This is a genomic window from Thalassospira sp. SM2505 (genome assembly GCF_054901115.1).
This window is the reverse complement of the sequence record NZ_CM142731.1, coordinates 980,237-1,037,907: the sequence shown is the minus strand read 5'-3', so window position 1 is coordinate 1,037,907 and position 57,671 is coordinate 980,237. Positions and strand designations below refer to the sequence as shown.

Annotated in this window: 52 protein-coding genes and 2 riboswitches (2 of these 54 running past the window's edge); of the genes, 26 read left to right on the top strand and 26 right to left on the bottom strand. The window is 54.3% G+C overall.

From position 1 onward, the window contains the following. The 7 genes from ACTU44_RS04645 to coxB all read right to left on the bottom strand — a co-directional run. A protein-coding gene (locus ACTU44_RS04645; RefSeq protein ID WP_336080109.1) for a DUF983 domain-containing protein crosses the window boundary here: on the bottom strand, nucleotides 1-359 show its 5' portion. The gene continues 7 nt to the left of window position 1, outside the view; the window shows 359 of its 366 coding nt (coding positions 1-359); its start codon is at nucleotides 357-359; its stop codon lies off the left edge, out of view. A gap of 33 nt (nucleotides 360-392) precedes the next feature. After that, the gene (locus ACTU44_RS04640; RefSeq protein ID WP_336080108.1) at nucleotides 393-1,193 is read right to left on the bottom strand and encodes a cytochrome c oxidase subunit 3; all 801 of its coding nucleotides are present in this window, start codon (nucleotides 1,191-1,193) and stop codon (nucleotides 393-395) included. An 82-nt stretch (nucleotides 1,194-1,275) separates the two neighbouring features. After that, nucleotides 1,276-1,866 carry a cytochrome c oxidase assembly protein gene (locus ACTU44_RS04635; protein ID WP_336080107.1) on the bottom strand — a complete coding sequence of 197 codons (591 nt, stop codon included), beginning with the start codon at nucleotides 1,864-1,866 and terminating at the stop codon, nucleotides 1,276-1,278. Between the two features lie 13 nt (nucleotides 1,867-1,879). After that, nucleotides 1,880-2,020: a hypothetical protein gene (locus tag ACTU44_RS04630; protein WP_336080106.1), complete on the bottom strand. Its 141-nt coding sequence runs from the start codon at nucleotides 2,018-2,020 to the stop codon at nucleotides 1,880-1,882. Beyond that, entirely contained in the window at nucleotides 2,017-2,943 is a 927-nt protein-coding gene (locus tag ACTU44_RS04625; protein ID WP_336080105.1) for a heme o synthase, read from the bottom strand. Before ACTU44_RS04625 ends, ACTU44_RS04630 begins: the two co-directional genes overlap by 4 nt. Before the next feature lie 79 nt (nucleotides 2,944-3,022). Next, entirely contained in the window at nucleotides 3,023-4,606 is a 1,584-nt protein-coding gene (ctaD, locus tag ACTU44_RS04620; protein WP_336080104.1) for a cytochrome c oxidase subunit I, read from the bottom strand. Between the two features lie 11 nt (nucleotides 4,607-4,617). Beyond that, complete coding sequence (gene coxB, locus ACTU44_RS04615; RefSeq protein WP_336080103.1) at nucleotides 4,618-5,469, bottom strand: cytochrome c oxidase subunit II; 852 nt, start codon at nucleotides 5,467-5,469, stop codon at nucleotides 4,618-4,620. Between the two features lie 77 nt (nucleotides 5,470-5,546). On the opposite strand from coxB, the gene ACTU44_RS04610 reads away from it, so the two are divergent. Together ACTU44_RS04610 and ACTU44_RS04605 are read left to right on the top strand one after the other, a co-directional pair. Continuing rightward, complete coding sequence (locus ACTU44_RS04610) at nucleotides 5,547-5,843, top strand: hypothetical protein (protein ID WP_147251958.1); 297 nt, start codon at nucleotides 5,547-5,549, stop codon at nucleotides 5,841-5,843. A 431-nt stretch (nucleotides 5,844-6,274) separates the two neighbouring features. Next, nucleotides 6,275-7,093: a hypothetical protein gene (locus ACTU44_RS04605; RefSeq protein WP_258548673.1), complete on the top strand. Its 819-nt coding sequence runs from the start codon at nucleotides 6,275-6,277 to the stop codon at nucleotides 7,091-7,093. 82 nt (nucleotides 7,094-7,175) lie between these two features. Here ACTU44_RS04605 and ACTU44_RS04600 read toward each other — a convergent pair whose 3' ends face one another. Further along, nucleotides 7,176-7,754: a YqgE/AlgH family protein gene (locus tag ACTU44_RS04600; RefSeq protein ID WP_114097822.1), complete on the bottom strand. Its 579-nt coding sequence runs from the start codon at nucleotides 7,752-7,754 to the stop codon at nucleotides 7,176-7,178. Between the two features lie 348 nt (nucleotides 7,755-8,102). Between ACTU44_RS04600 and ACTU44_RS04595 the strand changes: the two genes are divergently transcribed. Continuing rightward, a complete protein-coding gene (locus ACTU44_RS04595; RefSeq protein ID WP_462096786.1) occupies nucleotides 8,103-10,343 on the top strand; it encodes a protein-disulfide reductase DsbD family protein in 2,241 nt (746 codons plus the stop codon). A gap of 166 nt (nucleotides 10,344-10,509) precedes the next feature. Next, nucleotides 10,510-10,989, top strand: coding sequence for a peroxiredoxin (locus ACTU44_RS04590; RefSeq protein WP_114097820.1), 480 nt, complete (start codon nucleotides 10,510-10,512; stop codon nucleotides 10,987-10,989). A gap of 81 nt (nucleotides 10,990-11,070) precedes the next feature. On the opposite strand, the gene ACTU44_RS04585 is transcribed toward ACTU44_RS04590, so the two are convergent. The 7 genes from ACTU44_RS04585 to ACTU44_RS04555 all read right to left on the bottom strand — a co-directional run bounded on the left by ACTU44_RS04585 (nucleotide 11,071) and on the right by ACTU44_RS04555 (nucleotide 18,087). Then, on the bottom strand, nucleotides 11,071-11,475 hold the full coding sequence (locus ACTU44_RS04585; RefSeq protein WP_258548672.1) for a hypothetical protein: 405 nt from the start codon (nucleotides 11,473-11,475) through the stop codon (nucleotides 11,071-11,073). Between the two features lie 208 nt (nucleotides 11,476-11,683). Then, nucleotides 11,684-12,604 (bottom strand): protein phosphatase CheZ, encoded by a 921-nt coding sequence (locus ACTU44_RS04580; RefSeq protein ID WP_462096785.1) that lies wholly within the window; start codon nucleotides 12,602-12,604, stop codon nucleotides 11,684-11,686. A gap of 202 nt (nucleotides 12,605-12,806) precedes the next feature. Then, complete coding sequence (gene gcvPB, locus ACTU44_RS04575; protein ID WP_336080100.1) at nucleotides 12,807-14,303, bottom strand: aminomethyl-transferring glycine dehydrogenase subunit GcvPB; 1,497 nt, start codon at nucleotides 14,301-14,303, stop codon at nucleotides 12,807-12,809. After that, nucleotides 14,300-15,655 carry an aminomethyl-transferring glycine dehydrogenase subunit GcvPA gene (gene gcvPA / locus ACTU44_RS04570; protein ID WP_336080099.1) on the bottom strand — a complete coding sequence of 452 codons (1,356 nt, stop codon included), beginning with the start codon at nucleotides 15,653-15,655 and terminating at the stop codon, nucleotides 14,300-14,302. The genes gcvPB and gcvPA overlap by 4 nt, the downstream gene beginning before the upstream one ends. 2 nt (nucleotides 15,656-15,657) lie before the next feature. Continuing rightward, nucleotides 15,658-16,029, bottom strand: coding sequence for a glycine cleavage system protein GcvH (gene gcvH / locus ACTU44_RS04565; protein ID WP_114097817.1), 372 nt, complete (start codon nucleotides 16,027-16,029; stop codon nucleotides 15,658-15,660). Nucleotides 16,030-16,099: 70 nt separating this feature from the next. After that, nucleotides 16,100-17,212 (bottom strand): glycine cleavage system aminomethyltransferase GcvT, encoded by a 1,113-nt coding sequence (gene gcvT / locus ACTU44_RS04560; RefSeq protein ID WP_336080098.1) that lies wholly within the window; start codon nucleotides 17,210-17,212, stop codon nucleotides 16,100-16,102. A gap of 59 nt (nucleotides 17,213-17,271) precedes the next feature. Beyond that, nucleotides 17,272-17,380: riboswitch (glycine riboswitch) on the bottom strand. 3 nt (nucleotides 17,381-17,383) lie between these two features. Then, a riboswitch (glycine riboswitch) is annotated at nucleotides 17,384-17,484 on the bottom strand. 90 nt (nucleotides 17,485-17,574) lie between these two features. Further along, nucleotides 17,575-18,087, bottom strand: a complete 513-nt coding sequence (locus ACTU44_RS04555) for a hypothetical protein (protein ID WP_462096784.1) — start codon at nucleotides 18,085-18,087, stop codon at nucleotides 17,575-17,577. 300 nt (nucleotides 18,088-18,387) lie between these two features. On the opposite strand from ACTU44_RS04555, the gene ispH reads away from it, so the two are divergent. The 5 genes from ispH (at nucleotide 18,388) to ACTU44_RS04530 (ending at nucleotide 24,182) form a co-directional block, all read left to right on the top strand. After that, nucleotides 18,388-19,335: a 4-hydroxy-3-methylbut-2-enyl diphosphate reductase gene (gene ispH / locus ACTU44_RS04550; RefSeq protein ID WP_462096783.1), complete on the top strand. Its 948-nt coding sequence runs from the start codon at nucleotides 18,388-18,390 to the stop codon at nucleotides 19,333-19,335. A 46-nt stretch (nucleotides 19,336-19,381) separates the two neighbouring features. Beyond that, nucleotides 19,382-20,350 carry a homoserine kinase gene (locus tag ACTU44_RS04545; RefSeq protein WP_336080095.1) on the top strand — a complete coding sequence of 323 codons (969 nt, stop codon included), beginning with the start codon at nucleotides 19,382-19,384 and terminating at the stop codon, nucleotides 20,348-20,350. Between the two features lie 12 nt (nucleotides 20,351-20,362). After that, nucleotides 20,363-20,812, top strand: coding sequence for a ribonuclease HI (rnhA, locus tag ACTU44_RS04540; RefSeq protein WP_114097812.1), 450 nt, complete (start codon nucleotides 20,363-20,365; stop codon nucleotides 20,810-20,812). Nucleotides 20,813-21,078: 266 nt separating this feature from the next. After that, nucleotides 21,079-23,439 carry a putative bifunctional diguanylate cyclase/phosphodiesterase gene (locus tag ACTU44_RS04535; protein ID WP_462096782.1) on the top strand — a complete coding sequence of 787 codons (2,361 nt, stop codon included), beginning with the start codon at nucleotides 21,079-21,081 and terminating at the stop codon, nucleotides 23,437-23,439. Nucleotides 23,440-23,513: 74 nt separating this feature from the next. Continuing rightward, nucleotides 23,514-24,182, top strand: a complete 669-nt coding sequence (locus tag ACTU44_RS04530) for a DNA-3-methyladenine glycosylase I (protein WP_462096781.1) — start codon at nucleotides 23,514-23,516, stop codon at nucleotides 24,180-24,182. Between the two features lie 11 nt (nucleotides 24,183-24,193). On the opposite strand, the gene ACTU44_RS04525 is transcribed toward ACTU44_RS04530, so the two are convergent. Beyond that, nucleotides 24,194-24,946 carry an SDR family oxidoreductase gene (locus ACTU44_RS04525; protein ID WP_462096780.1) on the bottom strand — a complete coding sequence of 251 codons (753 nt, stop codon included), beginning with the start codon at nucleotides 24,944-24,946 and terminating at the stop codon, nucleotides 24,194-24,196. A 93-nt stretch (nucleotides 24,947-25,039) separates the two neighbouring features. Here ACTU44_RS04525 and ACTU44_RS04520 point away from each other — a divergent pair, with 93 nt between their 5' ends. After that, nucleotides 25,040-25,660 (top strand): TetR/AcrR family transcriptional regulator, encoded by a 621-nt coding sequence (locus ACTU44_RS04520; protein ID WP_462096779.1) that lies wholly within the window; start codon nucleotides 25,040-25,042, stop codon nucleotides 25,658-25,660. 36 nt (nucleotides 25,661-25,696) lie between these two features. Here ACTU44_RS04520 and ACTU44_RS04515 read toward each other — a convergent pair whose 3' ends face one another. After that, nucleotides 25,697-27,754 (bottom strand): protein meaA, encoded by a 2,058-nt coding sequence (locus ACTU44_RS04515; RefSeq protein WP_114097808.1) that lies wholly within the window; start codon nucleotides 27,752-27,754, stop codon nucleotides 25,697-25,699. Between the two features lie 290 nt (nucleotides 27,755-28,044). Between ACTU44_RS04515 and ccrA the strand changes: the two genes are divergently transcribed. From ccrA to ACTU44_RS04500, 3 genes are all read left to right on the top strand, one after another. Then, nucleotides 28,045-29,325 carry a crotonyl-CoA carboxylase/reductase gene (ccrA, locus tag ACTU44_RS04510; RefSeq protein ID WP_114097807.1) on the top strand — a complete coding sequence of 427 codons (1,281 nt, stop codon included), beginning with the start codon at nucleotides 28,045-28,047 and terminating at the stop codon, nucleotides 29,323-29,325. 149 nt (nucleotides 29,326-29,474) lie between these two features. Continuing rightward, the gene (locus ACTU44_RS04505) at nucleotides 29,475-31,142 is read left to right on the top strand and encodes an acyl-CoA dehydrogenase family protein (RefSeq protein WP_114097806.1); all 1,668 of its coding nucleotides are present in this window, start codon (nucleotides 29,475-29,477) and stop codon (nucleotides 31,140-31,142) included. Nucleotides 31,143-31,378: 236 nt separating this feature from the next. Continuing rightward, nucleotides 31,379-33,478 carry a methyl-accepting chemotaxis protein gene (locus tag ACTU44_RS04500; protein WP_336080090.1) on the top strand — a complete coding sequence of 700 codons (2,100 nt, stop codon included), beginning with the start codon at nucleotides 31,379-31,381 and terminating at the stop codon, nucleotides 33,476-33,478. A gap of 91 nt (nucleotides 33,479-33,569) precedes the next feature. On the opposite strand, the gene ACTU44_RS04495 is transcribed toward ACTU44_RS04500, so the two are convergent. From ACTU44_RS04495 to ACTU44_RS04465, 7 genes are all read right to left on the bottom strand, one after another. Then, entirely contained in the window at nucleotides 33,570-34,907 is a 1,338-nt protein-coding gene (locus ACTU44_RS04495; protein WP_462096778.1) for a ferredoxin reductase family protein, read from the bottom strand. A 140-nt stretch (nucleotides 34,908-35,047) separates the two neighbouring features. Next, a complete protein-coding gene (locus tag ACTU44_RS04490) occupies nucleotides 35,048-36,214 on the bottom strand; it encodes an adenosylhomocysteinase (RefSeq protein ID WP_462096777.1) in 1,167 nt (388 codons plus the stop codon). Between the two features lie 124 nt (nucleotides 36,215-36,338). After that, nucleotides 36,339-37,043: a glutathione S-transferase N-terminal domain-containing protein gene (locus tag ACTU44_RS04485; RefSeq protein WP_462096776.1), complete on the bottom strand. Its 705-nt coding sequence runs from the start codon at nucleotides 37,041-37,043 to the stop codon at nucleotides 36,339-36,341. 242 nt (nucleotides 37,044-37,285) lie between these two features. Then, nucleotides 37,286-37,726: a cyanase gene (gene cynS / locus ACTU44_RS04480; protein WP_114096798.1), complete on the bottom strand. Its 441-nt coding sequence runs from the start codon at nucleotides 37,724-37,726 to the stop codon at nucleotides 37,286-37,288. Nucleotides 37,727-37,763: 37 nt separating this feature from the next. Next, complete coding sequence (locus ACTU44_RS04475) at nucleotides 37,764-38,690, bottom strand: ABC transporter ATP-binding protein (protein ID WP_462096775.1); 927 nt, start codon at nucleotides 38,688-38,690, stop codon at nucleotides 37,764-37,766. Nucleotides 38,691-38,701: 11 nt separating this feature from the next. Continuing rightward, nucleotides 38,702-39,532: a nitrate ABC transporter permease gene (gene ntrB / locus ACTU44_RS04470; protein ID WP_114096796.1), complete on the bottom strand. Its 831-nt coding sequence runs from the start codon at nucleotides 39,530-39,532 to the stop codon at nucleotides 38,702-38,704. A 1-nt stretch (nucleotide 39,533) separates the two neighbouring features. Then, on the bottom strand, nucleotides 39,534-40,979 hold the full coding sequence (locus tag ACTU44_RS04465; protein ID WP_114096911.1) for a CmpA/NrtA family ABC transporter substrate-binding protein: 1,446 nt from the start codon (nucleotides 40,977-40,979) through the stop codon (nucleotides 39,534-39,536). 214 nt (nucleotides 40,980-41,193) lie between these two features. Here ACTU44_RS04465 and ACTU44_RS04460 point away from each other — a divergent pair, with 214 nt between their 5' ends. The 8 genes from ACTU44_RS04460 (at nucleotide 41,194) to rbsK (ending at nucleotide 49,792) form a co-directional block, all read left to right on the top strand. Continuing rightward, on the top strand, nucleotides 41,194-43,158 hold the full coding sequence (locus ACTU44_RS04460; RefSeq protein WP_462096774.1) for a sigma 54-interacting transcriptional regulator: 1,965 nt from the start codon (nucleotides 41,194-41,196) through the stop codon (nucleotides 43,156-43,158). 177 nt (nucleotides 43,159-43,335) lie between these two features. Continuing rightward, nucleotides 43,336-43,530, top strand: a complete 195-nt coding sequence (locus ACTU44_RS04455) for a twin transmembrane helix small protein (protein WP_114096794.1) — start codon at nucleotides 43,336-43,338, stop codon at nucleotides 43,528-43,530. A 57-nt stretch (nucleotides 43,531-43,587) separates the two neighbouring features. Beyond that, the gene (locus ACTU44_RS04450; RefSeq protein ID WP_114096793.1) at nucleotides 43,588-44,160 is read left to right on the top strand and encodes a cob(I)yrinic acid a,c-diamide adenosyltransferase; all 573 of its coding nucleotides are present in this window, start codon (nucleotides 43,588-43,590) and stop codon (nucleotides 44,158-44,160) included. A gap of 242 nt (nucleotides 44,161-44,402) precedes the next feature. Beyond that, nucleotides 44,403-45,152 carry an electron transfer flavoprotein subunit beta/FixA family protein gene (locus ACTU44_RS04445; protein ID WP_101245387.1) on the top strand — a complete coding sequence of 250 codons (750 nt, stop codon included), beginning with the start codon at nucleotides 44,403-44,405 and terminating at the stop codon, nucleotides 45,150-45,152. A 15-nt stretch (nucleotides 45,153-45,167) separates the two neighbouring features. After that, the gene (locus ACTU44_RS04440) at nucleotides 45,168-46,103 is read left to right on the top strand and encodes an electron transfer flavoprotein subunit alpha/FixB family protein (protein WP_462096773.1); all 936 of its coding nucleotides are present in this window, start codon (nucleotides 45,168-45,170) and stop codon (nucleotides 46,101-46,103) included. A gap of 68 nt (nucleotides 46,104-46,171) precedes the next feature. After that, the gene (locus ACTU44_RS04435; protein ID WP_114096791.1) at nucleotides 46,172-47,059 is read left to right on the top strand and encodes a 3-hydroxybutyryl-CoA dehydrogenase; all 888 of its coding nucleotides are present in this window, start codon (nucleotides 46,172-46,174) and stop codon (nucleotides 47,057-47,059) included. Between the two features lie 165 nt (nucleotides 47,060-47,224). Then, nucleotides 47,225-48,691 (top strand): xylulokinase, encoded by a 1,467-nt coding sequence (xylB, locus tag ACTU44_RS04430; protein WP_462096772.1) that lies wholly within the window; start codon nucleotides 47,225-47,227, stop codon nucleotides 48,689-48,691. A 162-nt stretch (nucleotides 48,692-48,853) separates the two neighbouring features. Beyond that, on the top strand, nucleotides 48,854-49,792 hold the full coding sequence (gene rbsK, locus ACTU44_RS04425; RefSeq protein WP_462096771.1) for a ribokinase: 939 nt from the start codon (nucleotides 48,854-48,856) through the stop codon (nucleotides 49,790-49,792). Between the two features lie 19 nt (nucleotides 49,793-49,811). Here rbsK and ACTU44_RS04420 read toward each other — a convergent pair whose 3' ends face one another. Further along, nucleotides 49,812-50,372 (bottom strand): TlpA disulfide reductase family protein, encoded by a 561-nt coding sequence (locus ACTU44_RS04420; protein WP_462096770.1) that lies wholly within the window; start codon nucleotides 50,370-50,372, stop codon nucleotides 49,812-49,814. Nucleotides 50,373-50,403: 31 nt separating this feature from the next. On the opposite strand from ACTU44_RS04420, the gene argH reads away from it, so the two are divergent. From argH to ACTU44_RS04400, 4 genes are all read left to right on the top strand, one after another. After that, nucleotides 50,404-51,819, top strand: a complete 1,416-nt coding sequence (gene argH, locus ACTU44_RS04415) for an argininosuccinate lyase (protein ID WP_114096788.1) — start codon at nucleotides 50,404-50,406, stop codon at nucleotides 51,817-51,819. Further along, complete coding sequence (gene lptM / locus ACTU44_RS04410) at nucleotides 51,816-51,962, top strand: LPS translocon maturation chaperone LptM (protein ID WP_336080081.1); 147 nt, start codon at nucleotides 51,816-51,818, stop codon at nucleotides 51,960-51,962. The genes argH and lptM overlap by 4 nt, the downstream gene beginning before the upstream one ends. Then, entirely contained in the window at nucleotides 51,959-53,230 is a 1,272-nt protein-coding gene (gene lysA, locus ACTU44_RS04405; RefSeq protein ID WP_114096787.1) for a diaminopimelate decarboxylase, read from the top strand. The genes lptM and lysA overlap by 4 nt, the downstream gene beginning before the upstream one ends. A gap of 175 nt (nucleotides 53,231-53,405) precedes the next feature. Further along, nucleotides 53,406-55,838: a DUF4175 domain-containing protein gene (locus ACTU44_RS04400; RefSeq protein WP_462096769.1), complete on the top strand. Its 2,433-nt coding sequence runs from the start codon at nucleotides 53,406-53,408 to the stop codon at nucleotides 55,836-55,838. Between the two features lie 92 nt (nucleotides 55,839-55,930). On the opposite strand, the gene ACTU44_RS04395 is transcribed toward ACTU44_RS04400, so the two are convergent. After that, nucleotides 55,931-56,761 (bottom strand): DUF3426 domain-containing protein, encoded by an 831-nt coding sequence (locus tag ACTU44_RS04395; protein WP_114096785.1) that lies wholly within the window; start codon nucleotides 56,759-56,761, stop codon nucleotides 55,931-55,933. 358 nt (nucleotides 56,762-57,119) lie between these two features. Here ACTU44_RS04395 and ftsE point away from each other — a divergent pair, with 358 nt between their 5' ends. Next, nucleotides 57,120-57,671, top strand: partial view of a cell division ATP-binding protein FtsE gene (gene ftsE, locus ACTU44_RS04390; RefSeq protein WP_114096784.1) — the 5' portion only. It continues 126 nt past the right edge of the window; only the first 552 of its 678 coding nucleotides appear in the window; the start codon lies at nucleotides 57,120-57,122; its stop codon lies off the right edge, out of view.

Sequence of the window (57,671 nt, the reverse complement as noted above, 5' to 3'; positions counted from 1 at the left end):
TGTTGAGATGTCGATCTATGGCGATATTGCAGCGCCACCATGAGACCTTTTAACGGTCTAAGCAACACCATTGTCACACCGATAATTACCGGCCCCCACACCACCGCATGCAACCATAATGGCGGCATGTATTTCATCTCAACCCAAAGCGCCAAGGGAACAACCAGAAATCCGAGAATGAAGATGATAAACACAGCCGGGCCGTCACCGGCATCATGCCCGCGCAAATCCAGCCCGCAGACATCGCACTTTTCACGAACGGTCAGATAGCCCTGAAACAGCTTTCCCCCACCGCAGCGGGGGCATTTGCATGCCAGCCCGGTACGTATGGGGGAAATGTTCGGATAATAATCATCCATGATCTTGGACCCGGCCAACCGGGTCAGAGCGGCTTATTCGCCGCCCCAGATGTAAACGGCGAAGAACAGGAACAGCCAGACAACGTCAACGAAGTGCCAGTACCAAGCTGCAGCTTCCAGACCGAAATGATGATCGGGTTTAAAGCCGTCCTTCGTCGCGCGTACAAGGCAGACCGCAAGGAACACCGTTCCGACAAATACGTGGAAGCCGTGGAAACCGGTCGCCATGTAGAAGGTCGAAGAATAGATGTTATCAGCAAAGCCGAATGCCGCGTGGCTATATTCATAAGCCTGCAAGCCCAGGAAGATCACGCCAAGCGCCACGGTCAGCGCCAGCCCCTGAACCAGATCCTTTTTCTTGCCTTCGATGCAACCATGATGCGCCCAGGTCAGGGTGCAGCCCGACAGCAGCAGGATCAGGGTGTTCAGGAACGGCAAATCCCACGGGTCAAGAACCTCGACCCCTGCAGGCGGCCATTCGGTGACGCCGGGGCTGAAGATCACAAATGCGTTGTGGAAGAACGCCCAGAAGAAAGCCACAAAGAACATTACTTCGGATGCGATAAACAGCGACATGCCATAACGCAGGCCGATCTGAACGACCTTGTTGTGGTAAATCTTTGACTCGCTGATTACGTTGCTCCACCAACGGAACATCACAAACAGGATGCCAGCAATCCCGATCGCCGCCAGCCAGAAATCAGCCGGTGCCCGATCCGAATGCATGAACATGACCATGCCACCAGTAAACAGACCTGCCGATGCTGCCGCGACAAGCGGCCACGGGCTTGGGTCTACCAGGTGGAACGGATGTTTCTGAGCATGATCACTCATTCCTTGCCCCCCTCAATCCTTACAAAAGAAATTCAAGTTCGCTTTGTTAAACCGAGGCCACAGTCCGCAAATCTGCATTCTGTCAGCCTCCCTGATTATTTTCCCTGCCTGCTGCCTCGACCGACACATCGGCCTTGAAGAAGGTATAGGACAGGGTAATTGTCTTCACGTCCTGGGTATTGATGTCTTCTGCAATGGCAGGATCAACATAGAAACTGACCGGCATATCGACGCGCTGTCCCGGTTCAAGGGTTTGCTCGTCAAAACAGAAACATGCTATCTTGCTGAAATACTGCCCTGCCTTCAATGGTGTCACGTTGTATGTCGCCTGTCCGGTGATCGGGGTAAGCGCCATGTTTTCTGCCATGTAATAAGCCAGATTGTCCTCGCCCAAGCGAACGGTGATCTCGCGCTGTTCCGGTTTAAACTGCCAGTTCAGACCCGAATTGACGTCCGCATTGAACCGGATCTTGATGGTTTTTTCCGACACTTCGACCGGAGCTTCGGTTGCGACCTGAGTCGTACCGCCAAACCCGGTGACCTGACAAAACAGCTTGTAAAGCGGGACCGACGCATAGGACAGGCCAACCATCGCACCAACAACAAACACACAACTGAACAAGACCCGCTTGTTCTTTGCCTTTGTTTTATCGAGTTGCGTCTGATCAGCCATCTTGCCCGAGTTCCTAGCTCATCTTCAAAATTGTGATCGCAAAGAACAGAACCGCCAGGCCACCAAGAATGGCCAGAAATACGAGGTTCTTCTTTTTGCGTTTGGCAAGAAACGCTTCAAGCTCGGCCTTGTTGTGCTGTGCCTGTTCGCTCATGCCATAAATCCAACCAACCAAACATCCGCAACCATCGCCCCGAACAGGACAAACAGATACAGGATGGAATACCCAAACATCTTATGCGGCGCGCGTTCTTCGGCATTGCGCAGCACGCGGATCGCATGGCGCAGAAACAGAAGCCCGGTCAGCCCCGCCGTCACGCCATAAAAAACACCCAGCAGCCCGGTCGCCACCGGCACAAAGGTAACCGGCACAAGCAGAATTGTATAAATCAGCATCTGCTTTTTGGTTGCCGCTTCGCCAGCCACAACCGGCATCATCGGAACCCCGACCTTTGCGTAGTCACCACAACGGAAAAGGGCCAGGGCCCAGAAATGCGGTGGTGTCCACATAAAGATAATCATAAACAACGCGATCGAATTCAGATCGACCCCGCCGGTCACCGACGCCCAGCCGATCATCGGGGGAAATGCCCCGGCGGCACCGCCAATGACGATATTCTGTGGCGTACTGCGCTTGAGCCACATGGTGTAAACGAAAACGTAGAACGCAATCGACACCGCAAGCAAAACCGCAGCAGCAATATTGATGGCAACCGCCATAACGGTTACCGAAACGACCGAAAGCGCAATGCCAAGAGACAGGGCTTCGTCCGCCGGTACGCGCCCTGCCGGAATCGGCCGGTTCTGGGTGCGTTTCATGTGGATGTCGATATCCCGGTCATACCACATGTTAATCGAAGCAGCCGCGCCACTGGCGACAGCAATACAGGCAATTGCGACGAGTCCCAAAAATGGATGGATCGAACCCGGGGCAATCAACAGACCAACAGCACCGGTAAAAACAACAAGGGTCATCACACCGGGCTTGAGCAACGCGATATAGTCGCGCACCTCGGAAATCGGCAGCGATGCTGCACTTTCAAGAGCAATGGTCTGGTCGGCAACCTGCTTGGTCATGGAACTCTGGTCTTCTCTTCTTGGGGCGGTAGGGTGCCCCCCGCAAGACAAGCTCGCGGGGGGCTTAAACCAGTGTCACTTACTTGATGCGCGGCAGTTCGTCAAAGGTATGGAACGGCGGCGGCGAGCTGACGGTCCATTCCAGTGTATCTGCACCTTCGCCATACGGATTTGCTTCGGCCTTCTTGCCTCGGATGAAGGCATGCGCCACCACACAGAGGAAGAAGATGGTCGATGCAAACGAGATATATGCACCATAAGACGAAACAAGGTTCCAACCGGCAAACGCATCCGGATAGTCGGCATAACGACGCGGCATGCCAGCAAGACCCAGGAAGTGCTGCGGGAAGAAGGTCAGGTTGACGCCGACGAAGAAGGCCCAGAAATGGATCTTCGCACCGAGATCGGAAATCTCGTAACCGGTCATCTTGCTGAACCAGTAATAGAAACCGGCAAAGATCGAGAACACGGCACCAAGCGACAGAACATAGTGGAAGTGAGCCACAACGAAGTAGGTATCGTGAAGCGGCAGATCCATGCCCGAGTTTGCCAGCATAACCCCTGTCACACCGCCCACAGTGAACAGGAAGATAAAGCCGATCGCCCAGAGCATCGGAGCACGCAAGGTGATCGAGCCACCCCACATGGTCGCAATCCACGAGAAGATTTTAACCCCGGTCGGCACCGCAATGACCATCGTCGCTGCCGTGAAATACGCACGGGTGTCAACATCCATACCGACGGTATACATGTGGTGTGCCCACACGATGAAGCCGACAACACCAATCGCAACCATCGCATATGCCATCCCGAGATAGCCAAAGACCGGCTTGCGCGAGAAGGTCGAAATGATGTGGCTGATGATGCCGAAGCCCGGCAGGATCATGATGTACACTTCCGGATGCCCGAAGAACCAGAACAGATGCTGATAAAGGATCGGGTCACCGCCACCGGCCGGATTGAAGAAGTCCGTGCCAAAGTTACGGTCGGTCAGAAGCATGGTAATCGCGCCACCAAGAACCGGCACAGCCAGCAACAGCAGGAAAGCTGTTACCAGCATGGACCATGCAAATAGCGGCATTTTGTGCAGGGTCATGCCCGGGGCACGCATGTTGAAGATGGTGGTGATGAAGTTCACCGCACCAAGGATCGAGCTGGCCCCTGCAAGATGCAGGGCAAAGATCGCAAGGTCTACCGACGCATCAGGATGGCCAAGCACCCCGGAAAGAGGCGGATAAACCGTCCAGCCTGTACCGGCACCACTGCCGACAACGGCAGAAAGCATCAGCAAGATGAAGGCTGGCACGATCAGCCAGAACGAAATGTTGTTCAAACGCGGGAACGCCATATCCGGCGCACCGATCATGATCGGAACGAACCAGTTGCCAAAACCGCCAATCATGGCGGGCATGACAACGAAGAAGACCATGATCATGCCGTGTGCGGTCACAAGCACGTTGAAGAAATGGTGATCTTCAATGATCTGGGTCCCCGGATGAGCCAGTTCCATACGGAACCAGACCGAGAACGCGCCACCGATCAGACCGGCAATCACCGAGAAGACAAGATAAAGAGTCCCGATATCCTTATGGTTGGTCGACAGGAACCAACGGGTAAAGAAGCCGGGGGTATGATCGTGATCATGTGTGTCAGCGTGAGCCATCAGTCTCTCCCTCACTCTGCCGATGCCACTGATACCGAAGACGGCAAGTCAGCAGATGCGAACTGTTCTTGTGCCTTGGCTACCCAGGCTTCGTATTCTTCCATCGTAACAGCCTTGACCGCGATCGGCATATAGGCGTGGTTCACACCACACAGCTCCGAACACTGGCCATAGAATGTTGTACCGGCATACTCGCCTGGAATGCGGGTCCAGGTTTCGTTCAGACGACCAGGTACGGCATCAAGCTTGATGAAGAGCGACGGCATGGCCCAGTTATGGATCACGTCATCGGACGTCATGATCAAACGAATATTGGCATCGACCGGCAGGACAACAGGATTGTCCACATCCAGAAGGCGATTGAGGCCTTCGGCAACAGCGGTTTCTTCGTCGATCATCAGGGAATCAAACGTGAAGTTACCGTTGTCCGGATATTCGTAGGTCCAGTACCACTGCTTGCCGATGATCTTAAGGGTAAGGTCGGCATCCTCGACGCGGTCTGCAAAATACAGCAGACGGAAGGACGGGATCGCGATGACAAGAAGAATAAGGACCGGCACAACCGTCCAGACCACTTCAAGAAGGGTGTGGTGCGTTGTTTTCGACGGTACCGGGTTGCGCTTCGCGCTGAAACGGAAAAGTACGTACAGCAGCAAAGCAAGAACGACCACGGTAATGATCGTCATCAGCCACGTAAGTAGATTAAAGAATTTCTGGCCTTCAACAGCCACAGGCGAAACCGGATCCTGCAGCCCAAGCTGCCAGGGCTCGGGCTGACCAACCGCAGCAAGTGCTGCGCCATCAAACCCGGTGATTACCGCCAATCCCAACAGAAAGATGGGAAATAGCTTCTTGATCGACATGCGAATCTGCCCCCTCGCATTACATCTCAAGGCGATATGCCTCAATCCTCCCCGCCTCCGAAACCACCGATGGCCGAATGAATGATAATCGCCCCCTCTCAAGGACATTATCACGCTTCAACCAAAGATTAACAGCAGATCGGACCGGAGCATTTCCTCTGACATATCTTATTCTTAATAAGCCTGCACCCGAAAGTACATCTGTAAGGCAGGCAAATAGCGTATCTTCGGCACCTGATCCAGAAAAAACCTCGCTGCAATGCACAAAAAATGTATTTGATAACAGTTCAAATTATCGCTTTGGTTTTATTAAAAACGTTCGAAAATACCCACCCTTAGATAGAAAAACAGCCATTCCGGTTAGAGTTTTTTGAAGCCTTCCAGCTTTGCTGCTTTGCAATATAACCGATGAACAACTTTAGAATCTCTTCAACCAATGGATAAAGCCGGACAGGTTTGATGACGGTCTGGTCAGGACATCTTTTCAGGGGCGCATCGCTACGTCACATTGACGTTTCATGTCGGCGTTCTGAAATGCTGCTGATAAAACTGGTAAGCACCTGTTCAAAAACGCGATTCGCAAAAGCTGGCAACAGGCCAGAGATGATCAGCACTTGACGGGAATCTGTGGTCGAGCCCTTGAAATACCAACAGTTTCCTAGCATATCAGTAAGATGAAATTGGTTGGCGATATAAGTTTTGCGGACTATTCTACCCAAACGTATGTATCCAGATCCCTGTACGGGGTATGACACGTCCCAAAGTTTCCCCTGGATGCTGACTGGAAAATAACAGAGGTTCGCAGATGGCACGTCAAGGCAGCAAAAGACTTTTTACCGCCGAGATGCGGCTCCTCAACAAACTTGAAACCATGAGTGACATGGTTTCCTTTCCGGCCGTAGATGCCCCGACCGCTGGTCAGGGAACTGGCGGCGTGGACATTTCGTCTCTTCATACTGCGATCGAAGAGCTCAAGCTTGAGCTTCTTTCTGACATTCGCATCATGATCGAAGAGCAGAAAAAGCAGAATGCCAAGCCGACAGACAGTGAACAGGAAGATGCCCGCAATGAATTGCGTCTTCTGAAAACCGAAATTCGTGCTCTGGCCAACTCAATTCAGGAAACGAAACGCGAAATCGCGGCTCTTTATACCGCCCCTGAAGACAGCAGCGGCACGCGCATCAACATCGTCAAGGGTGAACTTGATTCCGTTGTGGCAGCCACCGAGGATGCAACAGCCAACATCCTTGAAACCGTCGAAAAGATTGACGCGGTTGCGCACAATATCCGCTCGGCTGCACCGGACGAATATACACAAGGACTGGCTGATGACATTGTCGAACTGGTGGTCAAGGTGTTTGAGTCCTGCAACTTCCAGGACCTGACAGGGCAGCGCATCACCAAAGTCGTCAACACGATGAAATATATCGAGGAACGCGTGAATCGCGTGATCGAGATCTGGGGCGATGATGATTTTGGCGATTTCGATCTGCCAGCTGATCCCAAAGGCCTCGACAACCTTGACAAAACGGTCACCAAGGCACCGCAAAACGCCCAGCGCGTCAGTCAGGACGAGGTTGATCAGATCTTCTCGCAGGCAGAAATTGACGCCCTGTTTGATTGATCACGACATCTGTCGCTGAAAATGCAAAAGCCTGCCAGACGGCAGGCTTTTCTTTTGAGAAAACAGTGAGTTCAAAACCGGATCAGGCGTGACCAGCTTCGCCTGACAGCAGTTCCGGTGCGAAACCAAGCTTGGAAAACGCCTGTTCCCATTTGTCTTCGCAATCTACGTCAAACAACAGGTCGGCATCGGCATCAACATGCAGCCAGCCATTGGCAAGAATTTCACTTTCAAGCTGACCACTGCGCCATCCGGCATAGCCCAGCGCCAGAATGCGGCTTTTGGGACCTTCGCCCAAGGCGATCTGTTCGAGGATATCAACCGTTGCAGTTACCGAGACACCCGGATCAACATGCAGGGTCGCCTCGTTTGAAAAATCGGTGGAATGCAGAACAAATCCGCGGCTGCTTTCGACCGGACCGCCAAAATGGACCTGAATATCTTCGATGGTTGGTGCCGGACGGGCAATGCCGAGTTGTTCGAGAAGTTCCGGAAAGGTGATGCTGTCAATCACACGGTTGATGACCAGCCCCATCGCCCCATCCTTATTGTGGGCACAGATATAAACAACACTTTGCGAAAAACGCGGATCACGCATGCCGGGCATCGCCACCAGCAGCTTTCCGCCAAGATATTCGCCTGTGTTGATACGCTCAGCCATCTCGTAACTCTTCCTGTCCTGTTTCATCAAGCCTAGCGCGATTAACGGTCCATTACCATCAAGAACCCCGACAAACATGACATAATTACAGTGTTCCGGGCATTTCCCTTATATTCAAGATGTAGGAACCCGCCCCTGCAATCGCCAACATTTCCGCAAAACTTTTCGTCAGATTGAGGTCGATAGACATATGTCATCGCCGCACACAGATAAATCGGTCACATAGACGTGGCTTGATTTGATCGTCTCAGGGGATTACGCCTTCAAGGCATGGATCTTTGCCTGCTTTGCGCCATATATTCGATCCAGAGTAAGGCATCCTGATATCGGCTATGTAAGGACCACGACGTGCTTCGCCACCTGATCATTCGCTTATCGCTGCTGCTTGCCGTAACGATCTTGTCGTTTGGCGGGGTGCGCCCTGCAATCGCCGCCCAGGATATGACGTCAGGCTGGACGGATGAGGACTTTGCGTCCGTGCGGCTGATCAGTGCTCAAACCGGGCTTAACGGTTCGGACATGCTGCGCCTTGGCCTTGAATTCGAGTTACAGCCCGACTGGAAGATCTACTGGCGCAGTGCCGGTGACGCTGGCTTCCCGCCGCAGCTTGACTGGACCGGGTCCGAAAATCTGGGTGACGCCCAAATCCTGTGGCCTGCCCCGCATCGTTTCTCAATCTTTGGTCTCGAAACATTCGGCTACAAGAACCACATCATTTTGCCGATTGATGTCGTCATTCCCGATCCGCGCAAGGACGTCTCGATCAGTCTTGATGTCGATTATTTGGTGTGCAGCGACATTTGCATTCCGGCAAATGCAAACTTCAAACTTGATGTCCCGGCGTCCGTCGCAACAGGTCCGGACACAGGTGCTTCGACGGCAAGCAATCAGGCCCATCAGATTGAAAAATTTGTGTCCCGCGTTCCATTGCGCGGGGACGACCTTCCGGTTTCCGTCACAAGCATCACGGTCGACAAGGCATCAGACCAACCCGTTCTGCGCCTTGGCATCAAAGGCCTGGATAAGGCGGGCGTAAGCGTCGATGACATCCTGATTGAAAGTGATGGTCGCGCCGGATTTGGCACGCCGAGCCCCGTAAAAAGCGGGTCAGCGTCAGCAAACGACATCCGGTATTTTGATCTGGCTGTCTTTGGACTGAATGATGATCAGTCTCTTGATAGCACAGATCTGACAGTCACCGTTATTGCCGGGCCATTATCGGTTGAGCAATCCGTTACGGTTGGCACGGTAAATACAACAGACTCGACCAGCCCGACGGCGACAGTGGCAGTGGCAGTGGCAGAGGCAACGACCAGCACCAGCATATGGCTGATTGCTGTGTTTGCGTTGCTGGGGGGACTTATCCTCAATGTGATGCCCTGCGTATTGCCGGTCCTGTCGATCAAGGTGATGTCGGTCATCAATGTTCGCGAACAGGACATCAAACAGGTCAGATACGGTTTCCTTGCCAGTGCGGCCGGGATTGTGACGTCCTTCTGGCTGATCGCAGCCATACTGGTTGGCATCAAACTGGCTGGTGGGTCTATCGGTTGGGGTATTCAGTTCCAGCAACCGCTGTTCCTGACCGTCATGACGATCATTCTGGCCCTGTTTGCACTCAATATGTGGGGACTTTTTGAAATTAATGGTCCCAGCGAACTGGGCAATGTCGCCAATGATGCAATCAGCAATCAGGAAAATCGCGGTCGTCATCTCAGCGGTCATTTTCTGACCGGCATGTTTGCGACATTGCTGGCGACGCCGTGTTCGGCGCCGTTTCTTGGTACGGCAATCGGCTTTGCCCTTGCCGGAAGCATCGTCGATATCTTTTTGATCTTTACGCTTTTGGGGATCGGACTTGCCCTGCCTTATCTGGCAATTGCCATCCAGCCGCGTGTTGCACATCTGCTGCCAAAACCGGGCCGCTGGATGAATGTGGTCAAGGGGGTTCTCGGACTGGCACTGGTTGGGACCGCAGTATGGTTGCTTGGCATCCTGTCGGTTCAGGTCGGTCTTGGGGGGGCCATTGCCGTTGGTCTTGGTCTTGTGATCGGTGGCTTGTTTGTTTGGGCGCGCTCGCGCACCCAAAACCTGCGTCCGCGTTTTGCCTTTACCGGTCTTGCTCTTGCCGGTTTCCTGATTGCGCTATTTGCTCCGGGCTTTGCCAAACCGCCAAGCCAGACCACCAGCACCCAGAATGCCGGAATACTGGAATGGCAGGCATTTGCGCCTGAAACAATCGGTACACTTGTTGCCGAGGGTAAAACAGTGCTGGTCGATGTCACCGCCGAATGGTGTGTCACCTGTCAGGTCAACAAGAAGCTGGTTCTTGAAACCACCGAGGTCGCAAACGCCCTTCGCAATGACAATATTGTTCTGATGCAGGCCGACTGGACCCGCCCTGACCAGAAAATTGCCGACTATCTGGCGTCTTACGGGCGTTTTGGCATTCCGTTCAATGCCGTCTTTGGACCGGGCGCACCTGATGGCATCCTGTTGTCCGAGCTGCTTCGGGTTGACGCGGTTTTGGGCGCTTTGCAAACGGCAGGCGGCAACACCACATCCGATATTGTCAGGAACACGCAGTAATCAGTACTTCACACGACCACAGCTCACAGACCATCTTGTCCCCGAGATGACAGTTCCTAAAAACTATGGTCGACAGCATTGAATATACAGCCGAATTGTAGTTTGATTCAGGTTCAAGATACCCATCGCGCAATCAACGGGATTGCGCATTCTTACGGAGATACCCATGACCATCACAGTCGGCAATGATATCCCGGACGTTACCCTGTTCCGCGCGACCAGCGACGGCCCCGAAGCCGTCAATTCAAAGGAATTCTTCGCAGGCCGCAAGGTCGTCCTGTTTGCAGTTCCGGGCGCTTACACCCCGACCTGCTCTGCCAAACATCTGCCGGGCTTTGTTGCCAAGGCCGACGAAATCAAGGCAAAGGGTGTCGACGAGATTGCCTGCCTTGCATCCAATGATGCTTTCGTCCTTCAGGCCTGGTCGAAATCCGAAAATGCCGAAAACATCACCATGCTTTCGGACGGCGACCTGTCATTCGTCGATGCAACGGGTCTTGAACTCGATCTGACGGGCCGTGGACTTGGCAAACGCGCCAACCGCTTCGCGATGATCGTCGATAACGGCAAAGTCACCCATCTCGCGGTTGAAGAACCGGGCGTCTTTGAAGTTTCCAGCGCCGAAGCTGTTCTTGAAAAGCTCTGATCAACAGGGCCTGATCGAAACACAGAAAGCTCCACAGATATCTGCGGAGCTTTTCTTGTCTGAAAGACCGGATTGAATGGTTTAGCGCGGCAAAAGAACCGGAATCGGGTCTTCGCTGCTGTCAAAATCGCATTCAAATGTCGGGTTGGTGTGCTTTGCAATGAAATGCACAACCCCTTCGCGGAAGGAACCCTTGATCGGCGACCAGCTCATGAACACGCCACCGCGGCCGTCATATTCACGAATGTCCGGGTCCCGCGCCAGTTCCTGAAAACTGTGGCCAAGATCCTCGGTCGCGCCAGCAACCAGCCACGACGGCTTCAAGCCGCCATGCCACAACAGATACACACCACCCACACCGTTCAGACCGAGTTCTCTGATGTCATCAATCATGAACAGGCGGTAATAATCCCCACGCGGGCTTTTGCGCCATTTAATGTCCTGAGCCTTAGGCTGGCGAATAGCACCAAGAGACCAAAATCCCATAGCAACCTCCAAGCACGCCAAAACACGTGCAACCGAATGTCACACGCATCCCAACAACGCTTCTTATTCTTATAGGTATAAACATACCCCAACATATGTAAACGATTGGTTGACATCACATGTCAGCAAATCGCCTGAATCCTTCTTCTGCGGAAGGATTGGGTATGTCTGTTACCCAGATATAGGACAGAAAACAAGGTTTTCATCCTCAATCGAACAATTTGTCGATATCGTCCTGACTGATCCCCTCTCCTTCAAGTTGCGGACCATTCAAAAGATCCGCATCTTCAATCAGGTTTTCTTTACTCGCACCCTCGGGCACAGGAAGATCAGCAAAGGCATCCTCGCCCCAGATCAGGATCATGTTGTGGACACGTTCTTCAACAAATTCGAGCGTGCGCACGACCTTATTGATGCGCTGTCCGGTAATGTCCTGGAAGTTACAGGACTCAAAGATTTTTGTGACGATAAAGGCGATCTGTTCGACGTGATCAGCAACAAAGTCACTGGGCGCAGAATTCTTGAGCGTCATCGCCAGATCATCAATCTGTTCGGCAGATTCCAGAATGGTATGCGTTGCCATTTCCGTATCCTTGACGATGGCATCAAGCTCGGAGGCCGCACTGACCAGACGGTCATCAGACGCCTTTGGATGGCGTAACGATGCGATCTGGATCTTTGCCTTATGGATATGCTCGTTCATTTCTTCGATCTGGGTACGAATCAGTTCCAGATCATCACGGTCAGGCTCGGACGCCCCCGGGCGGTTGCTATGCGTAAAGTTGCTTGAAACCGGTTCGGGCAGCTCGTCGATCGGCGCATCATTTGATGCAACCGGTGCAGCGACCGGCGCGTCGGCACTGATTGTTGCCCCGGATGCAACCGCTTCGCGCAGTTGGGATACTTCGCCGCGAAGGGCCCGGATTTCGTCAAGAACAGCTTGTGTCAAACCAGAAGGCTCTGCTGTTGCAGCCGGAGACGGCAAGGATGACGGCATGGCTTCACCTGCGCCCATCCCGCTTTCCAGCGTCGGATCAAAGAACGAGTCCGACCAATCTTCAACGACCCCACCTGTCCGCTCTTTTAACCGACGTTCGGCAGTAAACACCTTCTGAACACGACGAGACATGATTGACTTCAAACCTCCAGAACGGGCGCAGCCCATTCACAAAATCCCCAAACGCACCGTTTGACGGCGTCGTTCATTACCTTTCGAACAAGTATAAAGGTGCAGATTGCAACAAGTCCAATGGGTTTCAAGTACAAGTCCTTGAAAAAGAACACCCCGGCCATGGACCGGGGTGCTCGCAATCTTAAAGCAGCCTTGCGTATCAAGCCGTTTCCGGTTGCCAGCGCAACACAGGCTTGCGCGCCGCTGCCGTTTCATCAAGACGACGACGCGGCGTCAGGTAAGGTGCGTTCTTGAAGAACTCTGCATCACCCGACTCGGCCTTTGCGACCAGTGCCAGTACTGCATCACAGAACTGGTCGATCGATTCCTTGGTTTCGGTTTCGGTCGGCTCGATCAGCAATGCACCATGAACGACCAGCGGGAAATACATCGTCATCGGGTGGAACCCTTCGTCGATGATTGCCTTGGCAAGATCCAGCGTCGAAACACCGGTATCTTTCAGGAAGCTGTCGTCAAACAGGGCTTCATGCATGCAATAGCCCGGGAACGCCACGCTGAGCTTTTCCTTGAGACGGGCAAGCAGATAGTTGGCATTAAGAACAGCATCACCCGACGCCTGACGCAGACCATCCGCACCGTGGCTTTTCATATAGGTCAGGGCACGAATGAACATGCCCATCTGGCCATGGAAGCCTTTCAGACGGCCAAACGGCTTCATGCCGTCATTTTCGTCTGCGGTTTCAACCAGATGGAAGCCGTTTTCATTGCGCACGACATAAGGGATCGGTGCGAACGGCGCCAGGGCATCGGAGAACACAACCGGCCCGGAACCCGGTCCGCCACCACCATGCGGAGTGGAGAAGGTCTTGTGCAGGTTGATATGCATCGCATCAATGCCAAGATCGGCCGGGCGAACACGACCAACAATGGCGTTGAAGTTCGCACCATCGCAATAGAAGTAACCACCAGCCGCGTGCACCAGATCGGCGATCTTGCGCACATCACGTTCGAACAGGCCGCAGGTATTCGGGTTGGTCAGCATGATACCGGCGACATCGTCACCAAGCTTGGCCTCAAACGCCGCCAGATCAACACGGCCATCCTCGGTTGCCGGGATTGAATCAACCGTAAAGCCACATGCAGCCGCGGTTGCCGGGTTGGTCCCATGGGCCGATTCCGGCACCAGAACACGACGGCGGTTTTCGCCACGGGCATCAAGGGCCGCACGAATGGCCATCATGCCGCAAAGTTCACCCTGTGCACCGGCAGCCGGTGACATGGAAACTGCCGGCATCCCGGTCAGAACCAGCAACCAGTGTGCACACTGGTCGATCAGTTCAAGCGCACCCTGAACCGTGCTTTCGGGCTGCATCGGATGCAGATCGGAAAGACCGGGCAAACGCGCAACCTTTTCATTCAGGCGCGGGTTGTGCTTCATGGTGCAGGATCCCAGCGGGAAGAAACCGGAATCAATCCCGAAATTCTTCTGCGACAGGCGGGTAAAGTGGCGAACCACCTGCGGTTCGGACAAGCCCGGAAGACCGACATTGCTGTCACGATCAAGGCCTGCAAGGCGCGACTTCGTACCTTTCGGCTCTGGCAGATCAACGCCGGTGCGGCCTGGCTGACCCTGTTCAAAGATCAGCTTTTCTTCCAGAACAAGTCCACGGTTGCCGGTATGGGTTGTAAACGTCATGCCAGCGCCTCCTTCAATGCGGACGCAAGGGCCGCGATATCTTCATCGGTATTGGTTTCAGTAACCGCCACCAGCAGGTAATTATCCAGATCAGAACGGTTCGGATAAAGACGCGACAGTGGAACACCACCAAGAACACCCTTGGCGACCAGTGCCTCGACAACCTCGGCTGCCGGTTTGGCAAGCTTGACAGTGAACTCGTTAAAGAAGCTGTCATTCACAACCGATGCACCAGCGACGGAATCAATTGCATCCGCAGCCTTGCAGGCATTTTCGTGGTTCAGGATTGCCAGGCGACGATAACCGTCTTCACCAAGCAGGCTCATGTGAACCGTGAATGCCAACGAGCACAGACCGGAGTTGGTGCAGATGTTCGATGTCGCCTTTTCGCGGCGGATATGCTGTTCACGGGTCGAAAGTGTCAGAACAAAACCACGCTTGCCATCCTGATCCACCGTCTCGCCACAGAGACGACCGGGCATCTGGCGTACCAGTTTCTGGGTGGTGGCAAACAGACCGACATATGGCCCGCCATAGTTCAGCGCATTGCCGATTGACTGGCCTTCACCGCAAACGATGTCGGCACCGAAGCTTCCCGGTGACTTGATCGCGCCGAATGCAACAGCCTCGGTAAAGACGACAACCAGAAGCGCGCCCTTGGCATGGCAAAGATCTGCAAGCTGGGTGTGGTCCTGAATACGACCAAAGACATCCGGGTACTGCACAACAACGCAGGCCGTCTGATCATCAATCAGTTCGCCCAGTTCCTCGACAGTTGCCTGCTGTTCCGGGTTGCCGTCACGTCCGGCAACTTCGGTATCGCTGTACTGGCAATAGGTCTCGGTGACTTCGCGGTAATGCGGATGCAGACCGCCCGAAAGAACGGCCTTTTTGCGACGGGTCGCACGGCAAGCCATCAGGACAGCCTCGGCACAGGATGTTGCACCATCCCACATCGATGCGTTGGCCACATCCATACCTGTGATCGATGCTACCTGGGTCTGGAATTCGAACAGATACTGCAACGTGCCCTGGGCGATTTCCGGCTGATAGGGTGTATAGGCCGTCAGGAATTCACCGCGCTGGATGATGTAATCAACCGTTGCAGGAACATGGTGACGATAGGCACCTGCACCCAGGAAGCTTGGCACACTTGATGCGCCGATGTTTTTGGCGGCAAGCGCCTGCATGTCGCGTTCGACCTGCATTTCGCCAAGATGGCTGGGCAGATCAACCGGTGCATCAAGCAATGCGCCCTCGGGCACATCACAGTAAAGTTCATCGACTGATGACGCCCCGATGGTTTCAAGCATCACGGCGCGATCAGCGCGTGTCAGTGGAAGATAACGCATACTTACAGACCTTCGACGAAGTCTTTATAGGCTGCTTCATCCATCAGCTCGTCGAGCTGGGATTCATCAGTCAGCGACATTTTAAAGAACCAGCCATCGGTTTCCGGTGCTTCATTCACCAGCGCCGGATTGGCATCAAGTTCTTCGTTTACTTCAACAATTTCACCATCAAGCGGCGCATAAACATCACTTGCGGCCTTGACCGACTCAACGACGGCGGCATCGCCATCCTTGGTCAGTTTCTTGCCGATTTCCGGCAGCTCGACATACACGATGTCGCCAAGCGACTGCTGTGCGTAATCGGTGATGCCAACGGTTGCGATACCGTCTTCAAGCTCGATCCATTCATGTTCCTGCGAGAATTTCTTAGCCATTGTCTTAGTCCCTGTTGATCGTTTGTCTGCCGCGCGGCGATCCGCCGCACATTCTCAAGAATTACGGCGATTAGCCGCGGAAATAGCGATGCGGTGCGAACGGAAGTTCAACAACCTCTGCCGGACGGGCCTTGCCACGCACCATAAGATCGACCTTGGTACCCGGCTCGGAAAATTCAATTGCCACATATCCCATTGCAATCGGACCATCGACCGTCGGACCAAAACCACCGCTGGTGATTTCGCCGATTTCTTCGCCGTCGCTGTTCAGAATCGGGGTATGTTCGCGGGCGGGCGCCTTGCCTTCCGGCTTGATGCCGACACGTTTGCGGTCTGCACCATTTGCAAGCTGATCAAGGATGACATCCGCGCCCTTGAAGCCGCCCTCTTCACGACGGCGTTTGTTGATGATCCAGTTCAGATCGCCTTCAACCGGCGTCGTCGTGGTATCGATATCATTGCCATAAAGGCAAAGTCCGGCTTCCAGACGCAGCGAATCACGTGCGCCAAGACCGATGGCTTCGACTTCGTCCTCGGCCAGCAACTTGCGCGCAAGCTCCTCGGCACGGTCATTGGGAACGGAAATCTCGTAGCCGTCTTCGCCGGTGTAACCGGAACGGGTCACAAAGCAGGCGATCCCGGCAATCTCGATCTCGGCAAAACTCATGAATTTGAGATCGGCAACTTCCGGCGCAAAGCGTGCAAGAACCTTGGCAGCTTCCGGGCCCTGAAGTGCCATCAACGCACGATCATCAATCTCCTCAAGAGCAACACCATCACCAAGGTTGGCGCGCATGTGAACGATGTCGTCATCCTTGCACGCTGCGTTGATCACAAGAAACAGACTGTCACCGGCATTGGTGATCATAAGATCGTCAAGGATCGTGCCGTCATCCTGGGTAAAAGCCGAGTAGCGTGTGCGACCCGGTTTGAGGATCGCGATGTCTCCGGGCACGAGCTTTTCAAGCTCGGCCACACGGTTTTCACCGGTCAGGCGAACCTGCCCCATGTGTGACACGTCAAACAGGCCCGCTTTGGCACGGGTATGAAGATGTTCACCCTTAACGCCGAGCGGATATTGCACCGGCATATCATAACCGGCAAACGGCACCATCTTGGCGCCAAGTTCTACATGGAGGTCATAAAGGGCTGTTTTAAGCAGTTCGGTCTGATGATCGGCCATCAAGCTCTCCCGGACAGTCGTTGCGAAACATAGCCGACCAATGGCCAACCACATTCCCCCTCTGTCTTGGAGCCTGAAAGAATCACAGCCGACTTGTCGTGACGGTCTGCTTACATCTTCGGCGAGGCGGTCACCGGCATTCATTCTGATGCCGCCTGCTTTCCAGAGTCCCATCTCCCCGCGGTCCGTTTGCCTGAGAGTTTCCGGGGTGGTTGCTCCTTCGGCGTCCGCGCAATCCGTTATGGACCGTGGCACTCTCCCACGGGGATCACTTGGGTATGCGTCCTTATACGTATTTCAATCTCGGTCGACCAGCCCCAAAATTCAGGCAATCGTCAGACCGGAATTTCAACCTTGCGACGTCAGTTCGTCCCGAAACGACGATTATAGTCGAGCTGATCCGCACTTAGCTGGAAACCAAGGTAAATCTCGTAATCCGGTCCGGTCCAGACATCATCAAGTGGCACCGACAATGTTACCTGCTCGTCACGGAAACGAGCCATATTGAGGTTATCGGCAAACGGCATTGTGACATCAAACACCGATTTCTGCACAAAATTGCCCGCAGGATCACGAAGCGCCACGAAATATTTAAAGGACGCGCTGCGCTCCTGCGCAGCCGGGCCAAGCTCGGCGGTGATGATCGGACTGATGATGACATCAAGCGTCTTGTCACCCAGATCATAACCGCAATCACCAAGATAGCCCGTGAACTCGGCCTCGACGATCACATCGGTCAGATCCTTGCCCGCGCCATTGAACTGGACAAGCTTTGCGGTGTCCTTTGGCAGATAGGCAGCCGGGCACGTCGGAACGGGCTGCTCTTCAAACGGGTTACCGCTGCACGCAGCCAGCAATCCTCCAAGCGAGACCATACCTAATGCGCATACGCGCCGCAGTCCGTTACCGATTGTCATCCAAGCCTCTATCAAACCATCTGTTTTCTGACATGTGCAAGATCAGCACTGTCCGCGCGCAGTCTATTCTCTCACTTGAACGGGCACAACCCGCTTCGGATATTGTCACAAGATGAAAACATCAAAATCTGCGAAATTCATGGCTTCTCGATCCATGCTGAGTCATTGCGCCACAAGATCAGGCAGGTTATGTAACGAGAACGCTTGAATAACTGCGCCGGGACAGCCCGGCACATTTTGGAAACCGGACCCCGTATCATGTCAGATAAAGCCAGTCTTCGGATCGTTCTTGCCAACCCGCGCGGCTTTTGCGCCGGGGTAGATCGCGCGATTGAGATCGTTGAAAAGGCGCTCGAAAAATATGGTGCGCCGGTTTATGTCCGTCACGAGATCGTCCATAACAAATTCGTTGTCGACCGCCTGCGCGATATGGGTGCCGTTTTCGTCGATGAACTTGATGCTGTTCCCGATGGCGTACCGGTAATCTTTTCGGCCCATGGCGTACCGAAATCCGTGCCCGAAGCTGCCGAAACCCGCAAGCTTGAATATCTCGATGCGACCTGCCCGCTGGTGTCGAAGGTTCATCGCGGCGCAGAACGCCATTTTGCCGAAGGCAAACATATTCTTCTGATCGGCCATGCCGGTCACCCGGAGGTCATCGGCACCATGGGCCAGCTCCCGGCAGGCAGCATGACGCTGATTGAAACCGAGGAAGACGCCGAAAAGCTTGAGGTCACCAATCCGGAAAACCTTGCTTTTGTTACCCAGACGACCCTGTCACTTGATGACACCGCCAAGATCATTGAAATCCTTCAGCGCCGGTTCCCGTCAATTTCGGTGCCGAAGAAAGAAGACATTTGCTATGCAACGACCAACCGTCAGCATGCGGTCAAAATGATTGCCGAAAAGGCTGATGCCATTCTGGTTCTGGGTGCGCCGAATTCATCGAATTCAAACCGTCTGGTCGAAGTTGCCAAACGCGAAGGCTGCACACGTTCCGTTCTGGTCGAACGGGCGCATGATATTGACTGGAGCAAACTTGCCGGGATTAACACCCTTGGCATCACCGCCGGGGCATCCGCCCCGGAAGTTCTGGTCGAAGAAGTGATTGATGCCTGCCGCGAACGATATGACGTGACGGTCGAGACCATCACACTGACCGACGAGAATGTGACCTTCAAACTGCCGCGTCAGCTTGCAAGCTAATTCGATCTAACTGCTTATCTTTCAGATCAGGAATACGATAAATCCAATGGCCGTCTATACCGACGTTTCAGACGAAGACATCGCCCGTTTTGTCGCCGAATACGATATCGGTGATGTTGTATCGTTCAAGGGCATCGCAGAAGGTGTGGAAAACACCAACTTTCTGCTACAGACGACCGAAGCTCCTTTCATCCTGACCCTGTATGAAAAACGGGTAAATCCGGATGACCTGCCCTTTTATCTTGGTCTGATGGATCATCTTTCCGCCAAGGGACTTAACTGCCCGACACCGATCCACGGGACGGACGGCGTAGCACTGCGTCGTCTTTGTGGTCGCCCGGCAGCAATTACGTCTTTCCTGCAAGGCATGTCGCCACGCCGGATCCTGCCCCATCATTGTGCGGGTCTTGGAACCGCCTTGGCAAAACTCCATACTGCCGGTCTGGATTTCGAGATGCATCTTCCCAATGCACTGAGTGTCAAGGGATGGCGCGGACTGGTGGAAAGCTGTCGGGAACATGCCGACGATGTCGAACCCGGTCTTGGCAAGATGATTGGCGACGAGATCGCCTATCTCGAAGCCAACTGGCCCCATGACCTGCCCAAGGGGGTCATTCATGCCGATCTGTTCCCCGACAACGTATTTTTCTTCCCGGGCAAGGAAGATGTATCGGGATTGATCGACTTCTATTTCGCCTGCAATGACCTGCTGAGCTACGACATCGCAATCTGCATGAATGCATGGTGTTTTGAACCTGATAACAGCTTCAATGTTACCAAGGCCAAAAACCTTCTGTCGCAATATGGCAAGGTCCGCACACTGAGCGGCGGGGAAATCGCTGCCCTTCCGGTTCTTGCGCGCGGTGCCAGCCTGCGCTTTTTGCTGACCCGTCTTTATGACTGGGTGAATACGCCAAAAGACGCCTTGGTCACCCCCAAAAACCCCCGCGAATATATCAACAAGCTTCGTTTCCATCAGCGGGTGGAAAGTGCAGCTGCCTATGGATTTGATTAAGGACGCGCCCCTATGACTTCAAACAATGGCGGGGATAACCACGTCGAGATTTACACCGACGGCGCGTGCAGCGGAAATCCCGGCCCGGGTGGCTGGGGCGCGATCCTGCGTTTCAAGGGCGTTGAAAAGGAACTTTCGGGCGGCGATCCCGAAACCACCAACAACCGTATGGAAATGATGGCCGCAATCAGCGCACTCGAAGCCCTGAAACGCCCATGCACCGTCGATATCTATACCGACAGCAGCTATGTCCGCGACGGTATCACTAAATGGATTTTCGGCTGGCAGAAGCGCGGCTGGAAAACGGCTGACAAGAAACCGGTCAAGAATGTCGAACTCTGGCAGCGCATGCTCGAGGCTCTCAAACCCCACAAAGTGGAATGGCATTGGGTCAAGGGGCACGCCGGTCATCCCGAGAACGAGCGCTGTGATGAACTCGCCCGGATGGCTGTTCCCAAATAATGATATTTTCCGCTCGGCGCTGACAACTGCTTGAAGCTTAAACACTTCACCCCAAAATAGACGGGGCAGGTTATTGCACCCATTTATTTATCAGGAAAACAAAATCAAACTTGCCTTTCGAACAACTTCCGGGTTGATTTGACAAAGACATAGGAGTGTTGGCTCCCATACAAACGTCGAGTAGAGTATATCTGACTAGTCTAAAGTGGGTGCCCAGGAGAGAACGCTTGTCGCGCGGATCGTACGGCTTTTTACAACGGAAGTCTTTGAGCAGTCGGTTGCTTTTCATAGCATTGCCGCTGGTTTCTCTGTTCTCGCTCGCGCTTTTTATCGTATTTGGCTATGTCAGCTACAAGGTCCTTCGCGATGACCTGAATGGCAAGGTTGAACAGACCGCAGACATCAACGCCCGCGTGCTTGCCACACCATTCTGGTACCTTGATGTCGACAATATCGAATCCGCTTTGAATGCCATGGCACGTGATCGCGACATTGTCGCGGTGCAGGCTTTGGGCGCAGACGGAACCGAATTTGCCCATACCGGTGTTTCCCAGTCCGAACTGACTGACACGTTGCGCCTGTCGCGCCGGGTCTATTTCGAACGCAACAATGTGCGCCACGATGTTGGCGAACTTGTCATCTACTTTACCGACGCCCGTGTTCAGGATCTTCTGTTCCGCCGTATCGCTATTGACATGATCCTGTTCGGATTGCTGATCGCTGTGGTTGCCGCCAGCCTGCTGATCGCAAACAAACGGTCGATCAAGGAACCGCTCAACCGACTGCTGCATTCCATTCGCATGACCAAACATGGCCGTCTGCGCCGTCCGGTGGAATGGAACAGCTCGGACGAACTGGGACTTTTGATCCGTGAATATAACGAAATGGTCGCCCTGCAGGGTCAGGCACAGGAAGAAGCCCAGCGCAAGCAGGCGCTTCTGGAAGCAACCCTTCATAATATCGGCCAGGGCATCTGTCTGTTCGATCAGGACCTTAATCTTATGGTCTGGAACGAACGCTATATCGAGCTTCTTAACCTGCCACGCGATCTGGTCAAGGAAGGTACGCCGCTTTCCGATATTCTGCGTTTCAACGGCGAGCGCGGCGAATATGGCGATGTCAGCATTCAGGCCCTGATTTCCGACCGCGTTGCCATTGCGCGCCGCCGCGAACCCTATCGCATGGAACGGACGCGCCCGAATGGCCGCGTCATTCAGGTTGATCACAACCCGATGCCCGGTGGCGGCTATGTTGCAACCTATACCGACATTACCGAACGTAAACAGACCGAAGCCCGCATGCGCCATCTTGCCGTGCATGACGTTCTGACCAGCCTGCCGAACCGCACCCTGTTCCTTGACCGTCTGCGTCAGGCACTGCTTTCAGCCCGACGCTTCCAGCGCGGTGTGACTGTTCTGTTTGTCGATCTTGACCGGTTCAAGGATATCAATGACCACTTTGGTCATGACGTTGGCGATCTGATGATTCAGGAAATGGGTCAGCGCCTGTCGCGTATCATCCGTGATTCGGATACCGCTGCGCGTCTTGGCGGGGACGAATTTGCAATCATTCAGACCGACGTTCAGAATATCGAAGATACCATCGCCCTTGCCCAGCGCATCATTGACGAGCTTTCCCAGCCCTTTGACTGCCGTGGCATCCGGCTGCATTCGACGGCCAGTGTTGGCATTACCCTGTTTCCTGAAGATGGCGAGAACCCGGAACAGCTGGTCAAGAACGCCGATATGGCGATGTATGCGGCCAAGGCCGAAGGCCGCAACAATTACCGCTTCTTCCTGCCGTCAATGCATGAACGGGTCAAGGAACGTAAAACCATCGAGGAAGATCTGCGCAACGCGCTCGAACACGATCAGCTCGAACTTTACTATCAGCCGAAAATTGACTGCCGGACCGAAAAGGTCGTTGGTGCAGAGGCTCTTGTACGCTGGCACCATCCGGAACGTGGCCTGATCCTGCCCGGCGAGTTCATCTCGGTCGCCGAGGAATGCGGCCTGATCAACCGGTTGGGTGCATGGGTGCTGGAAAAGGCCTGCAAACAGACGCAAGTCTGGCGCGATTCAACTCTTCCGGGGCTTCGGATTGCCGTGAACCTGTCACCGGCACAATTCCAGGATGCCGAACTTGTTGATAGTGTGACCAAGATCGTCAAGGATACAGCCCTTCCCGAAGGAACGCTTGAACTTGAGATCACTGAATCCATCCTGATGAACAACCCGGAAAAGGCGGTTTCGACGCTCAAGGAGCTCAAGGCGCTTGGTGTGATGATCGCGATTGATGACTTTGGTACCGGTTATTCATCGCTGAACTATCTCAAACGCTTCCCGGTCGGCTCGATCAAGATCGACCGTTCGTTTGTAAACGACATTCATGTTGATCTTGATGACAAGGCCATCGTTGATGCCGTTATCGGCCTTGGTCACAGTCTTAATCTTGAAGTCGTTGCCGAGGGCGTGGAAGAAGTCGAGCAGCTTGAATATCTGCGTGAAAAGGGCTGTGATTTCATTCAGGGCTTCCTGTTCTCCAAGCCGCTGCCAGCAACCACGTTTGAAAGCTGGGTCAGTGAACGTCACAGTCGCGTCCCCGAAAAGGTCGCAGCGAAGTCCTGATCTGCAAAGGTTAATCTGAAAACAGTCACGGCTTTGCTTTGGCTGTTTTTTTAGGTCACGGAGCCACCGCCTACATGCGCCCGTTTCACGAAATTGAACAAGCGGCCATCGCGCGCAAGGGAAGCAAGGACTCCCTTTCTTCTGCTTTGCTGACCCCGAAATCCGCTGACGATATTGCCCAAATTCCTGCCGACCGCTGGCTCTCGGAAATGAGTAAATGTGTCTTTCAGGCCGGTTTCAGCTGGAAAGTGATCGAAACCAAATGGCCGCGGTTTGAGGAAGTCTTTGACGGCTTCGATGTTGGTCGCCTGTCGATGATGCATGATGAAGATGTCGAGTGTCTTCTAAAGGCCGATGGCATTGTCGCACATGGCCCAAAGATCAAATCGGTGGGCGAAAATGCCCGCTTCCTGCAATCGCTTGCTGAAACACACGGATCGGTCGGCGCTTTCTTTGCCAATTGGAAGCGCGCAGATTATTGCGACAATCTGCGCATTGTGCAGAAAGGCGGATCGCGCCTTGGCGGAAAAACCGGACAGGTTGCCCTGCGTCGCATTGGTATGGATACGCCGATTTTCTCAAGTGATGTTCTTGAGGCCCTGAAGGTCGAAGGGATCGTCGCCAGGATGCCATCCTCGAACAAGGATTTTGCAGCTGTTCAGGTCGCTTTTGATCAATGGCACAAAGAATCCGGCAGACCCTTTACCCAGATCAGCCAGATTCTTGCATTTTCGGTCGGCTAGAGCCGCAGCAATCAGGCGTTGATACCACTATCGACCGTAAACTCTGCGCCGGTGACGACCTTAGCTTCCGGTCCCGCCAGCCAGGCAATCAGCCCCGCCGTATCGTCGGGGTGGCTATATTGCGGGATCGACATCAAACCACGCTGGGCATCGGACATCTGACCATCTGCCGGGTTCATATCAGTATTGGTTGATCCCGGATGAATAATGTTTGCAGTAATCCCGCGCCCGCCAAGATCGCGGGCCAAACCACGGGTAAAGCCGATCAGCGCGGATTTTGACATGGCATAAAGGCTGATGCCCGGCCAAGGCACCTTATGGGCAAGGTTACTGCCAATTGAAATGATCCGGCCGCCTTCGGGCATATGTGATAGTGCGGCTTTCACCGCAACAAAGACAGCCCGCACATTGACATCCATCGTCGCGTCAAATCGTTCAATGGTCAGATCATCAATCGGGGCGGCATCAAAGATGCCGGCATTGTTAACCAGAATATCAATCTTGCCGAATGCGTTTGCAGCCTCATTCACCGCACTGATGATATCTGCATCACTGCGGTTATCGGCCTTGATGGCAAGGGCTTTACCGCCTGCGGCTTCAACATCGCGCACAACTCTTTGGGCTTTTTCATCAGACTGAACGTAGGTGAATGCCACGGCGGCACCCTCATGTGCCAGACGCCGGACGATTGCTGCACCGATGCCACGGCTTCCGCCGGTAACGAATGCGACCTTTTCTGCAAGGTTCTGCATCATAAGCTCCATTTACGTAGTGATCATTACATAAATGCTGGCAAACTTGCGCTACGCCGTCAATTATTTTATTTAATGATCACTATATAAATAAACGGACCAAACATGGCAGCACGCGGCAGACCAAGAAATTTTGATCGCAATGATGCACTGGACAAGGCTCTCGACCTGTTCTGGCGGCACGGTTACGACAACACATCCATGGCGGACCTCAGCGCAGCGATGGCACTACGCCCACCCAGCATCTATGCCGCGTTCGGCAGCAAGGAAGGCCTGTTTGAGGAAGTGGTGGAACGCTATTCCGAGCGGGTCGGAAAAAATATCTGGGGCAATCTCGACCGTTTTAGATCCGCCAGAGAAGCCACCCGCCATCTTCTGGTGTCGACCATCGAGACCTTTAGTCATCCTGAAAATCCGCGTGGCTGTATGATCGTTCTGGCAGCCCCGCAACCCGACGCCGAACATTCCAGCGTCGCCCGATCCCTTTGTGAACGCCGCAAGGGAAACGTGCAGGTTTTGAAAACGATTTATGCCGATGCGGTCAGGCGCGGTGAAATACCACGCGGCGCAGATCTGGATCGCATTGCAAATTACTATGTGACCGTGCAGCACGGCCTTTCGATCCAGACACGTGACGGTATGGATCGCGACGCCCTGATGGCTGTGGCCGATGCGGCGATGGCAACATGGCCCAGCCTGATCAAAACGTCATTGGCGTCCAGCTAGGCAGACGCCAATGACAAAAATTGATGCCCGGGCCAATCAATAGACCGAGGTTTCGCCCGCCGCATTTTCGCGACCAGAATGCTGCCCGACCGATAGATCTGACGATTTGCGGTCAACAAGTTCAACGATTTCGGAAATGACGCGGACCAGTTGGTAGTCCTTTGGCGTGTAGACAGCAGCAACCCCCATCTGTCGCAGGATCAGCATATCAGCTTCGGGGATGATGCCGCCGACAACAACCGGGATGTGACCTGCGCCCTCTGCACGAAGACCATTGACCACTTCGCGCACCAGCGGCACATGCGATCCCGACAGGATCGAAAGGCCGATCACATGCGCCCCTTCGTCAATTGCGTTCCGCACCAGCGCATCCGGCGTCCAGCGAATACCCTCGTACAGCACTTCAATCCCGGCCTCGCCCGCCTTGACGGCAATCTGTTCGGCACCGTTTGAATGGCCATCCAGACCCGGTTTGCCCACCAGCATCTTCATGCGCTCGCCAAGCTTCCCGGACACCTCATCGACCCGTTGACGCAACTGTTGAATGTTTTCGGCATCGCCGGTAACGATCATCGACGTGATGCCGGTTGGTGCGCGATATTCCCCAAAGACTTCACGCAGGGTTTGCGACCATTCACCGGTGGTTACCCCGGCATGGGCACAGGCAATCGAACTTTCCATGATGTTACGGCCTTCGCTGGCCGCTGATTTCAGAGCGTCGAGATTTTTTGCCACCTCGGCCTTGTCGCGATCTGAACGCCAGGCCCTGAGCTTTTCAATCTGTTCCTGTTCGGCCATGTCATCGACAGTCAGGATGGATTTTTCCCCAGACGTCAGCGGCGATGGCTCGGTTTCGGTATAGGCATTCACGCCGATGACCTTGGTCAGTCCGCATTCAATATCGGCCAGACGCCGCGCGTTGGAGCGCACCAGCTCCTGCTTCATATAGCCGCGGTCGACTGCGGCAATTGCCCCACCCATGGCATCAATCTTGGCCAGTTCGGCGCGCGCACCTTCCTTGAGGGCACCAACCTTGCGCTCGATTGCCGGGTTGCCATCAAACAGGTCTTCATATTCCAGAAGGTCGGTTTCATAGGCCATGATCTGTTGCAGGCGCAGTGACCATTGCTGATCCCAGGGGCGTGGCAGACCAAGCGCCTCGTTCCAGGCAGGCAATTGCACCGCACGGGCGCGGGCATTTTTTGAAAGCACGACGGCCAGCATCTCGATCAGGATGCGATAGACGTTGTTTTCAGGTTGCTGTTCGGTCAGCCCCAGCGAGTTGACCTGCACCCCGTATCGGAAACGCCGATATTTGGCTTCTTCAATGCCATAGCGATCCCGGGTAATTTCATCCCACAATTCGCAAAATGCCCGCATCTTGCAGATCTCGGTCACGAAACGAATGCCGGCATTCACAAAGAATGAAATGCGCCCGACCACCTGGGCAAAATCTTCTTCCGGGACCTGACCCGAATCGCGGACAGCATCCAGAACGGCAATCGCCGTTGCCAATGCGTAGGCCAGTTCCTGTTCGGCGGTCGCCCCGGCTTCCTGCAAATGATAGGAACAGACATTCATCGGGTTCCATTTTGGCACCTCGCGATAGGTGAATGCCGCAACGTCGGTAATCAGCTTAAGACTGGGCGCAGGCGGGAAGATATATGTCCCGCGCGACAGATATTCCTTGATGATATCGTTCTGGGTCGTGCCCTGAAGACTGTCGCGCGCAGTGCCCTGTTTTTCCGCCACCGCAATATAAAGTGACAAAAGCCAGGCCGCCGGGGCGTTGATGGTCATGGATGTATTCATCTGATCAAGCGGAATACCGTCAAACAGCGTCATCATGTCGCCGAGATGCGACACCGGCACGCCGACCTTGCCCACTTCACCACGTGCCAGCACATGGTCCGAATCGTATCCGGTCTGGGTGGGCAGGTCGAAAGCAACAGAAAGGCCTGTTTGTCCCTTTGCCAGATTCTGACGATACAGGGCATTGGATGCCTGCGCCGAACTGTGCCCCGCATAAGTGCGGATCAACCATGGGCGATCCCGGTCGGCTCTTGCTGCGCTGCGTTCGTTTTCCATCGACATCGCGACCTCTTGTATTTTTATTACCAAATGCCTTTTCGATAATTACGCTTAAACGTTATTAAATTATCCACTAGACATCACTTGAGTAATTATATAACAATTTGTGCAACGCGATAAAAGCGAAAACAAATGTCGCCCCGGTTTAATCGGAACAAATTTCCCAGAAAACCGGGAAATGCCCAGGGAAAATAAAACAAATTCTGTGGCTTGGAGGTTTCGTCGACCGCAATGCAGCATCGGTAATTTAGTTACCCTGCGATCCGGATCGACCCGAACAAGGAGTGAAGGCCATGAATACCACTGCTGAAGTGCTGCCTTTCCGTGGCGGTCAGGAAGAAAAAGATCTGTATGAAATTGGCGAAATCCCGCCGCTGGGTCACGTGCCCAAGAATATGTATGCATGGGCGATTCGCGAAGAGCGCCACGGCGAACCCGATACCGCCATGCAATGTGAAGTTCTGCCGGTGACACAGCCTGACAGCCACGAGGTGCTTGTCCTCGTGATGGCAGCAGGCGTGAACTATAACGGCGTCTGGGCGTCGCTTGGCAAACCGATCTCGGTTTTCAATGTCCATGACTGCCCATTCCATATTGCCGGTTCGGATGCATCCGGCATCGTCTGGGCCGTTGGTTCAAAAGTTACTCGCTGGAAAGTTGGCGATGAAGTCGTCATTCACTGTAATCAGGACGATGGCGATGACGAGGAATGCAACGGCGGCGATCCGATGCTGTCCCCGACCCAGCGCATCTGGGGGTATGAGACACCGGATGGATCTTTTGCCCAGTTCACCTGTGTTCAGGCGCAACAGCTGATGCCGCGCCCCAAACATCTGACCTGGGAAGAAAGTGCGTGCTACACCCTGACCCTTGCCACGGCATATCGCATGCTGTTTGGCCATCGCCCGCACATCCTGCGTCCGGGGCATAACGTTCTGGTCTGGGGAGCGTCCGGCGGTCTTGGCTCCATGGCAATTCAGCTGATCACCACTGCGGGTGCCAACGCCATCGGGGTTATTTCAGACGAGTCAAAACGTGACTTTGTGCTTGGACTGGGTGCAAAGGCTGTGATCAATCGCAAGGACTTCAATTGCTGGGGACAGCTTCCCACGGTCAATGGTCCGGAATTTGCCGACTATATGAAAGAAGTCCGCAAATTCGGCAAGGCGATCTGGGACATCACCGGCAAGGGCAATGATGTTGATATCGTCTTTGAACATCCGGGCGAACAGACCTTCCCGGTATCTTGCAACGTGGTCAAGCGCGGAGGCATGGTGGTGTTCTGTGCTGGCACGACCGGCTTTAACCTGACCTTTGATGCACGCTTTGTCTGGATGCGTCAGAAACGCATTCAGGGCAGCCATTTTGCCAACCTGAAACAGGCTGCGCAGGCAAACAAACTGGTGATCGAACGCCGTCTTGATCCCAGCATGTCCGAGGTATTCAGCTGGGAAGACATCCCACGCGCGCACATGAAAATGATGCGCAACGAACACAAGCCGGGCAACATGGCGGTTCTGGTTCAGGCCAAACGCCCGGGTATGCGCACCCTTGAAGAAGCAGTCGAAGGCTAGTCCCACATTAATCTTCGACTGACAGCTGGCACCCCAATCGCGTTCTCGCCCGATCCGCGAGCGGGGTGCCACCACCCTTTCTGATCATCTTAACCGAGTTTCGACCAGTGCAATCGCCCCACACGATTGCCGGGCAAAGGACCAAGACAATGACCGATACCGCCCTGCTTCCTGATCTTGACCAATTGTGTGACGATGCTCTGGCCGCTTTGGCATCGCTTTATGATGCAACCGAAAATGCCATCCGCGCGCAGGTCACTGTCGATGGCCGCATTGATGCGAGCGCCTTTGACGAACATCAGTTCGCTGCCCACGGCTTTGCATGGTTTACGACCTATGTCACCGCCCTTCAGCAAATGAAGGCATGGTCCGACAGACTGGTCGCCCAGGGTAAACGCGGCACGCTCGAAACCCTGATATTGCAGGTGGCCTTTGGTGAATATCTTGCCCAGATCAAGGGCGGCATTCCGATGTCACAGGGCGAGATCATTCGCCTGACAACCCTGGGAGCATCAGAGTCAGATATTCAGGCTTTCTGTTCCAGCCGGGCTGTCGCTGTGCTGTCAGCCTATGGCAACTCCGATGCTGCCCGCCGGGCAATCTCCATCGAAATCGAAGACAGTCTTGATACCGGTCGCTTTGGTGAGACCGGCCTTGAGGACGAAACGCTTGATCTGGTGCGTGACCAGTTCCGGCGCTTTGTTGACGAGAAAGTTTCTCCCCATGCCCATGGATGGCATGAACGCGATGAACTGATCCCGATCGAGATCGTCAACGAGATGTCGGAACTCGGCGTCTTTGGCCTGACCATCCCCGAGGAGTTTGGGGGACTTGGCATGGGCAAGACCGCGATGTGTGTCGTGACCGAGGAACTTTCGCGCGGTTATATCGGTGTCGGGTCGCTGGGAACACGATCCGAAATTGCCGCCGAACTGATCCGTCTTGGCGGGACAGACGCCCAAAAGGAACATTATCTGCCCAAACTGGCATCTGGCGAGATTCTGCCAACAGCTGTCTTTACCGAACCCAATAACGGATCCGACCTTGCCCATCTGCGCACGCGCGCGATCAAGGACGGAGATACCTATAAGGTCACCGGCAACAAAACCTGGATTACCCATGCAGCCCGATCGGACCTGATGACGCTTCTGACACGCACCAATCCGGACGAAGCAGGCTATCGCGGTCTTTCGATGCTGCTTGCCGAAAAGCCGCGCGGAACAGATGACAATCCGTTCCCGGCCGATGGCATGTCGGGTGGCGAGATCGAGGTCCTTGGATATCGCGGCATGAAGGAGTACGAGCTGTCCTTTGACGGGTTTGAAGTCCCGACAGCCAATCTTCTGGGCGGCGAGGAAGGTCAGGGCTTCAAACAATTGATGGCAACATTTGAATCTGCGCGCATTCAGACCGCGGCACGTGCTGTCGGTGTTGCACAAAACGCGCTGGAAATCGGAATGCGCTATGCCAAGGACCGCATCCAGTTTTCCAAACCGCTTTATGCCTTCCCGCGCGTATATGGCAAGGTTGCCTGGATGGTTGTCGAAACCATGATCGCCCGTCAGCTCACCTATTTCTCGGCAATCGAGAAAGATCAGGATATCCGCTGTGACATCGAAGCAGGAATGGCCAAGCTTCTGGGGGCCCGCGTTGCATGGTCAAATGCCGATAACGCGCTGCAGATTCATGGCGGCAACGGTTACGCGCTTGAATATCAAATCAGCCGCGTTCTTTGTGACGCCCGCATTCTGAACATTTTCGAAGGTGCTGCCGAAATTCAGGCCCAGGTTGTCACCCGTGGCCTTTTGGGACGGTGATTACCTAACAGATTGAAAGCGCGACCTTATTTACATTCTGAACCGTGGCCCCTGTGAACAACATGGGCAAACTCGGCCCGTCAACCTTGACGGGCCGCTTTTCCATATCAACCTAAAGTATGATATCTTTAACACTTCCCTATAGTGATAAACTGGACCAAATCAAACGCAGAAGCCTGAGAAATCTCAACAAAACAGGCCCAATAGCCTTTCCAGGGGAAAAGGGAGAGACGTTCATGAATCACGCCTCCGCAATGTCAGAAAAAACAATCTATGCGCGAATAGGCGAAACAAAAGTTCTCTTTGATCAGCATGCAGATCGCATTGCCGAAAGCCTGATCACGGAGCTACTTGGAACAGGACAAAGCAGCGCGGATAAAACAGCGCCGCAAAGCCTTGTGCCTGACCTTGCCCAGCGTTTCCGTACCATGGCGACCACGACCTCGGCAGATGCGTTTAACCAGTGCTTTGGCGATCACGTATTGGCGCAGGTATCCGGAGACCTGACACCGGACATCATTGTTCTTGCCTATCACAAGGCAGCTGCAAACTGCGCTTCGCTGGCTGCGGCCACGAAGGGAATTCGCGCGACACCGGCACTCACTGATGCGGCACACAGCCTGTTGATGGCCGATATGGCGTCCCTGATGGCAGCGCAACAAAGACAGATTTCTCAACAACGGGCATCTTCGGAAATACAGTCAATGTCCGAAATCATCGAACGTGAAACGGACAATATCATCTCCGAAGTCGGTTTTCAGGCCGGGCGCACCAATGACGTTGCGCAAACCATGGAAAAAGATGCCAGCGAATTGTCACAGCTGGTCGAACGGATCACGTCAACTACTGAAATTGCCAGCAGCAATGTCGCTACTGTGGCCTCGGCAACCGAAGAATTGCAGGCATCCAGCCACGGAATTGCGGATCGCATTCATAAAACCAATGACATTGCGGGTCAGGCCGTTATCCGCGCACAGGAAACATCCCAAACGATGAACAGCCTGTCGGAAACGGCAAGCGAGATCGGCAAGGTTGTCGATATCGTCAAACGTATTTCTGACCAGACCAAGATGCTTGCGCTTAATGCCACCATCGAGGCCGCGCGTGCCGGTGATGCGGGCAAGGGATTTGCCGTTGTCGCAAACGAGGTCAAGAACCTTGCGACCCAGACCGAAAAGGCAATTCTGGATATCAACTCCCAGATCACCGCAATCCAGGGGGCAACATCAGAGGCCGTAACCGCGATCGAGGGTATTGGCGGTGCAATTGACGAAGTCAGTCAGCTGTCTGCGGATATCTCGGCCTCTGTTGAACAGCAAACAGCTGCAATTGCCGAAATCTCGACCAGTGCACAGGAAGTGTCGACGCATATGCGCGGCATCTCCAGCGATATCGAGCTTGCCAGTGAAAAATCACAGAACGCCAGTGAAACTGCGGAAAACCTGCGCGTTCTGGCGTCAAACATTCGCAATGATATCAACGAAATGGAAAGCCGGTTCCGTACGGTGCTGCGCAACACAGAAAGTGCCAGCCGTCGCCACGAGGAACGTGTCCCGATTGCGGTTGATATCAAGGTGGATTTCGGTAGCGGTGATATCCGAAACGGCGTTACCGCTGACATGTCGCTGGCCGGGCTTCTGGCCCGCATTGACGCGAGTGAGAAAGATCGCAACAAATCGATCACGATCACCATGGCCGATGGCACGACCCTGCATGGTATCGTAAAGGCCGTTTCGGCCCTTGGCACCCATGTTCAGTTTACCGAACTTGATGATCAGGCCAATCAGGTCATCCTGAGCCACCTTAAGAAAACCCACGATCACGACAACAAGATTGCCGACCTGGGCAAACAACTGGCACTTGATCTGGCAAAGGTTCTTGAGACTGGCCTTCGCAATAACGAGATCAGGCACGAAGACCTGTTCAACCCGCACTACGAACCGGTTGACGGCAGCGACCCGAAACAGTTCATGACACCGTATATTCCGTTCACGGATCGGAACTTCACACCGCTTCAGGAAGCGATTCTTGAAAAAGACAAGCATATCGTCTTTGCGGCGGGTGTGGATTCAAACGGCTATCTTCCAACCCACAACAAGATTTACAGCCAACCTCAAAAACCCGGAGAAGCGGCTTGGAACATGGGCAATTGTCGCAACCGGCGAATCTTTGATGACCGCGCCGGTCTGATGGCAGCACGTAATACCAAGCCACATCTGCTTCAGACCTATTTCCGCGACATGGGGGATTCTGTGGTCTTTATGAAGGAATGCGATGTCCCGATCATTGTTAATGGCGAACAATGGGGCAATCTGCGCATCGGATACCGCGCGTAAACTGAACACCGTTCAAGATGCGAGCAAACAAACGGGCGGCCTGATAATGGGCCGCCCGTAAAATTTTGTGCGTCACGTCACAACGCAGTGATTAGCGGAAGTCAAACAGTTCCTGATGAAAGGCCCGTCTGTTCAAACCGGCTGCGACAAGATCATTCTTTATCGCCAAACCAAACGCGCTTGGTCCACAGAACCAGACATGGGCCTGCTTCCATTCCGGCACTTCACCACGCAGTTTTTCACCGGTCAGGAAACCATCCTGGGCATCGCGCCACTGATGCAGGCGAACACCCGCCTTACTGGCCAGGGATTCTATTGATGCCATCAATTCGGCGTCACATTCCGGGGCAACCTGAAAGAAATCAATCTCAAAGGATTCCGGTTTTTCTGCCAGGGCTTCCAGCCATGCAACAAAGGGGGTCAGACCGATCCCGCCCGAAATCCATATCTGACGTGCATGTTTGCGATCAAGAGTGAAGGTTCCATAGGGTCCTTCAAGGACCACTGCATCACCAGATTTCAGTGTATCGGGCAGCTTTTTTGTATAATCGCCCAGTTCCTTGGCAATAATGGTCAGGCGAGGGTCATCCTTGTGCCATGCAGATGCAATGGTAAATGGATGTATCTCGTCACTGGCGCCAAAACGGGCAAAGGCAAACTGACCAGCCCGATGTCCCTTCCAGCCACCATCTGTTTTGATCCTGATTTCGAGCGATCTCATTTGCGGGAAGTAATTCAGCTCTGTGACTTCACCACCAGATTTCCGGTCCCTGCCAATCCGGCCTGTTAGAACGATAATCGCGCAAACCGTTCCGACTGCGAGCATTCCTGCCATGACATATCCGACAGGTGTCGCCCAGTTGGCGAAGTCAAGCAGCACCACGCCATGATAGACAAGAACCAGATAAACCGGTGCAAGGAGCGTGTGTGTTTTTGCAAACCAGCGATACGGGACCCATTTGATCAGCGCGACAATGATCAGCACCACCGCAATGTAAAACGCCCACTCGCCAACACTTTCAGCCAGACCGCGTTGTGCCCCGAAAAAGGACTGTCCCCAGTGCAGGGTCCCTTCATCCGGTCTTGGGCCACGGGGGCCGCGCTCATAAAGACCAAGCGCCGAAGCCCATTTGGGTGCCATCCGCCAGATCCAGTGGATGATGGATAAGGCCAGGGCAGTGATCCCCAGCCATTTGTGCAATCGATATGCCTTGTCCAGCCCGCCCAGCCGCTGGGACAGCAAAACCGGGCGTACCGCAAGCAACATGATCAGGCTCATCAACCCGATCGCCAGCACACCGGTATATTGCACCATATAACCGCGCAAACCGATAAAGGTCGTCACCTGGAAGACATCGGGATTCGAAACAAACCAGACACCGGTCAGCACCAGCAGGAAAGTACCAAACGCCGTTTCAATTCGCCTCATTACCGACCTCCATCCACCGGTTCGCGTGCTGAACGCAGGAACAGGCGCACCGTGAAACACCAACAAGCCTGATTTTATCACGCTTGTTGGGTCTCAACCTTGCGATGTATCACTTTTGGGTCGGCAAGACAGAAGCAGGATCAGCTATGTGAGTGCAGGATCGCCTCGGCAATTTCACGTTCAATTTCAGCGGGATAATCATAGAATCCCGGCTTGAACGACGCTGCCCCGCCCGATGCCAGCCAGTCAATGCCCCGGATCAGAATGGCCGAGAACGGATCAAAAAGATCCTTGCCCGATCCGCCCATGCCAGGAGCAAGATTGAGCAGGCTGCCGCGGTTCAGCAGATAAACCTCGCGGCTGTTATCAAGCTCGAACCGTTCGATATAACGGCGCATCTTCGTCTGTTTCTGGGTATCAAGCCACGCCACATCGATCTCGGTATTTGAATGACCGACATTGACCAGAATGGCACCACGACGGCACTGTTTGATCTGTTTTTCGCCGAGAATGCCTGAAAGTCCGGTCGCTGTTACAATGATCGCACATTCCTTGATACCGTCTTCAAGGCTGACCACGCGGCATCCGTGATGCTGGGCTTCAAGGGCGCGCACCGGATCACGTTCGGCGACCGAAACCACCGCACCAAGATTGCGTGCACGTTCGGCCACACCACGCCCGACCGGACCAAAACCGATGACAAGAACCGACCGCCCATAAAGCGCCAGACCCGTCACGTTGGAAAAGACCGGCCACATTTCCTGCGCCACATGGTGACGGTTATGCAGACGATCCTTGATCGCGATATCGTTCCAGTTAAAGACCGGGAAGGAATAATCAAGTTTCTCGACGCGATGCACACCGGTCGTGGTGGCTTCAAGCGCGCCGTCAACCTTATGGCCCTTTTTCACAAAGGCCTCGATCAGCTCGCCGCCCATATCGGCAACAATGTCTGCCGGTTCAGACGACAGGATATCGATACTTTTGGCATATTCATCGGGCGTCATGCCCGAAAATGCATGAACCTCGACCCCGTTGGCAGCCAGATAGGCTGCGGCCACGTCATCGGTGCTGTCCGGGTTGCATGCACCCACCTTGACTTTCGCACCTGCCTTCACGAAGGGCAGCAAGGTCGGGATGGTGTCTTCAAGCACATGCTGGAAACTGACGATTGTCTTGTCGCGCAGATCACGTTTGGCGACATAGTTTCCATATTTTGCTGTTACCGGGCAGATGACTTCACGCCAGGCAAGCGTTTCGTCATTGATCTGCTGGGCAAGGGTAGCGTCCTTGATGCGACTGGTCATTGTTGTATCTCTTGAAACTTCGTGGGCGATAAAACTTCCCACTAGTTAATAGCAGCCTGACCGGATGGAAAGCATTTCTGACCATCCGGTCAAACTTCGATACAGTTTGTCGCAAACAGGCCGATTAATCGCGGGCCGGAATATTCAGTCCGCGCTGTACCGCCGGTCGTGCAAGGCCACGTTCAAGCCATGCCGGAACATTTGAAAGCGTGTCATATTCGACCAGATCTCCGGCCTCATAAAATCCGGTCAGGTTGCGCACCCAGCCCAGAATCGCGATATCGGCAATGGTATATTCATCGCCCATGATCCAGTTGCGCCCTTCAAGACGGGTTTCGAGCACACCAAGAAGACGCTTTGATTCATTCACATAGCGGGTAAGCGGTCGCTTGTCCTCGATCTCCTTACCGGCAAATTTGTGGAAGAAACCAAGCTGTCCAAAAATCGGCCCGATTGCCGCCATCTGGAAATAGACCCACTGGATCGTCTCGATCCTTTTGACCGGATCAGATGGCAAAAACCTGCCCGTCTTTTCCGCAAGATATTGCAAGATCGCGCCGGATTCAAAAAGACCGATCGGTGTGCCGTCAGGCCCATCAGGATCAATGATTGCCGGGATTTTACCGTTCGGGTTCAAGGACAGGAATTCAGGCGTCCATGTCTCGTTTTCGCCGATATTGATCAGGTGGGGTTCATATTCAAGACCGGTTTCCTCAAGCATGATGGAAATCTTGACCCCGTTCGGGGTCGGCAATGAATAGAGCTGAATGATATCGGAATTCTTCGCAGGCCAGCGTTTGGTGATGTCGAATGCGGAAAGGTCAGCCATCTGATGTTGATCCCTGTTTGGTTTCGCTTGCAAGCCATCGAATGTCAAAACGGTCCGGCTAACAAGCAATTACATATGATCAGGATTTAGCAGATCATGTCCTTTTCGCCAGCCCCTACCGGGTATTTTGGAATATTTCAAAACGGATCAGGCCCGTTTGAATGCACAAACGGGCCCGGCCGGACTGCGACATCGCGACGATTACCGCGTCACGGTCGAAAATCGGAATCCTTGATCACACCTTACCAGGCGCGATATTTCAGGAATTTGCCATCAAGGGTGATAACGACGCGATCGCCTTTGGGATCTTCCTTGCGCTCGATATACATTTCGTAATCAATCGCGCTCATGATGCCGTCACCAAACTTCTCATGGATGATTTCCTTGATCGTTTCGCCGTAAACGCCAACGATTTCATACAGTCGATAAATCGCCGGATCAGTCGGAACGGCCTGATCCCAGATTTTCATCGGGCATTCCTGAATGACTGCCGATGCTTCTGGTGGCAGGTTGAACAAGGCCACAAGCATATCCGCCTTGTCCTTTGGTGCGGAATTCATGCCAAAGCAGACCGAAGTGGTCCAGACCGGCGACATGCCGATCTTGCTTGCAATCTCTTCCCAACCAAGGCCTTTGGCTTTCTTGGCTTCAAGGATCATTTCTTTGACGTCAGCTTTTTTCATGGCTTTTCTCCACTTCTGATACAGCAGGTTGTTTTGATTAATCGGCACTGTTGACCGCACGCTTGCGCGCGCCGGATTTGCTGCCTGTTTCTGATGAAATGACTGCCCCGGCATTTGCCCCGAAACGGACAGTTTTGGGTGCAGCTTGCTCGTCACCATCCTGTTTTCCGGCAAGTTCGCGCGACCGCGTCGCCAGGAACTCCACCAGGTGATTTCGGATATCGTAGTAATCCGGATGATGAATGATATTTGCCCGTTCGCGCGGGCGTTCGATTTCGACCTGAACGGACTCTGCCACCCGTGCATAGGGGCCGTTGGTCATCAAAAGGATGCGGTCCGCAAGCAGGATGGCTTCATCGACATCATGCGTGATCATGAAGACCGTCTGATCAGACCCCGACCAGATCCGAATCAGCTCATCCTGAATGCTGCCACGTGTCAGCGCATCAAGTGCGCCGAACGGTTCATCAAGCAAAAGCAATTCCGGCTGGATGGCAAAGGCACGGGCAATCGAGACGCGCTGACGCATCCCGCCCGACAATTGCGACGGCTTGCGAAGCTCCGCCCCGCCTGCCAGACCGACCATCTCAAGATATTTCATGGAATGGTCGTGAACCTGTTTCTTGCTCCAGGATTTGTAGCGGGCCTGTACGGCAAAGGTCACGTTCTTGAGGGCCGAAAGCCATGGCAACAGGGAATAGTTCTGAAACACGATCCCGCGATCCAGACTGGGGCCCGCGACCTCTTTGCCATTCATGATGACAGCGCCGTCGCTGGGTTCGTCCAGACCTGCAAGGATATTGAGGATCGTTGATTTGCCACAGCCGGAATGACCGATGATGCAAACAAACTCGCCCTTTTCGATGCCAAGATTGACGTTTTCAAATACGGTCAGGCCTTCACCACCTTTGGGTGCCTGAAAACGTTTGGTAAGGTTCTGGACGCTCAGGAATGGTGTCGACATATCAGGTCTCCTTATTCCTGGTACTGCACAAGACGTGCGCAATAGGCGAAGGCGGTATCAAGCAACATGCCGACAAGGCCGATCATGAGGATCGAGAACACCACACTGGTCAGATCAAGGTTGTTCCATTCGTTCCAGACGTAGTAGCCAATGCCGGTCCCACCGACGAGCATCTCGGCTGCCACAATCACCAGCCATGCAATCCCGATTGAAATGCGCATACCGGTCAGAATGGTCGGTGCGGCCGCTGGAAGAATGACAATCCATGCGGTTTTAAGTGCGCCAAGCTCATGGGTTCGCGCCACATTCACCCAGTCCTTGCGCACACCCGCCACACCAAAGGCGGTGTTGATCAGCATCGGCCAGATCGAACAGATGAAGATGACGAAGATCGCCGACGCCTGACTGTCCTGAATGACAAACAGGGCCAGAGGCATCCACGCCAGTGGCGAGATGGGTCTTAGGACCTGAATGAAGGGATCAAGCGCCTTGTACATCAAGGGCGACATCCCGATCAAAAAGCCGATCGGAATGGCAAGTGCTGCGGCAAGGAAATAACCGGTCAGAACCCGATAAAGCGAATAGCCGATCTGGATGCCGATCCCCTTGTCGTTGGGGCCTGCATCATAGAAAGGATTGCTGAGTTCTTCCCAGGCCTTGCCAATCACTGCCGAGGGCGGTGGTACAGCTGCCTTCGGCTCTGCCCCACCCATCAGAAGTTCATATTCTGTCAGTTCGCCAGAAAGATTTTGTTTCGGGCTGGCGGCCTCCCAAAGGCCGAGGAAGACCGCCAATAGCACGAGTGACAAAACCAAAGCCCTGGCATTCAAGGATGCCAGCATATCAGCTTACCCCTTTGCCAATCGCAAAGCTGTTGACGTAGGCTTCTGGCTGATCGGGATCAAAGGTCTTGCCCATGATCGTGTAGCTTTTGTAAGTCGAAGTCGGCGCTTCATACCCAAGGTCTTTCATCACCTTGGCGCAGTCGGTTGCGACATAGACCTCTTCGGCGATTTTCTTGTAATCAATATCGCCTTCGATATAACCCCAGCGCTTCATCTGGGTCAGGATCCAGACACCCATCGAATGCCATGGGAACGGATCGAAATCGATGCGATCAGGAACGTTTTTAACCTCGCCCAGACCGTCGGCATAACGCCCGGTCAGGACCTGTTCGATCACCGGAACCGGCTGGTTCAGATAGTTGGCCGGTGCGATTGCAGCCGAGATTTCCTTGCGGTTTTCCGACTTGGCTGCGTATTGGGTCGCATCGACGATGGATTTCAAAAGCGCACCATAGGTATTTGGCAGTTCTTCTGAAAACGCCTTGGAGCATGCGAATGCGCAGCACGGATGGCCTTCCCAGATATCCTTGGTCAGGGTATGCAGGAAGCCGATTTTTTCCCAGACGGCTCGCTGGTTGAACGGATCAGGCGACAGGTAGCCGTCAAGGTTACCTGCACGCAGGTTCGCAACCATCTCGGGCGGCGGAACAACGCGGATCTGAATGTCTTTGTCCGGGTCCAGACCATGTTCGGCGACATAATAGCGCAGCAGGAAGTTGTGCATCGAATATTCGAACGGCACACCGAACTTGAAGCCCTTCCACTGTTTGGGATCGCGCTTGTCAAGATGGTCATTGTGCAGAACGATGGCCTGACCGTTGATGTTTTCAACAGCGGGCATCAGGAACGGGGTTGCGGTCGACCCCGCCCCCATCGAAATCGCCAGCGGCATCGGGGTCAGCATGTGCGACGCGTCATATTCATTGTTCAATGACTTGTCGCGGGCAACGGCCCATCCGGCCGTCTTGATGACATCAACATCAAGACCGTATTTTTCATAGAAGCCCATCGGCTGCGCCATGATGATCGGTGTGGCACAGGTGATCGGAACAAAACCGATATTGAGCTTGGATTTCTCGGGCGTACCAAGATCATCAAGGATCGCTGCCTTGACCTTGTCGATCGGCAGAACCGATGCCAATGCTGCCATCATGGTGCTGCCACCAACCATCTTGGCAAAGGAACGACGCGAAATTTCGTTATGCCCGAAGACCGAACGCACAATTGCACTGTCAATCGCGCGGTCCAGAATTTCTTCGCTGCTTTCCGGCGATTTGGCCGCCATGTCGCTGTGCGCTGGCATGGTCGCCAGATCGTGTTTTACGCCATGATCATGATCAGCATGTTTATGCCCGCCGGACGCGCATGCCTCACAGCCGCAAGATTTGCTATGACGCAGGTCGCTATCGCCACTAAATGGATCACCCAGACTTTTAACTGACATTTTGATCACCCCCTGTGTTGTTAAGCTGCCCACATCAGACAGCACCAGACATTCAATCGGGGTAACAGCAATCACTGTGCCAGTTTGCTGCGGCGCGGCATTCTTGTTGAAAACACTGGACTCGCGGGAGAATCGCGGGCAATCTCAACACATACGAAAAATCGTAATTTACGATAATTCGTAGATTAATTACGAATTATCGTAGGAAATTCGTATGACCCTCGACATAAACCAGTCAGTTTCAATGTCTTTGGAGCCACTGCATCTGCATGCTCTGCTGGCGCATACACATCCGACAATTCTGGTTCATCCGAAAACCGACAGCATCGTTTTTGCCAATGAGGCTGCGGCAAAATTGCTGGGACGCAGCATTGACGAGCTGAAGTCATCGCGAATGAGCGCACTGCACAAAGGTCAGGTCCCAAGTCTGGTTGTCTTTAGTCAGGCAGCGCTCTATCACGGTTTCGCCTGGACCCGCGGGCTGGACCTGACCCGACCAGATGGCACCGAGCTCAAACTTGAACATGAAGCCCGCGCCATCATGCTTGGTGACGAGGAATATCTGACCGTAACCATTTCCGATCTTGATGCGCGCCATCGCCGCGATGTCGATTCCGAGGCGGATGACTATCTTCGTGAAGGCATATCTGAATGGCGTCGGGCAGAACGCTTTTTCCGCGAGATCGAACGTGAAAACCAGCTGATCCTCGGGGCTGCTGGCGAGGGTATCTACGGTGTCAATTCAGACGGTGTCACAACTTTTGTGAATCCCGCAGCCGAGCGCATGCTGGGATGGACAGCAGAGGAACTTGTCGGCAAGGAAATCCATTCGATCATTCACCATTCCCATATGGATGGCGAACCCTATCACGCGCAACACTGCCCGATTTACAATGCATTCCGTGAAGGCATTGTCCGCCGGGTTGATGATGAAGTGTTCTGGCGCAGCGACGGCAAACCGATCCGGGTTGAATATACATCGACCCCTATTCGTGATCATGGGCTTGTGATTGGCGCCGTGATTGTGTTCCGCGACATCACTGAACGTAAAATCGCCGAAGAAAAACTGCATGCCGCCCTGGCCGAGGTCGACCGGCTGCGCGAACGGCTTGAGCTCGAAAACGCCTATCTTCAGGAAGAAATCCTGTCGACCAACAACCACCATGAAATCATCGGACAGTCAGATGCCATTCAGGGCGCGCTCAAGCAGATTGATCTGGTCGCCCCGACCGACGCCAACGTTCTGATCACCGGCGAATCCGGCACTGGTAAGGAGCTGATCGCGCGCGCCATCCATCAGGCAAGCACACGGTCTGATCGCGTTCTGGTGCGCGTCAACTGTGCGGCCATTCCCCATGAACTGTTTGAAAGCGAGTTTTTCGGCCATGTCCGCGGTGCCTTTACCGGAGCCATTCGCGACCGCGTCGGGCGATTCGAACTGGCAGACGGCGGGACACTGTTTCTTGACGAGGTTGGCGAAATCCCGCTGGAGCTACAGGGAAAGCTACTTCGCGTTCTGCAAGACCAGAAATTCGAACGCATCGGCGAGGAACGCACCCGCGAGGTCAATGTCCGCCTGATTGCCGCCACCAACCGCGACCTTAAGGAAGAAGTGAGACAGGGACGTTTCCGCGAAGACCTTTATTTCCGGCTGAACGTCTTCCCGATTGAATGCCGTCCGTTACGCGAACGCCCCGACGACATCCCGCCACTTGCCGCCCACTTCCTGCGCAATATCTGTCAGCGCCTGAATATCGCCCAGCCAACCCTGACCAAGGGACAGGTTCATGTCTTGCAAAATTATGGCTGGCCGGGAAATGCGCGCGAACTTGAAAATGTAATCGAGCGCGCCGCCATTCTGGCCCACGATGGCAAGCTGCATTTTGACCTGCCCGACGTCACCTCACGGGATGGCAGAAAACCGCCCTCCTCGCCCAAGGCGGACAAGGCGGACAAGGATGCGACGCCCGAGAAGACCATTATGACGCGTCAGGACCTGCGGCAAACCGAATATCACAATATCATCCGCGCCCTGACCGAGACGCGCGGCAAGATTTTCGGGACAAACGGGGCCGCCGCCTTGCTGGACATTAAACCGACCACGCTGGCATCGCGTATCAAGAAATTCAAAATTGATCGCCGCGACTTTGCCCCGACTGAAAATGATCCTGCCAGGTAATTACGAAAACTTCCGATCCGCCGGTTGCCAGCACAACCGGTTTGGCGCAGCATGTCGCCACCCAAGATACAAGAGATACAAGATCAATAAATCCGGCTGGTGGACATTGCCCCTTAATACAACCGGACAAACCGGTTTCCGGCAAAAATCGGCAGGCAAAGACAGGGAAGAACAAAAATGACAGCATTTTTGCAGATTGGTGCGCTGCTTGCGATGGCTGCAGTCGCAGGCGTTCTGGTGATGGGCATCATTTCGATGGCACGGGGCAAGGATGCACGCAAATCAAATAAACTGATGCAGCTTCGCGTCCTGCTTCAGGCGGTTGCCTTGCTGCTTTTGTTCATCCTGTCATTGATGGCGCTTGGCAAATAGGCATCTACCATTCACGACTTATCCACCCACAAACGATACGAATATAACGGACAGCACATGGTTCAATTGACACGCATCTACACAAAATCCGGCGACAAGGGCAAAACGGCCCTTGGCAACGGCACGCGGGTTCCCAAAAACTCCGTCCGGGTTGAGGCCTATGGCACCGTTGACGAAACCAATTCCGTGATCGGTGTTGCCCGCCTGCATGCCGACGGCGAGATTGATGCCATGCTGGCGCGAATCCAGAACGATCTGTTTGATCTGGGTGCCGATCTTTGCACGCCGGGCGATGGCAGCGATGATAACCCCGAACAGCCTGCCTTGCGGATCATCGCCAGACAGACCGAACGCCTTGAAAACGAGATCGACCAGATCAATGCCGAACTGGATCCGTTGAAATCGTTCGTTCTGCCGGGGGGCAGTGCGCTTTCGGCACAGCTTCACGTCGCGCGGACAGTTTCACGGCGCGCGGAACGGCTTATTGTCGAACTTGCCGGAATCGAGACCATCAATCCGGAGTGTGTGCGCTATATCAACCGGCTTTCGGACCACATGTTTGTCCTGGCCCGCCATGCCAATAACGGTGGCAAGGATGATATTTTGTGGCAACCCGGACTGACGCGCTGACGATTTTTTTTGGATAAATCCCTGTTAATCGGCGGATTTGTGCCGTATCAAGGTCGCGAAGGGCATCAAAAATTCAGTGAAGAAGTTGTCGTTAACGTCAACACCTTTACGTAAATTGACAACCTGCGTAGCACCCCCTATTGTGCATCGCGGGGAAAACAGTAACATGCGGGCCCGCAGCGAACTGCCCCGGCAGGGCGCCAAAGCCCATAGTTTCGACAACAAAAACGAACAGGTCTGTCATGAAGGTTCTTGTCGCCGTTAAGCGCGTTGTGGATTACAACGTCAAGATCCGAGTCAAACAGGACCAGTCTGGCGTTGAATTGAACAACGTCAAAATGTCCATGAACCCGTTTGACGAAATCGCCGTTGAAGAGGCTGTCCGCCTCAAGGAAGCAGGTACTGCGACCGAAGTGGTTGCTGTATCGCTCGGCGTTAAGCAGTGCCAGGAGACCCTGCGCACCGCCCTTGCCATGGGTGCCGATCGCGGCATTCTGGTCGAAACCGAGGATGAGCTTCAGCCGCTTGCCGTCGCAAAACTCCTGAAGGAAGTCGTTGCCAAGGAAAGCCCGGATCTTGTGATCCTCGGCAAACAGGCAATTGACGACGACGCCAACCAGACTGGCCAGATGCTGGCTGCTTTGCTGGATTGGCCGCAGGGCACTTTCGCATCCAAGGTTGCCGTTGCTGACGGCAAACTCGACGTTACCCGTGAAGTTGATGGCGGTCTTGAAACCGTCAAGCTTGATCTTCCGGCAATCGTCACCACCGACCTGCGTCTCAACGAGCCGCGTTATGCGTCGCTGCCAAACATCATGAAAGCCAAGAAAAAGCCGCTCGACACCCTGAGCCCGGCCGACCTTGGTGTTGATACCGCGCCGCGCCTGAAAACCCTGAAAGTGACGGAACCGCCGGCACGTCAGGCAGGTGTCAAAGTTGCCGACGTCGCAGAGCTTGTCGACAAGCTCCGCAACGAAGCAAAAGTAATCTAAGCGGGGATCAATCAAATGAGCATTCTTGTTATTGCCGAACACGACAATACCGAACTTAAGGGTGGCACGCTGAACACCGTTGCCGCAGCCCAGAAGATCGGTGGCGACATTGCCATCCTCGTTGCTGGTGAAAACTGCCGCGGTGTAGCCGAAGCAGCCGCAAAGGTTGCCGGTGTCTCCAAGGTTCTGGTTGCAGATAACGCCGCCTATGGCCATTTCCTGGCTGAAAACATGGCCGGTCTTGTGACCGAACTTGCCGAAGGTTACAGCCACATTCTGGTTCCGGCTTCGACCTCGGGCAAAAACTTCATGCCGCGCGTTGCAGCATTGAAGGACGTCGCGCAGATTTCCGACATCACCGATGTCGAAAGTGCCGATACCTTTGTCCGTCCGATCTATGCCGGTAACGCGATGGCGACCGTTCAGTCGTCTGACCCGCTGAAACTGATCACCGTTCGTACCACGGGCTTTGATCCGGTTGGAGCCGAGGGCGGTTCTGCTGCCATCGAAGACGTTGCTGTTGTTGCCGATGCCGGTAAATCCAGCTTCGTTGGTCAGGAACTGACCGAGTCGGAACGTCCGGAACTGACCGCAGCCAGCGTTGTCATTTCTGGCGGTCGCGGCATGGGTTCAGGTGAAAACTTCCACCTGATCGAGCCGATTGCCGACAAACTCGGCGCTGCCATTGGCGCTTCGCGCGCTGCGGTTGATGCCGGATACGCTCCGAACGACTGGCAGGTCGGTCAGACCGGCAAAGTTGTTGCACCGCAGCTATACATTGCTGTAGGCATTTCAGGTGCTATTCAGCACCTTGCCGGCATGAAGGACAGCAAGGTCATTGTCGCGATCAACAAGGACGAAGAAGCGCCGATCTTCTCGGTAGCTGATTACGGACTTGTCGCTGACCTGTTCGAAGCCCTTCCCGCTCTGGCGAGTGAACTCGACAAATAATCTGATCCCAATTAGGGTCAAAACAGTGAATTCTATTGTTTTGACCCTAGGGGACGAGTGGGGAACAAATGGCTTCGTTGGAAGATATCAAAACCATTGGCGTGATCGGCGCCGGTCAAATGGGCAATGGCATTGCACATGTGATCGCGATTGCCGGTTACGACGTCCGAATTCTCGACATCTCGCAAGATGCCCTTGATAAGGCCATCGGCGTGATGGACAAGAACATGGACCGCCAGGTCAAAAAAGAGCTGATTACCGCAGCGCAAAAAGACGCAGCTCTTGCCCGCGTCTCAACCGGAACGGAATACAGCTTCCTTTCGGATTGCGATCTGGTGATCGAAGCGGCAACCGAGAATGAAGAAATCAAGAAACAGATCTTCAAGGCTCTTTGCCCGGTTCTTGGCCCGGAAGCCATCATCGCGACCAACACTTCCTCGATCTCGGTGACCCGTCTGGCGTCCTATACCGACCGCCCGGCGAAATTCATGGGTATGCACTTCATGAACCCGGTGCCGCTGATGAAGCTGGTGGAGCTGATCCGTGGCATTGCCACCGATGAGACCACCTATCGCACCATTCATGAACTGACCAAGAAACTGGGCAAAGACACGGCAAGTGCCGAAGATTTCCCGGCTTTCATCGTCAACCGTATCCTTCTGCCGATGATCAACGAGGCGATCTACACCCTTTATGAAGGTGTGGGTAACGTCGAATCCATCGACACGGCAATGCGTCTGGGTGCGAACCATCCGATGGGTCCGCTGCAACTGGCTGACTTTATTGGTCTGGATACCTGTCTTTCGATCATGCATGTCCTGCATGACGGTCTGGCAGATACCAAGTATCGCCCTTGCCCACTGCTGGTCAAATATGTCGAAGCCGGATGGCTTGGCCGCAAGGTTGGCCGTGGCTTCTATGACTATAGCGGTGATGAGCCGGTCCCGACCCGCTAGGGACTGCTTTAAAACATTCGCATTTTCAAATTAAAAGCCGTTGTGAAAATCAGCGGCTTTTTTTGTTGCAATCGATCCGTCAAGCCACTGGAATACAGCTCTTGCAACCCGCACAGATGTGATGCCGGGATCAAATGACAAAAGAAGTCTGGAGGCAGTCCAAGCATGTTTCTCGGGATTGATGTTGGTACATCAGCCGTCAAGGCACTGCTGATCGACGAGAACTCGGCAACCGTCGCTGAGACTGATATCCCTTTGTCCGTTTCCAACCCGCACCCGTTCTGGAGCGAACAGAACCCGGCGGACTGGTGGGACGCGACCCTGCGTGCCATCGACGCATTGCATCACCAAAATCCCGGTGCGCTTGCCGCGACACGCGCCATTGGCCTGTCAGGGCAAATGCATGGTGCAACATTGCTTGGCGAAGACGATATGCCGCTTCGTCCTGCGATCCTGTGGAATGACGGGCGCGCCAAGAAGGAATGTGACGCGCTTGATGCTACCCTGCCCGATCTGGGGCTTCGGGCCGGTGTTGCCACCATGCCCGGCATGACTGCCCCCAAGATGATCTGGCTTCAAAAGCATGAACCCGAGCTGTTTGCAAAGGTCAGAACCATTCTGCTGCCCAAGGACTATATCCGGTTTTGCCTGTCGGGTGACAAGGTCACCGAGATGTCGGATGCCGCAGGTACGCTTTGGCTTGATGAAGAAAGCCGCAGCTGGAACGAAGCTGCAATCGAGGCTTGCGGGCTTTCGATGGACCAATTGCCCAAACTTGTCGAAGGATCGGATGTCACCGGCACATTGCGCCGTGACCTTGCAGATCGTTGGGGCATGACTGCCGGGGTGATCATTGCCGGTGGCGGCGGCGATGCGGCAACCGGGGGGATCGGTGTCGGTGCTGTGCGCCATGGGGATGGCTTTATTTCGCTTGGGACGTCATCGCAGATCTTTGTCGCCTCGGACAGATACCGACCCAAACCCGAAGAACTCCTGCACAGCTTCACCCATGCCATTCCGGGTCACTGGTTCCAGATGGCGGTCCTGCTTAATGGAGCCAGCTGCCTGCAATGGGTGGCAAGGCTTCTGGGTGAAAGCGATATTGGCGCTTTGCTTGCAAGGGTCGAGGCCCAGCACAACGCGCCATCGGATATTCTGTTTTTGCCTTACCTCAACGGTGAACGTACACCGCACAATAATCCCTATGCCCGTGGCGTGTTTTTCGGCCTGGGCAGTGACACAAACCGCGAAGCCATGGTGCAATCGGTGCTTGAGGGCGTTGCCTTTGCGCTCAGCGATGCGCAATCACGGCTGCATGCGGCTGGAACCCGTTGTGAATTGCCCGGTGTGATCGGTGGCGGCGCACGCAGCCGATACTGGATTCAGCTGATTTCGGACATTATGGGCACCCCGCTTGCACGTTACGAGGGTGCGGCAAAGGGCCCGGCATTTGGTGCAGCACGTCTTGCCCGACTGGCTTTGACACAGGAACCGGTCGAAGATGTTTGCAAGAAACCGGCGATCGAGGAAGTGATTGAGCCCGATCCGGCGCGGCATGCCTCCTATCAGCCCCGCTTTGCCAAATTCCGCCGTCTTTATGCCGCACTGGCGAGTGAATTTACGCCATCCTGACAATAGGGATCCTATATGAAATTGCACTTCTTGCGGAGATCTGTCGCTGCAGTTGACGTTTTTACCTGCAAAACAACCAATTTAATCCGCAAGCTTCTTTAAACCAATGATCTAGTGCCAATATCATTGTGAGGTATTAGTTTTCTACCATTTGGATAGACCATGAGTATTGTCGTTGTTGGAAGCTCAAACATTGATTTTGCTGCGCGCGTTGCAAAATTTCCACAACCCGGCCAGACCGTTGCGGCAAAGGAATACATATCCGGCCCGGGTGGCAAAGGATGCAATCAGGCACTTGCCGTTGCGCGGCTGGGTGTTTCCCCTGTTTTCATATCCAAAATCGGCGACGACGCACTGGGCCGACAACTGATTGAAACGCTTGCCGCCGAAGGGCTCGATACCAATCATCTGATCATGGCTGACGCAGCTCAGACCGGGATAGCATTGATTTCAATTGATGAGTCCGGTGAAAACATGATCACTGTGGTCGGCGGTGCCAATATGACCATGACCCGTGCGGACCTGCATGACAAACAGGAGTCTCTGCGCGATTGTAACTATCTGCTTTTACAGCTGGAATGCCCGGTGGTGGCAGTAGATTGCGCAATCAAATATGCCCGCGAAGGACACGCGAAGGTCATTCTTGATCCGGCTCCGGTGCAAGATCACATGGTGATGCGCGACCTCCTGGCACTGACCGATATTGTCACCCCCAATAGCAGCGAATGCCGCGTCATGACCGGTATTGATCCGGTTGACACCAAAAGCGCACAGCAGGCAGCCAGCGCACTTCATGAAATGGGCCCAAAGACCGTCATCATCAAAATGGGCGGCGATGGCGCATTCTATTCCGCCGATGGCCAATCTGGAGATAGTCAGTCCGGAATGGTGCCGTCCTTTTCGGTCAACGCCATAGACACGGTGGGTGCAGGTGATTGCTTTAACGCGGGACTTGCGGTTGCCCTGCATGGTGGTCAGTCATTACCCGATGCCGTGCGTTTCGCCTGTGCGACCGGCGCACTTGCCACCACGCGCAACGGTGCGGCCGATGCCGCACCAAATATCGAACAGGTCCTTGCCCTGCTTGAAAACAGGGCGTAAGGCCTGTGGTCAACACGCGTTACGAGGTCTGATCAATCAGGTCATTGAAATAGGAAATGACATCGGGCGCATCCCATTGCGCGATGCCTTCGAGTTTACCGCGAATAACACCGTTGCCATCAATCACAAAGCTGGTCGGAAGACCGCGTGCCCCCATCTTGCGCGCGGTCGCACCGCGCGGATCAAGCACCACATCAAGATTGTCGATTCCATTCTTTTCAAAGAATTCCGTAACGGCAGCGGCACCACCGCGGTCCTGACTGAGTGCCAGAACACGGAACGCCTTGCCATCCATCTGCGCAGCAAGATTGTCGAGTTCTGGCATTTCCTTGACGCATGGAACACACCATGTCGCCCACAGATTAACCAGAACAACCTTTCCCTTCAGGCTGTTAAGCGGGATTTCCCCATCTTTTTGATCGACAAATGTGATCCCGTCGGGCAAAGAACCGTCATCAGACGGGGCAACCATCTTTGAAAGTTCTTGCGGGAATTGCGTATCTGCAAAGGCAGGGGTTGCATAAATGCCCGATATGGCGACAATCACGCCAAGTTTTACGTAACGAAGCAATGTCTTCACAACACTCACCTTTCCAAGACTGCGGATCAAGATGACCGACCAAAACGCCACCGACCAGAAAAACGCCAACTCCCTGTGGGGAGGTCGCTTTGAAGCAGGCCCGTCAGCCATCATGGAAGAAATCAATGCTTCCATCGGTTTTGACAAACGCCTTTATGCCCAGGACATTCAGGGCTCCAAAGCCCACTGCGCGATGCTGGTCAAGCAGAACATCATCCCCGCAGAAGATGGCGAAAAGATTACCAATGGTCTAGACCAGATCCTTCAGGAAATCGAGAGCGGGCAGTTCAAATTCTCGAGCGCGCTTGAAGATATTCACATGAATGTCGAAAGCCGCCTGCGCGATCTGATCGGTCCGGCAGCAGGTCGTCTTCATACCGCACGCTCGCGCAATGATCAGGTCGCAACCGACTTCAAACTCTGGGTTCGCGATGTTGCACTTGCCGATCTTGAGGCCGGTCTCAAGGGCCTTCAGGAAGCGCTGATTACGCAGGCCGAAACCCATGCCGAAACCATCATGCCGGGCTTTACCCATCTGCAGGCAGCCCAGCCGGTGACCTTTGGCCATCATCTTCTGGCCTATGTGGAAATGTTTGGCCGTGACCGTGGCCGTGTCGCCGATTGCCGGACGCGCGTAAATGAAAACCCGTTGGGTTCAGCCGCCCTTGCAGGCACACCTTATCCGATTGACCGTCACATGACGGCAAGCGCGCTTGGCTTTGATCGTCCGACGGCGAACTCGCTTGATGCGGTATCGGATCGTGACTTTGCACTCGAATATCTTAACGCAGCCTCGATTGCTGCAATGCATCTGTCGCGTCTGGCCGAGGAAATGGTCATCTGGTGTTCGGCACAGTTCCGCTTTATCGGCATGTCCGACAAGTTCTCGACCGGCTCCTCGATCATGCCGCAGAAACGTAACCCGGACGCCGCCGAACTGATCCGTTCGAAAATCGGACGTATCGTTGGTTGCTATAATTCCCTGATGTTGTCGATGAAGGGCCTTCCGCTGGCCTATTCCAAAGACATGCAGGAAGACAAGGAACCGGTTTTCGAGGCCCACGACCATCTGGGTCTGTGCGTTGCTGCCATGACCGGCATGGTCGCTGACATGAAAGTCTTTGCCGATAACATGCGCGCCGCAGCTGGTGCCGGTTACACCACTGCAACCGACCTTGCCGACTGGCTGGTGGCCGAGCTTGGCATGCCGTTCCGCGATGCCCATCATGTGGTTGGCGCAACCGTGAAGCTGGCCGAGTCCAAGGGATGCGATCTTGATCAGCTGCCCCTTGAAGACCTTCAGGGGATCGAACCAAAGATCACCAATGCAGTTTATGACGTCCTGACCGTCGAGGCATCTGTTGCCGCCCGCCAGAGCTTTGGCGGCACCGCACCGGTGCGCGTCAAGGAATCGGTCAAGGCTGCAAAGGAAAGGTTTATGAAATGACCCCTGCTTTGCTTAAACGCGGCATCGTGATCACACTGGCAGTCATGCTGGGTCTTTCGGTGGCAGCTTGCGGCAAAAAAGGCCCGCTTGAACCGCCGACCGAAAAAGGCAACGAATATCCAAGGGACTACCCCGCCAAATGAACCATTTTGAATATATTGATGGCGTGCTTCACGCCGAAGGCGTTTCGATCCCCGAAATGGCGGATAAAGTTGGCACGCCGTTTTTCTGCTATTCGACGGCAACGCTTGAGCGCCACTACAAGGTTTATGCCGACGCGTTCGAGGGGCTTGATGCCACTGTATGCTTTGCTGTGAAGGCAAACTCCAATCAGGCTGTGCTGAAAACACTGGGCAATCTTGGTGCCGGTGCAGACGTGGTATCGGTTGGTGAAATGCGCCGCGCCCTGCGTGCAGGAATTGATCCCGCCAAGATCATCTTTTCGGGCGTTGGCAAGGCAGACGCAGAAATGCGCGAAGCTCTTGAGGCCGACATTGCGCAAATCAATGTCGAAAGCATCCCGGAACTGGTCGAACTGAACCGTGTTGCCATCGAAATGGGCAAAAAGGCGCGTATTGCGCTGCGCATCAATCCGCATGTCGATGCCAAAACCCACGAAAAGATCGCGACCGGCAAGGCCGAAAACAAATTCGGCATCGACTGGACTCGCGCGATCGAGGTTTACCGTGATGCCGCCGCCATGGATGGTATCGAGGTTACCGGCATTGCGATGCATATCGGCTCACAGTTGACCGATCTGACCCCGTTCCGCGAGGCATTCACCCGTCTGGCAGGGCTGGTCGAGCAACTTCGTTCCGAAGGCATCCATATCCGCAATCTTGATCTGGGTGGCGGCCTTGGCATCGCCTATCAGGGCGAAACGCCGCCGCTTCCTGATGCCTATGGCCAGATGGTGCGCGAAACGGTCGGTCATCTTGGGTGTCACATCACCCTTGAGCCCGGTCGCCTGATTGCCGGCAATGCCGGGATCATGGTGTCGCGAGTCATGTATATCAAAGACGGCGAAGCAAAGCGTTTCGTCATTCTTGATGCCGCGATGAATGACCTGATCCGTCCGACGCTTTACAGCGCCTATCACGAAATCATCCCGGTTGAAGAACAGGGCGAAGAAGACGTGCAGGCAACTGTCGACGTCGTCGGCCCGGTTTGCGAAACCGGCGACACATTCGGCAAAGACCGCAAATTGCCAGATGATCTCAAGGCCGGTGATCTGGTCGCAGTGATGTCAGCAGGTGCCTATGGCGCGGTGATGTCCTCGACCTATAACACCCGTGCATTGACGCCCGAGGTACTGGTCAAGGGCAACAATTTTGCGATTGTCCGCCCCCGTCAGGAAATCGATCAGCTGATCAATATGGATCAAATCCCTGCATGGCTCGGTAACGAGTAAGCTTTGCGCCATTCCATATGAATGATTTTCAGGTGGCCCGTATGATGCGGGCCACCTTTTTATTTCCCGGCATCCGATGGAATAGCTTGACCCGCACCTGTGAAACCCCAAGTTTTAAAGGGAAAGCGTTGCAATCAGATTTGCAACATGTCGGCAATCACGGACAACCAGACGCATGTCGTTGATACCACCCTATCCCGAGATCGAAAGTCATGTGCGCAAAACGCGCATGATCCTGATTTGGGAATCGGTGTGGCCATGCCTGATACCGGCACTTTCGATTGTGCTTCTGACAGTCGGACTTACCCTTACCGGCGCGTTCGAGTTCCTGCCGGCGACCGGGCACATCATCTTGCTGTCTGTACTGTCGGTCGCAACCATGGTCGCGATTGTCGCGCCCTGGCGAAATTTCCGCTGGCCAACCCGCCGCGATATCCTGCACCGGCTTGAAGTCGAAAACAGGCTGGAGAACAATCCGCTCCAGAGTCTCGAAGACCATATCCACGAAACCGACGATCCGCTGACCAGCTTCCTGTGGCAGCGCCAGCTGGGTTTGCATGAAGCAGCCCTTAAACATTTGCGCCTGCCCCGTCCGGTCCCCGCTGTTACACGGATTGACCGGTTCGGGCTGACCGCCATTCCCGTACTGGTGCTCTTTGTTGGCCTGTTCGCCGGACATAATCATTTCCCGGAACGGTTTTCAAAGGCCTTTAGTCCGTTGCAACGCCTTGGTGCAGCTGATTTCAGCGCGACCCTTTGGGTGACGCCGCCAGCCTATACCGGACAGGTTCCAAGGGTCCTGCGCTTTGCGGCAATTGGTACGGAGAATGGCACGGTTCCATCAAACGATGGCAACATCACAGGAAACACGACCACGAGTGACGTGATGTCTGTGCAGGTGCCCGCCGGGTCAACACTTGATGGCAGCATATCAAGCATCTGGCAGCCGACCCTGAGCGCGCCGGATGGAGAACGCGCATTCACCGAAAGCAGCGAAAACAGCTATGTGCTGTCGACTGCCATAGAACAATCGGGGGAGTGGCGCATATCGGTCTGGGGCAATGATCGTCTGACGCTGAATATTGAACTGGTGCCCGACAACGCCCCAAGCCTGTCTTTTGTCAGTTCCCCCGTCGTGACGCGCCGCGATCATGTGCGTCTGGATTATCTTGCCAATGATGATTATGGACTGGCGAAGCTTGATCTTGTGATCACCCCGGCACCGGATGACGGATCACTTGATCAATATGGCCCGATTGATCAGATCGTCATCGACATCCGTGGCGAAGGTATCAGCGAAACCGCAATGCCGACCCGTATTGAAGGTCCGCGTTTTCTTGATCTGGTTGCCCATCCCTGGGCCGGTCTTCCGGTCAATATCCAGATGGTGTCCCGCGACAATGCCGGTCAGACCGGGCAAAGCGATATCCGGTCTTTGATGTTGCCCGAACGTGAATTCAACCATCCGGTCGCGCAGAAACTGATTGCAATCCGGCGCGGCTTGTTGCGCCACCCGGATCGCGCCCTTGAAATGCATCAGGCAATACTGCCGGTTCTTTATGCTCCACAGGCATTCAACGGTCATATTGGCGTCTTCCTTGCGCTGTCGGTTGCCGAAAACCGGCTGTCTGCAAATCTGGGGAACCGCGACGTTCATCAGGATGTCGCCGGGCTTTTGTGGCATATCGCCGAGGAAGTCGAACGCGGAAGTTACGGGATTGCGGAACGCAACCTTATGGAGGCCGAGGAACGCCTGCTTGAAGCCTTACAAAATCCCGACATTACCGAAGGCGAAATTGCCCGGTTGATCGAGGAATATCGTCAGGCGTTAAATGAATATCTGGCCGCCCTGACCCGCGAAAGCACGCAATCACCAGAAGAACAGCCACAGGCCTCCGCCGCCCTGGAGCAACAGGACCTGTCGCGCATCATTGATCAGATTGATGCCCTGATGCGTGCAGGGGCGCGTGATCAGGCCCGTCAGCTTATTGATCGTCTGCGCGAGCTGATTGAAAATATGCAGGTCACGACCGGCGAAGGCGGAATGGACATCACATCTACCCTGCGCGAGATGCTTGACGGTATGCGCGACCTGGCCCGCCGACAACAGGACCTGATGAACGAAGGCGACAATTCATCGACGCAGAATGGCCCCGCCCCGCGCGCCAATCAGCAACAGGGCCTTGCCAATGACGCCAGCGAGATCATGAACAGCCCCGGCATCGATCAGTTTGGTGAGGTCAGCGGCATGAACACCGTCATAGACGCCATGCGCGGCGCGGCAGAGGCCCTTGGGCACAATCGGTCTCATGAGGCCCTGCAATTGCAGCGACAGGCCATGGAGGCCCTTCAACAGGGCATTGGCGAGATCAGCCGTGCCCTCGAAGGCCTGAGCCAGTTGGCCCCGATGCTCGAAGACCTTGAAGGAAGCGGGCGTCGCGATCCATTGGGCCGTCCGGTCGGTGGTGATGGCACCACCATTATTCCGGATGTGAATACCCTTGAACGGGCCTGGCGGATTTTGCAGGAACTTCGTCGTCGATCCGGCGACCCGGATCGTCCGCAGATCGAACAGGAATATATCGACCGGTTGCTCAAACGGTTCTGATTCCCGAAACCCGGTCTTCGGGGACAATCGATTTCGCACAAAAAAGGCAGCGATGAAACGCTGCCTTTTTTCATTTTAACGGGTCGCGGTCCTTACGGCTCGACCGCTTCACGCGGATCAAGGAAGGTGACCTGCAATCGGGTGGCCGTCGGGTTCGGACGACGGATTTTGGTTTCGACCGTCATGCTTTCGCCAACGGGCAGCATTTGTTGTTCCATCGGCATCTCGGCCCCGGCCGTCACCTTTGTCTCGTCATAGATCAGCGGAACCTTTTTGCGCTGTACCACACGGTCCAGCGGATCAAGAAGTTCGATCAAAAGATACGGCAACGGACGCGGTTCTTCTGCGATATTGACGATCTCGGCGCGGACGACAAGAACATCAATCCCGTCTTCATCTTCACGGGTCGGCGGCAATTCGCGAATATCAAGGCCTTCGCCCACATGCGGCACATCAAGGCCGATCATGTCATAGACCTTGGCAATCGGCGGCCACATATTGATGACGTAGTCCTTGGCAAAATAACCACCCGCGCCGATCCCACCGATCAGCAACAGGAAGATGATCCAGCCAATAATACCCTTTTTCTTTTTCGGCTCCGGCTTGGGATTGTTCCGAATCAGTTGCTGGGGAATGGGGGGCGGATCAGGAATTCTGTCAGCATTTTCAAAGCCCGGATCAACCTGGCCACTTCCCATCTGATCAGCATTGAAATCAGCACCGAGTGCGCCTTCCTGATTGAAGGGTGGCGGAAGATCATTTTCCGGCGCGCTCGCAGCCTGGGGAGCAGGCTTCTTTGCCCCCGGGGGGTCCTGATGCCAGCTGTTGCCGCAGCTTTTACAGCGCACGGTTCGGCCCTTGGGACCGATTGCTTCTGTCTTAACTGAGTATTTCTTTGAACACTCTGGGCAAGTAATGATCATTGCAAACCTGGCATTTCGATGACAGCGGCATCAAACATGGGGGGCAACAAGACGTACGCAACTGACGATCCCCCAAGCACGTCAGCGGTGACTTACACTATATGTAAATAGCCGCGATTTAACAGACTGTTAAGTACAGATAACAGAAGCTGCCCGGATTTGGGTGTCTAATCGTTGCGTAACGGCGGTGAACATGGCATCCGAAATCATGAGAAAACCGGGTAAACCGGATCAGTCATTTTCGATATTGTCAGGTCCGATTGGCATTTCGCGCTTGTCAGAACCTAGAGAAACCCTTGATCAAATGCCATGGCACAGGCCAAGGTAGAACGTCATTCTGCCATATGGAGCACCGATTTTGACCGAGGTTGTCAGTTTCAGGAATGTCGGGGTCCGATACGAATCCGGACCGGAAATTTTGCGCGACCTGAATTTTTCTTTGGGTCGCGGCAGTTTCCATTTCCTGACCGGCGCATCCGGTGCAGGCAAATCGACATTGATGCGCCTTTTATATCTTGCCCTTCGGCAGACCCGGGGTGAAATCAATATTTTCGGACGCGACAATATCCGCATCCCGCGTGAAGATCTTCCTGCGATTCGCCGCAAGATCGGCGTGGTCTTTCAGGATTTCCGCCTGATCAATCACCTGACGACATTCGAAAACGTTGCCTTGCCGTTGCGAGTTGCCGGGGTCGAGGATTTGCAAATCCGCAAGAATGTCACCGAGCTTCTCGAATGGGTCGGGCTCGGTGACCACATCAATGCACAGCCATCGCGTCTTTCGGGCGGCCAGCAACAACGTGTGGCGATTGCGCGCGCGGTCATCGGTCGTCCGGCATTGCTTCTGGCCGATGAACCGACCGGGAACGTTGATGACCGAATCGCCATGCGTTTGCTGTATCTGTTTGAA

Bases quoted from the DNA above. Each gene is read 5' to 3' on its own strand.
- ACTU44_RS04640 (WP_336080108.1), bottom strand. From the start codon at position 1,193: ATGAGTGATCATGCTCAGAAACATCCGTTCCACCTGGTAGACCCAAGC.
- ACTU44_RS04635 (WP_336080107.1), bottom strand. From the start codon at position 1,866: ATGGCTGATCAGACGCAACTCGATAAAACAAAGGCAAAGAACAAGCGG.
- ACTU44_RS04630 (WP_336080106.1), bottom strand. From the start codon at position 2,020: ATGAGCGAACAGGCACAGCACAACAAGGCCGAGCTTGAAGCGTTTCTT.
- ACTU44_RS04625 (WP_336080105.1), bottom strand. From the start codon at position 2,943: ATGACCAAGCAGGTTGCCGACCAGACCATTGCTCTTGAAAGTGCAGCA.
- ctaD (WP_336080104.1), bottom strand. From the start codon at position 4,606: ATGGCTCACGCTGACACACATGATCACGATCATACCCCCGGCTTCTTT.
- coxB (WP_336080103.1), bottom strand. From the start codon at position 5,469: ATGTCGATCAAGAAGCTATTTCCCATCTTTCTGTTGGGATTGGCGGTA.
- ACTU44_RS04610 (WP_147251958.1), top strand. From the start codon at position 5,547: ATGAATGATAATCGCCCCCTCTCAAGGACATTATCACGCTTCAACCAA.
- ACTU44_RS04605 (WP_258548673.1), top strand. From the start codon at position 6,275: ATGGCACGTCAAGGCAGCAAAAGACTTTTTACCGCCGAGATGCGGCTC.
- ACTU44_RS04600 (WP_114097822.1), bottom strand. From the start codon at position 7,754: ATGGCTGAGCGTATCAACACAGGCGAATATCTTGGCGGAAAGCTGCTG.
- ACTU44_RS04590 (WP_114097820.1), top strand. From the start codon at position 10,510: ATGACCATCACAGTCGGCAATGATATCCCGGACGTTACCCTGTTCCGC.
- ACTU44_RS04585 (WP_258548672.1), bottom strand. From the start codon at position 11,475: ATGGGATTTTGGTCTCTTGGTGCTATTCGCCAGCCTAAGGCTCAGGAC.
- ACTU44_RS04580 (WP_462096785.1), bottom strand. From the start codon at position 12,604: ATGTCTCGTCGTGTTCAGAAGGTGTTTACTGCCGAACGTCGGTTAAAA.
- gcvPB (WP_336080100.1), bottom strand. From the start codon at position 14,303: ATGACGTTTACAACCCATACCGGCAACCGTGGACTTGTTCTGGAAGAA.
- gcvPA (WP_336080099.1), bottom strand. From the start codon at position 15,655: ATGCGTTATCTTCCACTGACACGCGCTGATCGCGCCGTGATGCTTGAA.
- gcvH (WP_114097817.1), bottom strand. From the start codon at position 16,029: ATGGCTAAGAAATTCTCGCAGGAACATGAATGGATCGAGCTTGAAGAC.
- gcvT (WP_336080098.1), bottom strand. From the start codon at position 17,212: ATGGCCGATCATCAGACCGAACTGCTTAAAACAGCCCTTTATGACCTC.
- ACTU44_RS04555 (WP_462096784.1), bottom strand. From the start codon at position 18,087: ATGGTCTCGCTTGGAGGATTGCTGGCTGCGTGCAGCGGTAACCCGTTT.
- ispH (WP_462096783.1), top strand. From the start codon at position 18,388: ATGTCAGATAAAGCCAGTCTTCGGATCGTTCTTGCCAACCCGCGCGGC.
- ACTU44_RS04545 (WP_336080095.1), top strand. From the start codon at position 19,382: ATGGCCGTCTATACCGACGTTTCAGACGAAGACATCGCCCGTTTTGTC.
- rnhA (WP_114097812.1), top strand. From the start codon at position 20,363: ATGACTTCAAACAATGGCGGGGATAACCACGTCGAGATTTACACCGAC.
- ACTU44_RS04530 (WP_462096781.1), top strand. From the start codon at position 23,514: ATGCGCCCGTTTCACGAAATTGAACAAGCGGCCATCGCGCGCAAGGGA.
- ACTU44_RS04525 (WP_462096780.1), bottom strand. From the start codon at position 24,946: ATGGAGCTTATGATGCAGAACCTTGCAGAAAAGGTCGCATTCGTTACC.
- ACTU44_RS04520 (WP_462096779.1), top strand. From the start codon at position 25,040: ATGGCAGCACGCGGCAGACCAAGAAATTTTGATCGCAATGATGCACTG.
- ACTU44_RS04515 (WP_114097808.1), bottom strand. From the start codon at position 27,754: ATGTCGATGGAAAACGAACGCAGCGCAGCAAGAGCCGACCGGGATCGC.
- ccrA (WP_114097807.1), top strand. From the start codon at position 28,045: ATGAATACCACTGCTGAAGTGCTGCCTTTCCGTGGCGGTCAGGAAGAA.
- ACTU44_RS04505 (WP_114097806.1), top strand. From the start codon at position 29,475: ATGACCGATACCGCCCTGCTTCCTGATCTTGACCAATTGTGTGACGAT.
- ACTU44_RS04500 (WP_336080090.1), top strand. From the start codon at position 31,379: ATGAATCACGCCTCCGCAATGTCAGAAAAAACAATCTATGCGCGAATA.
- ACTU44_RS04495 (WP_462096778.1), bottom strand. From the start codon at position 34,907: ATGAGGCGAATTGAAACGGCGTTTGGTACTTTCCTGCTGGTGCTGACC.
- ACTU44_RS04490 (WP_462096777.1), bottom strand. From the start codon at position 36,214: ATGACCAGTCGCATCAAGGACGCTACCCTTGCCCAGCAGATCAATGAC.
- ACTU44_RS04485 (WP_462096776.1), bottom strand. From the start codon at position 37,043: ATGGCTGACCTTTCCGCATTCGACATCACCAAACGCTGGCCTGCGAAG.
- cynS (WP_114096798.1), bottom strand. From the start codon at position 37,726: ATGAAAAAAGCTGACGTCAAAGAAATGATCCTTGAAGCCAAGAAAGCC.
- ACTU44_RS04475 (WP_462096775.1), bottom strand. From the start codon at position 38,690: ATGTCGACACCATTCCTGAGCGTCCAGAACCTTACCAAACGTTTTCAG.
- ntrB (WP_114096796.1), bottom strand. From the start codon at position 39,532: ATGCTGGCATCCTTGAATGCCAGGGCTTTGGTTTTGTCACTCGTGCTA.
- ACTU44_RS04465 (WP_114096911.1), bottom strand. From the start codon at position 40,979: ATGTCAGTTAAAAGTCTGGGTGATCCATTTAGTGGCGATAGCGACCTG.
- ACTU44_RS04460 (WP_462096774.1), top strand. From the start codon at position 41,194: ATGACCCTCGACATAAACCAGTCAGTTTCAATGTCTTTGGAGCCACTG.
- ACTU44_RS04455 (WP_114096794.1), top strand. From the start codon at position 43,336: ATGACAGCATTTTTGCAGATTGGTGCGCTGCTTGCGATGGCTGCAGTC.
- ACTU44_RS04450 (WP_114096793.1), top strand. From the start codon at position 43,588: ATGGTTCAATTGACACGCATCTACACAAAATCCGGCGACAAGGGCAAA.
- ACTU44_RS04445 (WP_101245387.1), top strand. From the start codon at position 44,403: ATGAAGGTTCTTGTCGCCGTTAAGCGCGTTGTGGATTACAACGTCAAG.
- ACTU44_RS04440 (WP_462096773.1), top strand. From the start codon at position 45,168: ATGAGCATTCTTGTTATTGCCGAACACGACAATACCGAACTTAAGGGT.
- ACTU44_RS04435 (WP_114096791.1), top strand. From the start codon at position 46,172: ATGGCTTCGTTGGAAGATATCAAAACCATTGGCGTGATCGGCGCCGGT.
- xylB (WP_462096772.1), top strand. From the start codon at position 47,225: ATGTTTCTCGGGATTGATGTTGGTACATCAGCCGTCAAGGCACTGCTG.
- rbsK (WP_462096771.1), top strand. From the start codon at position 48,854: ATGAGTATTGTCGTTGTTGGAAGCTCAAACATTGATTTTGCTGCGCGC.
- argH (WP_114096788.1), top strand. From the start codon at position 50,404: ATGACCGACCAAAACGCCACCGACCAGAAAAACGCCAACTCCCTGTGG.
- lptM (WP_336080081.1), top strand. From the start codon at position 51,816: ATGACCCCTGCTTTGCTTAAACGCGGCATCGTGATCACACTGGCAGTC.
- lysA (WP_114096787.1), top strand. From the start codon at position 51,959: ATGAACCATTTTGAATATATTGATGGCGTGCTTCACGCCGAAGGCGTT.
- ACTU44_RS04400 (WP_462096769.1), top strand. From the start codon at position 53,406: ATGTCGTTGATACCACCCTATCCCGAGATCGAAAGTCATGTGCGCAAA.
- ACTU44_RS04395 (WP_114096785.1), bottom strand. From the start codon at position 56,761: ATGATCATTACTTGCCCAGAGTGTTCAAAGAAATACTCAGTTAAGACA.